This is a genomic window from Acinetobacter junii (assembly GCF_018336855.1).
Classification (GTDB): Bacteria; Pseudomonadota; Gammaproteobacteria; order Pseudomonadales; family Moraxellaceae; genus Acinetobacter; species Acinetobacter junii.
In genome coordinates this window covers 2,941,239-2,998,909 of the sequence record NZ_CP059558.1, presented here as the reverse complement: position 1 = coordinate 2,998,909, position 57,671 = coordinate 2,941,239, and the positions used below count along the sequence as shown (strand labels likewise).

The 57,671-nt window shown below is 39.7% G+C and carries 50 protein-coding genes, 2 tRNA genes, 1 pseudogene and 1 riboswitch (2 of these 54 cut by a window edge); of the genes and pseudogenes, 31 read left to right on the top strand and 22 right to left on the bottom strand.

What is annotated here, in order from left to right:
- A protein-coding gene (gene pap, locus H2677_RS13870) for a polyphosphate:AMP phosphotransferase (protein ID WP_212638773.1) crosses the window boundary here: on the top strand, nt 1-894 show its 3' portion. It extends 525 nt beyond the left edge of the window; 894 of the gene's 1,419 nt are visible here — the last part of the coding sequence; its start codon lies off the left edge, out of view; it ends in the stop codon at nt 892-894.
- A 21-nt stretch (nt 895-915) separates the two neighbouring features.
- Here pap and H2677_RS13865 read toward each other — a convergent pair whose 3' ends face one another.
- Nucleotides 916-1,422: a hypothetical protein gene (locus tag H2677_RS13865; protein ID WP_004916789.1), complete on the bottom strand. Its 507-nt coding sequence runs from the start codon at nt 1,420-1,422 to the stop codon at nt 916-918.
- A 183-nt stretch (nt 1,423-1,605) separates the two neighbouring features.
- Here H2677_RS13865 and H2677_RS13860 point away from each other — a divergent pair, with 183 nt between their 5' ends.
- From H2677_RS13860 to recD, 3 genes are all read left to right on the top strand, one after another.
- Nucleotides 1,606-5,247: an exodeoxyribonuclease V subunit gamma gene (locus H2677_RS13860; protein ID WP_212638772.1), complete on the top strand. Its 3,642-nt coding sequence runs from the start codon at nt 1,606-1,608 to the stop codon at nt 5,245-5,247.
- Nucleotides 5,248-5,250: 3 nt separating this feature from the next.
- Nucleotides 5,251-8,970: a UvrD-helicase domain-containing protein gene (locus H2677_RS13855; protein ID WP_212638771.1), complete on the top strand. Its 3,720-nt coding sequence runs from the start codon at nt 5,251-5,253 to the stop codon at nt 8,968-8,970.
- A gap of 99 nt (nt 8,971-9,069) precedes the next feature.
- Complete coding sequence (gene recD / locus H2677_RS13850) at nt 9,070-10,815, top strand: exodeoxyribonuclease V subunit alpha (RefSeq protein ID WP_212638770.1); 1,746 nt, start codon at nt 9,070-9,072, stop codon at nt 10,813-10,815.
- A gap of 674 nt (nt 10,816-11,489) precedes the next feature.
- Here recD and H2677_RS13845 read toward each other — a convergent pair.
- A complete protein-coding gene (locus tag H2677_RS13845) occupies nt 11,490-12,788 on the bottom strand; it encodes a serine hydrolase domain-containing protein (RefSeq protein WP_125298837.1) in 1,299 nt (432 codons plus the stop codon).
- Nucleotides 12,789-13,024: 236 nt separating this feature from the next.
- Here H2677_RS13845 and rpsO point away from each other — a divergent pair, with 236 nt between their 5' ends.
- The 3 genes from rpsO to H2677_RS13830 all read left to right on the top strand — a co-directional run bounded on the left by rpsO (nt 13,025) and on the right by H2677_RS13830 (nt 16,940).
- Nucleotides 13,025-13,294, top strand: a complete 270-nt coding sequence (gene rpsO / locus H2677_RS13840; RefSeq protein WP_004656162.1) for a 30S ribosomal protein S15 — start codon at nt 13,025-13,027, stop codon at nt 13,292-13,294.
- Nucleotides 13,295-13,549: 255 nt separating this feature from the next.
- A complete protein-coding gene (pnp, locus tag H2677_RS13835; RefSeq protein ID WP_171053834.1) occupies nt 13,550-15,637 on the top strand; it encodes a polyribonucleotide nucleotidyltransferase in 2,088 nt (695 codons plus the stop codon).
- A gap of 82 nt (nt 15,638-15,719) precedes the next feature.
- Nucleotides 15,720-16,940 (top strand): magnesium transporter CorA family protein, encoded by a 1,221-nt coding sequence (locus H2677_RS13830; protein ID WP_039047672.1) that lies wholly within the window; start codon nt 15,720-15,722, stop codon nt 16,938-16,940.
- A gap of 23 nt (nt 16,941-16,963) precedes the next feature.
- On the opposite strand, the gene H2677_RS13825 is transcribed toward H2677_RS13830, so the two are convergent.
- The 5 genes from H2677_RS13825 to H2677_RS13805 form a co-directional block, all read right to left on the bottom strand.
- The gene (locus H2677_RS13825; protein ID WP_039047671.1) at nt 16,964-17,290 is read right to left on the bottom strand and encodes a chaperone modulator CbpM; all 327 of its coding nucleotides are present in this window, start codon (nt 17,288-17,290) and stop codon (nt 16,964-16,966) included.
- 11 nt (nt 17,291-17,301) lie between these two features.
- Nucleotides 17,302-18,246: a DnaJ C-terminal domain-containing protein gene (locus H2677_RS13820; protein WP_125298835.1), complete on the bottom strand. Its 945-nt coding sequence runs from the start codon at nt 18,244-18,246 to the stop codon at nt 17,302-17,304.
- A gap of 332 nt (nt 18,247-18,578) precedes the next feature.
- Nucleotides 18,579-19,454 carry an Hsp33 family molecular chaperone HslO gene (hslO, locus tag H2677_RS13815; protein ID WP_004957557.1) on the bottom strand — a complete coding sequence of 292 codons (876 nt, stop codon included), beginning with the start codon at nt 19,452-19,454 and terminating at the stop codon, nt 18,579-18,581.
- 119 nt (nt 19,455-19,573) lie between these two features.
- The gene (locus H2677_RS13810; RefSeq protein ID WP_212638769.1) at nt 19,574-21,394 is read right to left on the bottom strand and encodes a cation:proton antiporter domain-containing protein; all 1,821 of its coding nucleotides are present in this window, start codon (nt 21,392-21,394) and stop codon (nt 19,574-19,576) included.
- 34 nt (nt 21,395-21,428) lie between these two features.
- Complete coding sequence (locus H2677_RS13805; protein ID WP_194598287.1) at nt 21,429-23,654, bottom strand: primosomal protein N'; 2,226 nt, start codon at nt 23,652-23,654, stop codon at nt 21,429-21,431.
- A 200-nt stretch (nt 23,655-23,854) separates the two neighbouring features.
- Here H2677_RS13805 and gspF point away from each other — a divergent pair, with 200 nt between their 5' ends.
- From gspF to H2677_RS13790, 3 genes are all read left to right on the top strand, one after another.
- Nucleotides 23,855-25,060, top strand: coding sequence for a type II secretion system inner membrane protein GspF (gspF, locus tag H2677_RS13800; RefSeq protein WP_004957567.1), 1,206 nt, complete (start codon nt 23,855-23,857; stop codon nt 25,058-25,060).
- Between the two features lie 23 nt (nt 25,061-25,083).
- Entirely contained in the window at nt 25,084-25,521 is a 438-nt protein-coding gene (gspG, locus tag H2677_RS13795) for a type II secretion system major pseudopilin GspG (protein WP_004916750.1), read from the top strand.
- A 263-nt stretch (nt 25,522-25,784) separates the two neighbouring features.
- Complete coding sequence (locus H2677_RS13790) at nt 25,785-26,129, top strand: hypothetical protein (RefSeq protein ID WP_126131677.1); 345 nt, start codon at nt 25,785-25,787, stop codon at nt 26,127-26,129.
- A 54-nt stretch (nt 26,130-26,183) separates the two neighbouring features.
- Here the strand turns inward: H2677_RS13790 and lnt are convergent, their stop codons facing one another.
- Complete coding sequence (lnt, locus tag H2677_RS13785; RefSeq protein ID WP_212638768.1) at nt 26,184-27,743, bottom strand: apolipoprotein N-acyltransferase; 1,560 nt, start codon at nt 27,741-27,743, stop codon at nt 26,184-26,186.
- The gene (locus H2677_RS13780) at nt 27,740-28,579 is read right to left on the bottom strand and encodes an HlyC/CorC family transporter (protein ID WP_004916742.1); all 840 of its coding nucleotides are present in this window, start codon (nt 28,577-28,579) and stop codon (nt 27,740-27,742) included. Before H2677_RS13780 ends, lnt begins: the two co-directional genes overlap by 4 nt.
- Nucleotides 28,580-28,754: 175 nt before the next feature.
- Here H2677_RS13780 and tusA point away from each other — a divergent pair, with 175 nt between their 5' ends.
- Nucleotides 28,755-29,012 (top strand): sulfurtransferase TusA, encoded by a 258-nt coding sequence (gene tusA, locus H2677_RS13775; RefSeq protein ID WP_004916739.1) that lies wholly within the window; start codon nt 28,755-28,757, stop codon nt 29,010-29,012.
- Between the two features lie 4 nt (nt 29,013-29,016).
- Nucleotides 29,017-29,613 (top strand): LysE/ArgO family amino acid transporter, encoded by a 597-nt coding sequence (locus H2677_RS13770; protein ID WP_212638767.1) that lies wholly within the window; start codon nt 29,017-29,019, stop codon nt 29,611-29,613.
- Between the two features lie 12 nt (nt 29,614-29,625).
- Here the strand turns inward: H2677_RS13770 and H2677_RS13765 are convergent, their stop codons facing one another.
- Nucleotides 29,626-30,240 carry an HvfX family Cu-binding RiPP maturation protein gene (locus tag H2677_RS13765; RefSeq protein WP_129264169.1) on the bottom strand — a complete coding sequence of 205 codons (615 nt, stop codon included), beginning with the start codon at nt 30,238-30,240 and terminating at the stop codon, nt 29,626-29,628.
- A gap of 161 nt (nt 30,241-30,401) precedes the next feature.
- On the opposite strand from H2677_RS13765, the gene H2677_RS13760 reads away from it, so the two are divergent.
- The 5 genes from H2677_RS13760 (at nt 30,402) to H2677_RS13740 (ending at nt 33,186) form a co-directional block, all read left to right on the top strand.
- On the top strand, nt 30,402-30,707 hold the full coding sequence (locus H2677_RS13760; RefSeq protein ID WP_004916729.1) for an HvfA family oxazolone/thioamide-modified RiPP metallophore: 306 nt from the start codon (nt 30,402-30,404) through the stop codon (nt 30,705-30,707).
- 65 nt (nt 30,708-30,772) lie between these two features.
- On the top strand, nt 30,773-31,639 hold the full coding sequence (locus tag H2677_RS13755; RefSeq protein WP_212638766.1) for an HvfB family MNIO-type RiPP peptide maturase: 867 nt from the start codon (nt 30,773-30,775) through the stop codon (nt 31,637-31,639).
- The gene (locus H2677_RS13750) at nt 31,636-32,367 is read left to right on the top strand and encodes an HvfC family RiPP maturation protein (protein ID WP_212638765.1); all 732 of its coding nucleotides are present in this window, start codon (nt 31,636-31,638) and stop codon (nt 32,365-32,367) included. Before H2677_RS13755 ends, H2677_RS13750 begins: the two co-directional genes overlap by 4 nt.
- A 16-nt stretch (nt 32,368-32,383) precedes the next feature.
- Complete coding sequence (locus H2677_RS13745) at nt 32,384-33,001, top strand: RNA polymerase factor sigma-70 (protein WP_212638764.1); 618 nt, start codon at nt 32,384-32,386, stop codon at nt 32,999-33,001.
- Nucleotides 32,995-33,186, top strand: coding sequence for a zf-HC2 domain-containing protein (locus tag H2677_RS13740; RefSeq protein WP_004916718.1), 192 nt, complete (start codon nt 32,995-32,997; stop codon nt 33,184-33,186). The genes H2677_RS13745 and H2677_RS13740 overlap by 7 nt, the downstream gene beginning before the upstream one ends.
- Nucleotides 33,187-33,264: 78 nt before the next feature.
- On the opposite strand, the gene H2677_RS13735 is transcribed toward H2677_RS13740, so the two are convergent.
- Nucleotides 33,265-34,977: an electron transfer flavoprotein-ubiquinone oxidoreductase gene (locus H2677_RS13735; protein ID WP_004916716.1), complete on the bottom strand. Its 1,713-nt coding sequence runs from the start codon at nt 34,975-34,977 to the stop codon at nt 33,265-33,267.
- A 187-nt stretch (nt 34,978-35,164) separates the two neighbouring features.
- Here H2677_RS13735 and H2677_RS13730 point away from each other — a divergent pair, with 187 nt between their 5' ends.
- From H2677_RS13730 to H2677_RS13710, 5 genes are all read left to right on the top strand, one after another.
- Complete coding sequence (locus H2677_RS13730; RefSeq protein WP_004916713.1) at nt 35,165-35,776, top strand: DUF1285 domain-containing protein; 612 nt, start codon at nt 35,165-35,167, stop codon at nt 35,774-35,776.
- A gap of 44 nt (nt 35,777-35,820) precedes the next feature.
- Nucleotides 35,821-36,693: a glutamate racemase gene (gene murI / locus H2677_RS13725; RefSeq protein WP_212638763.1), complete on the top strand. Its 873-nt coding sequence runs from the start codon at nt 35,821-35,823 to the stop codon at nt 36,691-36,693.
- Nucleotides 36,694-36,802: 109 nt separating this feature from the next.
- A complete protein-coding gene (locus tag H2677_RS13720) occupies nt 36,803-37,831 on the top strand; it encodes a DUF4062 domain-containing protein (protein ID WP_004957594.1) in 1,029 nt (342 codons plus the stop codon).
- Between the two features lie 69 nt (nt 37,832-37,900).
- Nucleotides 37,901-38,917: a ferrochelatase gene (hemH, locus tag H2677_RS13715; RefSeq protein WP_004916701.1), complete on the top strand. Its 1,017-nt coding sequence runs from the start codon at nt 37,901-37,903 to the stop codon at nt 38,915-38,917.
- A gap of 31 nt (nt 38,918-38,948) precedes the next feature.
- Nucleotides 38,949-39,593, top strand: a complete 645-nt coding sequence (locus H2677_RS13710; RefSeq protein WP_004916699.1) for an MBL fold metallo-hydrolase — start codon at nt 38,949-38,951, stop codon at nt 39,591-39,593.
- On the opposite strand, the gene H2677_RS13705 is transcribed toward H2677_RS13710, so the two are convergent.
- Complete coding sequence (locus H2677_RS13705; RefSeq protein WP_004916696.1) at nt 39,590-39,781, bottom strand: DNA gyrase inhibitor YacG; 192 nt, start codon at nt 39,779-39,781, stop codon at nt 39,590-39,592. The genes H2677_RS13710 and H2677_RS13705 overlap by 4 nt on opposite strands.
- Nucleotides 39,782-39,871: 90 nt before the next feature.
- On the opposite strand from H2677_RS13705, the gene H2677_RS13700 reads away from it, so the two are divergent.
- The 5 genes and pseudogenes from H2677_RS13700 to H2677_RS13680 all read left to right on the top strand — a co-directional run bounded on the left by H2677_RS13700 (nt 39,872) and on the right by H2677_RS13680 (nt 44,263).
- Complete coding sequence (locus tag H2677_RS13700; protein ID WP_407929288.1) at nt 39,872-40,516, top strand: class I SAM-dependent methyltransferase; 645 nt, start codon at nt 39,872-39,874, stop codon at nt 40,514-40,516.
- Nucleotides 40,509-41,711, top strand: coding sequence for a TIGR03862 family flavoprotein (locus H2677_RS13695; protein WP_212638761.1), 1,203 nt, complete (start codon nt 40,509-40,511; stop codon nt 41,709-41,711). Before H2677_RS13700 ends, H2677_RS13695 begins: the two co-directional genes overlap by 8 nt.
- A gap of 118 nt (nt 41,712-41,829) precedes the next feature.
- A pseudogene (gene dctA, locus H2677_RS13690) lies at nt 41,830-43,104 on the top strand (C4-dicarboxylate transporter DctA).
- Nucleotides 43,105-43,217: 113 nt separating this feature from the next.
- A complete protein-coding gene (locus H2677_RS13685; RefSeq protein WP_004957606.1) occupies nt 43,218-43,631 on the top strand; it encodes a GFA family protein in 414 nt (137 codons plus the stop codon).
- 23 nt (nt 43,632-43,654) lie between these two features.
- Nucleotides 43,655-44,263, top strand: coding sequence for a flavin reductase family protein (locus tag H2677_RS13680; RefSeq protein ID WP_212638760.1), 609 nt, complete (start codon nt 43,655-43,657; stop codon nt 44,261-44,263).
- Nucleotides 44,264-44,306: 43 nt separating this feature from the next.
- On the opposite strand, the gene H2677_RS13675 is transcribed toward H2677_RS13680, so the two are convergent.
- Nucleotides 44,307-44,639, bottom strand: a complete 333-nt coding sequence (locus H2677_RS13675; protein WP_004958735.1) for a HopJ type III effector protein — start codon at nt 44,637-44,639, stop codon at nt 44,307-44,309.
- Nucleotides 44,640-44,778: 139 nt separating this feature from the next.
- On the opposite strand from H2677_RS13675, the gene H2677_RS13670 reads away from it, so the two are divergent.
- From H2677_RS13670 to H2677_RS13660, 3 genes are all read left to right on the top strand, one after another.
- A complete protein-coding gene (locus H2677_RS13670) occupies nt 44,779-45,627 on the top strand; it encodes a DUF2071 domain-containing protein (protein ID WP_212638759.1) in 849 nt (282 codons plus the stop codon).
- A 76-nt stretch (nt 45,628-45,703) separates the two neighbouring features.
- Nucleotides 45,704-45,770: riboswitch (Fluoride riboswitch) on the top strand.
- A gap of 117 nt (nt 45,771-45,887) precedes the next feature.
- Nucleotides 45,888-46,268: a fluoride efflux transporter CrcB gene (crcB, locus tag H2677_RS13665; RefSeq protein ID WP_004916675.1), complete on the top strand. Its 381-nt coding sequence runs from the start codon at nt 45,888-45,890 to the stop codon at nt 46,266-46,268.
- A gap of 15 nt (nt 46,269-46,283) precedes the next feature.
- Complete coding sequence (locus H2677_RS13660) at nt 46,284-46,616, top strand: DUF190 domain-containing protein (RefSeq protein ID WP_004958740.1); 333 nt, start codon at nt 46,284-46,286, stop codon at nt 46,614-46,616.
- A 94-nt stretch (nt 46,617-46,710) separates the two neighbouring features.
- On the opposite strand, the gene H2677_RS13655 is transcribed toward H2677_RS13660, so the two are convergent.
- The 4 genes from H2677_RS13655 to H2677_RS13640 form a co-directional block, all read right to left on the bottom strand.
- Nucleotides 46,711-46,965 carry a type B 50S ribosomal protein L31 gene (locus H2677_RS13655; protein ID WP_004916670.1) on the bottom strand — a complete coding sequence of 85 codons (255 nt, stop codon included), beginning with the start codon at nt 46,963-46,965 and terminating at the stop codon, nt 46,711-46,713.
- A gap of 141 nt (nt 46,966-47,106) precedes the next feature.
- Complete coding sequence (locus H2677_RS13650; RefSeq protein WP_004957620.1) at nt 47,107-48,399, bottom strand: ABC1 kinase family protein; 1,293 nt, start codon at nt 48,397-48,399, stop codon at nt 47,107-47,109.
- Between the two features lie 182 nt (nt 48,400-48,581).
- Nucleotides 48,582-49,931 (bottom strand): MATE family efflux transporter, encoded by a 1,350-nt coding sequence (locus H2677_RS13645; RefSeq protein WP_004916666.1) that lies wholly within the window; start codon nt 49,929-49,931, stop codon nt 48,582-48,584.
- Nucleotides 49,932-49,967: 36 nt separating this feature from the next.
- On the bottom strand, nt 49,968-50,429 hold the full coding sequence (locus H2677_RS13640; RefSeq protein WP_099949258.1) for a DMT family transporter: 462 nt from the start codon (nt 50,427-50,429) through the stop codon (nt 49,968-49,970).
- A gap of 136 nt (nt 50,430-50,565) precedes the next feature.
- On the opposite strand from H2677_RS13640, the gene hemW reads away from it, so the two are divergent.
- Nucleotides 50,566-51,720: a radical SAM family heme chaperone HemW gene (hemW, locus tag H2677_RS13635; RefSeq protein WP_168154526.1), complete on the top strand. Its 1,155-nt coding sequence runs from the start codon at nt 50,566-50,568 to the stop codon at nt 51,718-51,720.
- 46 nt (nt 51,721-51,766) lie between these two features.
- Here the strand turns inward: hemW and H2677_RS13630 are convergent, their stop codons facing one another.
- The 5 genes from H2677_RS13630 to H2677_RS13610 form a co-directional block, all read right to left on the bottom strand.
- Nucleotides 51,767-52,942, bottom strand: a complete 1,176-nt coding sequence (locus H2677_RS13630; RefSeq protein WP_212638758.1) for a DUF4382 domain-containing protein — start codon at nt 52,940-52,942, stop codon at nt 51,767-51,769.
- Nucleotides 52,943-53,209: 267 nt separating this feature from the next.
- Nucleotides 53,210-53,285: transfer RNA gene (locus H2677_RS13625), tRNA-Lys, on the bottom strand.
- Nucleotides 53,286-53,403: 118 nt separating this feature from the next.
- Nucleotides 53,404-53,479 (bottom strand) — tRNA-Lys (locus H2677_RS13620).
- Between the two features lie 173 nt (nt 53,480-53,652).
- Complete coding sequence (locus H2677_RS13615; RefSeq protein ID WP_212638757.1) at nt 53,653-55,494, bottom strand: long-chain-acyl-CoA synthetase; 1,842 nt, start codon at nt 55,492-55,494, stop codon at nt 53,653-53,655.
- Between the two features lie 191 nt (nt 55,495-55,685).
- Nucleotides 55,686-57,671 carry the 3' portion of an Rne/Rng family ribonuclease gene (locus tag H2677_RS13610; RefSeq protein WP_212638756.1) on the bottom strand. Its footprint extends 1,374 nt past the window's final position, so 1,986 of the gene's 3,360 nt are visible here — the last part of the coding sequence; the start codon falls outside the window, past its right edge; its stop codon occupies nt 55,686-55,688.

Below are 57,671 nucleotides of genomic sequence, written 5' to 3'. Positions count from 1 at the left end.
GGCTTAGATTGGCGTAATAAAAAACAATACGATACATTGCAGAGTCTCAGCCAACGATTTACCGATGACTGGTATGTGATTGATGGTGAAGATGCAGAGCGACGCGATCAATGTTTTGCTCAATATATTTTGCAGACTTTACAAGAGCTCCCTGTTCATCAAACTAAAGTCACTGAGAAGTGGCAACAAGCCAAAGTTCCAAACGAGTTATTAGAACCATCCAAACAAGTTTTGGATAAAGATCAGTATAAGGATGAGCTTAGTAAACTCACCAAAAAGGTGGCTGATGCACTTCGATATGATGACCGTAAAGTGATTGTTGCATTGGAAGGAATGGATGCAGCAGGCAAAGGCGGAGCAATCAAACGGATTGTGAAGAAGCTAGACCCTCGTGAATATGAAATCCATACGATAGGAGCTCCAGAACGGTATGAGCTACGTCGTCCTTATCTTTGGAGATTTTGGAATAAGCTCAATGATGGGGAGAAAATTACGATTTTTGATCGCACATGGTATGGGCGTGTTTTAGTCGAAAGAATTGAGGAATATGCAACTACTGTAGAATGGCAACGTGCTTATGATGAGATTAATCGCTTTGAGCAAAGCTTAGTCGATAGTCAAACCATAGTGGTGAAGATTTGGCTTGCGATCAGTAAAGATGAACAGGCGGTTCGATTTAAAGAAAGGGAAGAAACACCTCATAAACGTTTTAAGATCACTCCTGAAGATTGGCGAAATCGTGAAAAGTGGGACGATTACTTAAACGCAGCGGCAGATATGTTTGAGCGAACGAATACTGACTATGCGCCTTGGTATGTGATTGCGACGGATGATAAAAATACAGCAAGGATCGAGGTGTTGAAGGCGATTCTAAAACAACTGAAGGCGGACTAACCGCCTTAGTTATAAGGTAAATTAGGCAACAATCGTGCTGCGACTTTTTTGCTGAATACGTTTTGCCAAGTTATAGCAATCTTGGATATGTGCTTCAGTGATTTTTCGCATCATAAAATAACCAAGGCTTGCTGCGATCAGTTGACCGCCCAAAGGGATAAATTTGGTTACTTGTTTAGTGGCAATTTTGGTAAAAAAGCCGTTAAAAGACTTTTTCATTGCTGTGCGTGCGACAACGAAACCAGAGAACTCAAAACCACGTTTGCGTAATTCGTCCCAATGGATTTTTTTGGTTTCAGGATCGTAAACACTAATATGTTCAGGGGCTAAACCAAAGCGTGCATTAATATGCGGAATGATTTGCGTCAACATGCCTAAGTCGACAACAACGTCAAAAAATGGAATCGGTACAATTGCTGCACCAGCAGACCAATATGCACGTTTTTTTGTTAATTCTAAACATTCCTCACGGATTTGCTCCAAGTTCAAACTTGGATCTATTGAATCAGGAATTTTTTCGATTTTCATAAAGTTATACCTAATGTCTATCCCTTGATAGTACATTCAATCGTATTGAATGATGAATTTCAAAACAAATTTTTTATTTGATTGTTGGATTAACGTGACATAGTTCGTTGAAGTTGTATAGTGATGATTGTGTACGAATTTGTGCATTCGAATGGTGATTTATTAAAGAGGTTTCTTTAACACATGGGTATTCATGTCATTCAAAGTCAGCGCCTAGATGTATTATTACAAGGGGTGATGGCCTCGATGAATCAGCCGAGTTCGTCACCATTTCAAGTTTTTCAAACGCAGCATTTTATAGTTCCTAGCCCTGCTCAAGAACAATGGCTAACTCAAAAAATTGCTGAGCAGCAAGGCATGTCAGCGAATTACCAATTTCACCAGCGTATTCGTGGTTTTCAATGGTATGCCTATCAACAGGTGCTCGAAAATAAAGAACAAGTCCGTAAAGCCAATATTCCTCGTTTGATTTTAAAATGGCGTATATACCAAGCTTTACAACCTTTTATTCAGTCTGCACAGATCAGCTTGCTTGAAGATCATCCTTTATATTCGATTGTGCGGCGTATTTATGACAGTGCCGACCAATTACAAGATGGCACAGAGAAGCAGTTAAAAAAGCAAAGTATGCTGTATTGGGTCGCTGAGCAAGTCTCCCATCTTTTTAATAACTACATGATTTATCGCGGAAGTTGCCAACGTGGCTGCGTACAGGATTGTACTTGCGCTAGTAACTGGTTGTCTAAATGGGGGCGTAATCAAGCCCTCGATATTGAAAAGTTAATCTCGACAACAGATCAACATACGTCTGCGTTTAGTTTGAACCAAATCGAACAGTTAGAGGCTTGGCAGCGTTGGTTGTGGCAGCATTATTTCCATGAGGATTTTGTGGAAATGCAGCGTATTGATACCGACTTTTGGAAACTTTTAGACAATGAGGTTACAAGAACGCAGGCTTTGGCTCAACTTCCCAAGCAGATCATTATATTTACACTATTAGATTTACCACCCAGCCAATTACAGTTTTTACGCCGTTTAGGGCAGTATCTTGATGTGTTGATTTTGCATTTCAACCCGTCACAAGAGTATTGGGCAGACAGTGTCGATCCGCAGTGGAAACAGCGTTACGATCTTGGTGTCAAAGAGCGCTTTATTCTTAAGAATCCAAAGGCGACAGATGCAGAAATAACGGCCTTTTTTGAACAATTCACTTTGTTTTTTAATGCGCAGGCACGTGAGTCACGTCACCCTTTATTGACTCGATTGGGTAAACAAGCTCGAGATCATTTCTCACTTTTATCACAACTGGCAACAGGTGAGGAAGGGAAGTGGGTCGATGCCTTTGTGGATCATTTTCCAGAAACTTTGTTGGGTAAAGTGCAGTCAGATATTTTCTATCTTGCTGAACCTAAAGCTGAACAGTATCAGTTAGCTGAAAATGATCAGTCGATTCAGATTCATGTGTGTCATTCCAGTTTAAGACAACTTGAAGTGCTGAAAGAGCAATTGGTGCATTGGTTATCTGAAGCAGATGACATACCACGCCGTCCGAGCGATGTATTGGTATTAACGCCTAATCTAACTGAATTAGAACCTTTAATTCGCAGTGTGTTCCCTGCGGTTGCTCATACTCAAGAGGTGTTTTTACCTGTCAAAATTGCTGGAGTGGCACAGCTTGATGCACTCAATGCATGGCGAGCTGTTTTAGGTCGGATGCAATTACCACAAGGGCGTTTTACTCAGGATGATTTTGCAGATTGGTTGAATCTAGCTGCAACTCAACAACGTTATGGTCTTGATTATAGTCAAGCTCAACGCATTTTAGCTTTGTTAAATGATGCAGGCTTCAAGCGTGGCTTGGATGCAGCACATTTACAGCAAAGCTTAAGTGCTAACGATGACGACTATCGCTATAGTTTTAAGTTTGCTTTAGATCGATTAGCACTAGGGATTGCCATCCCAGCTCATGTGATGGTGCAGCAGACTTTAAGTTATGCAGATGTTCAGCCAAGTGACTTTGAGTTGATAGGTTTGTTGATTGAAATTTATCAAGATTTATCGGCACGGCGTGATTGGTGGATTGCACATGAGTTAGGGCAGAGTTTTACTGTAGAAGCTTGGTTGAAAAAGCTAAAGGAAGACATTCAAGAGTTTGAACAAGCTGATATTGTTGCCCTAAAAGCAGTACGCGATATTGTCCATAAGCAAGAGCGAATGCTGACTTTGGCGAGCTATTATGACGATGCTGAAACTCAATTACGTCAGATTTCACTGCCTTTGCCTTATATCGTTGATGAAATTCAACGGGCTTTAGAAAGCCAATCTGCACAAGTCGAACCGACAGGGCAAATTACATTTAGCCAAATTGGTCAGATTCGACCGATTCCTTATCGATTGATTGTGCTTTTGAATTTAGATACGGGTAAGTTCCCTAATCGAGATAGTCATATCCCCTTTGATTTAATGGATGCTCTTCGTCAGCAATTAGGTGATCGTTCTCGACTGGAAGATGATCAAGGTGCATTTTTGGATGCAGTTTTGCTAGCACAAGAGCAGCTTTGGCTATTCTATAATGGTTTCGATGTGAATGATGGTGAGGTACGTGAGCCATCAAGTGTATTGCAGGGGTTTCGAGATCATTTGGGACTGATTATAAAGCCTGATCTCGCTGACTCATTTGCCAATACAGAAACTTCTTGCACGGATGATTATAAAGCTTTGCAAATCCCGTCAAAACTTTATCCACTTTATCATTTGCATCGCTTACAACCTTTTGATCCATTAGGATTTATCGCTGAGCAAAGACATATACGCTATCAAGATCATTGGTTTAAGGTGGCATCCCAGTTGCAGCAGGTTAAGGGTGAACGTCAGGCTTGGGTCAATACAAGTTATCCACTTGAACAGCAAGACATGATCATTCTGGATGCTCATTCATGGATTCAGGACGTGATTTTCCCTGCACGTTTGTATCTTAAAACGCTGGGTATTGAAAATCTAAGTGCTACAGAAGTAGTGGATCAGACTGAACCTCTGATGCTCGATGGTCTAGGTAAATACGCGATTCGTCATTTTTTACAACAAAACATTGATGCTACGGCACCTGCTTTATTACAAGATCAGTTACCTGTCGGAAAAGTGCAACACAGCGCATGGCAACAAAGTCGTATTGAGCAACAACGTTTGTTAGAACGTTTGCAAGACTATGCAACTTCCCCAACAGAAACCACGCAACGTGTTTGGCGAGTATCGAAACAACTTCAGATCAGTTGCGTTACGCCCAAACACATCGCGCAAGACTGGATTAGCTTAGATGCTTCGAGTGCACGTGCTAAACGCTTTGCCAAAGTTTGGCTTGAGTATTTGCTGTGGCTTGTCATTTTGGATCAAGAGACGGCCTCTGAAAAACGTCGTGTGGTGGTATTTAGTGATCAAACCGTGATTTGTGAAGGGCTGAGTTCACATCAGGCGAAGCACTATCTACAGCATTGGTTAAAGCTTTGGCAACAGGCCCAACAGCAACCTGTGGTGCTGCCTGCGGCATTGTTATTAAAACCTTTGGAAAAAGGGAAAGCATATGACTGGGTTGAACAGGATGCGCTACATACGCTGATTGAAGAGAGCCAAAATGATTTGCTGAAAATCTGGAAAAATACCTACAACACAGGCTTTGTTGATTTCAGTCAAGATGAGGCGAATCAACAGCATCGAGATTGGCAGTTCATTTTGCAGGAACAGGATGCAACGGCATTGTTGCAATTCGCCTGTGATCATTATTCTTATGCTTTATATCAACCGATTTTTGAATTTTTACGAGTGGAGTAAGACATGCATTCACAATTTCCAGTGTCTTACCAACCGATTCGTGATATTCAATTCGAAGGTTTACATTTAATTGAAGCTTCGGCAGGAACAGGTAAGACCTATACCTTGTCGAGTCTCATGGTGCGGATATTTTTAGAAAAATATTTGCCACATCAGGTGATTGCAACAACATTTACTCGTGCGGCAGCAGCTGAGTTAAAAACGCGGATACGCGCGCGTTTAGTTGAGGTTCAACAGTTTTTAGAACCATTTCGAAATGTATTGGAAGCGGATATTTATCAGTTTGCCTTGCAAGAAAATGATCCATTAAAACAACATGTTCTACAAAATTTTGCACCGCGTATTGCTTATGCTTGTGAACGGTTAAAGCTAGTAATAGATCAGTTAGATGAGTTGTTTGTTGGCACATTAGATAGTTTTAGCCAGAAATTATTACGAGAATTCGCTTTTGAAAGTGGCAAGATCGAACGCGCGCAAATTACGGAAGATGCAAAAGCTTATACCCGTCAATTGATCCACGATGTACTGCGTGAATGGATTCAAGCCCAGCCCCAACCGTTGATTGATACACTTTACATGCTAGGCGGATTAAAGAATGTCGATTACTTTATTGGTATGGTCGAAAGTTCACTAAATTTTAGTTCAGCACAATTTAAGTTGCCGAATTTTCCTGAGATTGAATGGGCTCAACTGCAACAATGGCGGCAACAAGCGAAACAAATTGAACTTAATTGCTTGGCTGAATATTTTAATTTGGATGGTGCACATTATTCACATATCAATGGAACTTCTTTTCGTAATCATGCATTTAATAAACTGTTCAGTGAGTCTCTGCCTCAACTATTAAAAACACTTATTGAGACGGAGAATTTACAAGTTTTTGATGCTTATTTTTCCAGTCAACGTGATGCCGCATTTAAATTTTTAGATAAGCTCAATGAGCAGAAAATATTTAAGAAATGTCCGGCTGATATTTCAGAAGGTTTTTATCAACATCCAACCCTTTTACAACTACAACGATTACTTCAATCTCTGCAGCAGACTCAACAACAATTCGAACAATTACAAGTTTATTTAAAAGCTTATTTATGTGTTGAGGTTAAAAAACGTTTGCCACAAATATTACAACAAAAGGGTGAGACCACTTTTGCTCAGCAAATTAAAACCTTGTCAGATGCTTTAAAGGGTGAGCAGGGGCAACGTTTTGCAGTCTTTGTACAAGCCCGATATCCGCTTATTTTGGTAGATGAGTTTCAGGACACAAACCAAGATCAGGATGATATGTTGGCGAGTATTTGGCGGCATCCACAGCGTTATAAAAAGGGCTGCATGATTATGGTTGGGGACCGTAAACAGGCGATTTATGGGTTCCGTGGCGGGGACATGCTGACCTTTCTGAATGCCTATCAAGATATTATGGCAAAACAGGGACGCGAATATAAATTGATTCATAACCATCGATCAGTGAAAGAACTGGTCGAAGTGGTGGATGCTTTATTTCAACGACAAATAGATTTTGGCGAGCAAGTGATCTATGACTCGATTCAAGCAGGAGAGCGACCACATCCTGCCTTGATAGATGATCATCAAATTAATCCTGCCCCTTTACGCTGGTTACAGCTCGCAGACTCAAAAGAACAAGCGACTCAGGTCGCATGGAAAATTCAAAGTTTGCTCAATCAAGCACACTTAAATCAACTGTATCTTCAAGGTGAAACTCGGAAAGCAATTGACGAAGATGATATTGCTGTACTTTCACGTAGTCACAGAGAACTAGACGAAGTACAACAGGCATTGCAGCATTTGGGAATTCGTGTCAATCGTCCATCAAAACGCAGCGTATTTGACTCGCCTATCGCACAAGATGTGGCAGCCTTATTGACCGCTCTACTTCATCCCTTTGATGAGGCTAAGTTGAAACGAGCCTTACTTAGCCGTTTATTTGGATTTGATCTCAACCGCTTGTTGGTACTCGAGCAGAGCCCAATTGGGTTAAGTGAGTACATGCAATCCTTTGATGATCTTCGTGAAATGTGGATTAACCAAGGTTTCTTGGTGGCGTGGCAACAATGTCTAAATCAATTCGAGATTTGGCAGCAATTGGTGATCACTCAAAGTAAAGATAATGAACGTGCCGTGGTAAATTTACGTCATTTGACCGATATTTTGAGTCAGCATAGCGAACATGTACAAGGATCTCAGAATCTCTATCATTGGTATCTTAAACAGCTGAATTCGCCAAGTGATCGAGAGTGGGAACTGGAACATAAACTATCCAGTGAAGCTGGTGTTCAACTCATGACGATTCATCAATCTAAAGGATTGGAGTTCAAAATCGTCTTTTTATTGGGTGTAAATAAATCACCCTCAAATCAATCAGAAGCTTTAAACTTTTCCACTACAGAAATTCAACTCCCTGAAACAGGACAAATCCGAACACAACGTGTCGTTGCGATCGCTGATAAAAATTTTCTTCAAGATACAGAAATCAATCAGCATCAACAACGCGCTCAAGCCGAACAAAACCGTTTATGGTATGTCGCACTAACGCGTGCTAGTCATCGTGTTTATGCTGTGTTTGAACCTGAAAAAGGGGATAAAGCCAAAGCATCTGCTTTAGCTTTTTGGAAAAATCAAGCTGAGGTTTTTCAGCACATCTATAGTGCGGATGAGGCGAGTCTTCAGGAACGTCCAGCAACTCTTCGTGCCGCAAAGATCTCTCAAGATTTGACACTTGCTGCACAGCCTTTACCAACACAACGTTTTTATGCACGCGGCAAAACCAGCTTTAGTTATTTGGCACAACATTTAAAACATAAAGCCAATCGTATGGATCGCTTGGCAAATATGGATCAGAATCTACAACAGGCTGAAGATGAATTAGAGCTCACACAAATCATCATTGATGAAAGACCTGTTTCGCAGCCAATCGCATGGATTAAACAAAATTTTCCAAAGGGTGCTTTGGCAGGTAATTTCTTACATGAGATTTTTGAGCTGATTGATTTTCAACAACCTGATACTTGGGTCGAAGAAATTCGTCGCCGTTTTAAGAATACTTATCAAAGTTTATGGTCTGATCTTTTTAGCTTATATCAACAGCAGTTTCCAGAACAGCCACAAGCTGAGCAGCTGTTATATCAATGGATTGCGGAATGGCTACAAGATGTTTTGGCTACACCTCTGAATGGTGAGTTTCAGTTAAAGCAGTTAATAGCAGGACAGTATCTATCGGAATGTCCATTTTATCTGTCTTTATCTGATCGTGTATTAGCAATTCAACGCATACAGCAGTTGTTTGAAGAATATGACATTTATATGCCTGAACTATTGGAAGCGAAATCAGCACGTTATCTAAATGGTTCTATTGACTTGGTTTATTTTGATGGTCAGCGCTACCATATTGCCGATTATAAAAGTAATTATTTAGGTGCAGATCAATCAGATTATGGTGCTGAACAGATTGCTGACAGTATGTCATTGTCCAGTTATTGGCTTCAGGCAGGGTTATATTTAGTCGCTTTGCATCGCTATCTTCGCGTTAAACTGCAAAATTATAATATTGCAGAACATCTAGGTGGCGCATCTTATCTGTATTTGCGTGGTATGAATGGGCAAGCTCGGCAAGGCTACTTTTATTGGAAGCCAAATGATGAGTTTATTTTACGATTAGATGCAATACTGGGATATTTTTCTGAGGATAAAAATCAGAAAATAATGTAGATAAAGTGTGTAATTTTAAATTAAACAAAAGCTTATCTTGTGAATAAGTCTGTTTATAACCTTGTGGACAAGCGTGTGGGTAAGTTTGAGGATAACTCTGTGGACAAAAGAATTAGTCAGCAACCAGAACAAAACCAGTGGTTGAATGTGTGGAGTCACTATCTTTCTCAAGCACCGTTCTCTCAATCTGCTCAACCATCGAATGCTGCGATAATATTAGAGCAATTGATGGAAGCCAGTTTACAAGGCGACAGTTGTATTGATTTTGAAGCAATACAGTTTGAAGCATTAGGTGATTTAGCGGTTTCCAGTGAAATCGCAATGACTCAGGTTGCTCCATGCGTCTATGATCAGCAGGGCTTGGCATTATACCGATATTGGCAATTAGAACAACGCCTCGCTCATCAGATTTGTCGATTAAAGCGACAAATGGTACCAGAGATTGATATTTCTGTTTATCAACATTTATTGAGTGATGAATTTCAGCAGAAAGCTTTAAGTATGGTGCTGCAACAATGGCTCAGCATTATTACAGGAGGACCAGGTACAGGTAAAACCTATACTTTGGCACGCATTATTGCTGCATTAAATCAAACAATCCCTGATATTCGGATTGCCATGGCTGCACCTACTGGTAAGGCAGCGCAACGTATGCAAGAAGCATTGCAAAACTCATTTAAGGATCCCAAGCTGCTTGAGTCTGGACTAGTAACAGATAACCTACGACAACAAAGTACCCAAACACTGCATCGATTGTTAGGAATGGGGAATCGACAAGTTCCACGCTTCAATCTCAAACAACCATTACCTTATGATGTCATCGTAGTGGACGAGGCGTCGATGTTAGATTTGAGTCTTGCGACCGCATTATTTGAAGCGGTTCCTGAGTCATGTCGAATTATTTTATTGGGAGATGCCAATCAATTAGCATCCGTCGATGTGGGGGCTGTTTTAGCAGATTTACAGCAGGTGAAAGGCTTGGCAGATAATCGAGTAGAGCTAAAAAATAGTCGCCGTTTTTCTGATGAAGCCAAAATTGGTCAGTTAGCTCGTTTTATTCAAGCACAATCGGCTTCTGCTGACTCTCATTTAGTCTTATCTAAACTTGAAAGTGAAATTGTAAAGCCTGCTTTACTTCAGCAGATTGAACTCAGTAAAGAAATGCCTGATTTTATTCAGTTGGAATATTTACCTGAGCAACAGGATATAGATGCTGAGCAGTATCAACAAAAACTAATGTATGGCTTTCAAGATTATGTCGACGTATTAAAAAACTATATAGAAGCCGACCAACCAGAATCATATATTCAACAGGTTATTCAGGTCTTTGATGATTATCGAATTTTAGCAGCAGTGAAACATGGTGCTTTGGGGATCGAACAACTCAATCGCTATGCTGAACGTTGGGTGAATCAGCAGCTTAAACAAATTGCAGTTGCAGAATGGTATGTTGGACGCCCTGTGATGATGACCTATAACGACTATCAGTTAGGGATTTCAAATGGTGATATTGGGATTTGTTTTAAACATCGAAGCCAAGCACAACAATTTGAAGTGTACTTTCCGAGTTTAAATAAGTGGATTGCAGCACATCGACTACCGCGTAATATGCAAACAGCATTTGCATTGACCATTCACAAATCTCAAGGTTCTGAATTCTCTCATACTGCAATTGTCTTAGATGCATATGCAGAAAAATTGTTGAGTCAGGAATTGATCTATACAGCAATTACAAGAGCGAAAAAAGTCGTGAGTATTTTAGCGACACAGAAATCATTACGAGCAGCCCTTACGATTCGAACAGTTCGTCGTAGTGGTTTAGTTCAAAAGATTAATTTAGAGTGATTGTGAAATTATTCTTTAAAATGAGGGTTTTTGTAAGCAAAAGCTTACACAGATTCGAGATATTGTCGCTAGAGCTAAATACGTGTTTTTGAGATTATATAACCACAAACAGCCTAGCAAGGAATGCTAGGTAAATCGCACAAAGATAATAATAAAGTCGGTATGACAGCGAACTTACTGTGAAGTAAGTGATAAAAGAGGAAACTTACAGCCGCTAAGCCTTGTAGTTTTGGGAGAGACTACAGGGCTTTTTTATTTTCTTGATTTTCTTTATCTGATTTCATCAAATTGCAATTTAGTTTGTTTAACTTGTGACACGTTAATATTCACTCTGAGTCATTTTAAAATTTAGATTATTATTTAATCTAAAAAAATGATTGTAGGACAACAAATTTGTATTATTAAGTTAAATGTTATACAGACCTGTACGTTTTTGCTTACACAGAGATAAGAAAAATGCTATTTTTCTCCACAATTGATTCTGAGAGAATAGTAAGCATAAAAAGGAACAAGCTCTAATAACTGCACAGTACACCAAGAAAATGATGTGCTCATACGTTCAGAGGGTTGAATGTAGCAAAACAAGAAAAGAAAATTAGAAGAATAGTGATAACTATAATTACGCGCAGAAGCCCAAGTCTAACTTGGGCTTTTTTATGCCTGAACGCATCAGATTAAACGTTATCATTTTCAGTACGATCAGTTGCAAACAATGAGCGTCGCTGATTCTTTGGAATTTTTGGACAGTTGGTTGAGATTTGATAGAGGGTTTTGGCTAATGCTGGTAAATGAGTTCCGACGACTGATTTGCCCGTTGTGAGTAGAGAAACACTGATGTCGCGCTCTGGGTCAGCCCAACATAAAATATTCGAGAACCCGATATGCCCAAATGCTTGTCCAGTCATTGGACCAAATAAGCCAATTGGATTGCTTCCAAGCATAGGTCCTAACGCATAGCGCATAGGGGCTAATAAGGTACGATCTAAGCTAACCCCAGAAGTTGGCAGGGTTGAACGGAATACCGTTTGTGGCGACATAATTTGTTTGCCTTGATATTCACCACCACTCAACAACATTTCAAAGAAACGTCCTGCTTGTTCAGCACTGGTGTAAATATTTCCCGCTGGACAGATGGTATCCATAAAACGGGTGTCATTGGTCACATCAACTGCAAGTTGTAGTCCACCACCTAATACGTGGTGTAGATAGTGATCCGTCCCTAAACTTGGATGGATTCCTGTGGCATAGTTTAATGCCGCATCGGCACGATATTCTGGTTTGAGACCGTAGTTAAAATAGTTAAGCCCCATTGGTTTTTCAATTTGTTCAGCCAAAAAGTCACGAACATTTTGTCCTGTTACACGTTTAACGATTTCACCCAAGATATAACCTGCGGTAACTGCATGATAGGCGAGGTGAGTACCTGATGGTGAAACGGGTTTAGCAGCACAAAGTAACTTTAAAACTTCATCTTGGTTGAACAGAAGTTCTGGAGTAACTTCTTGATCAATACGAGGGATTCCACCACGGTGAGAAAGTAAATGAAAAATGGTGGCACGACGCTTTCCGTTGACACCATATTCAGGGATATAGTAGCTGATTGGATCTAGTAAATTTAGATCACCACGCTCATCTAACATATGGATGAGCATCGCTGTGACCATTTTCGATGCTGAAAATAAACAAATTGGAGTATCTGGTGTTCCGATTTGCGCATCAGCAGCTAAACCTTCTGGAGCATTTCCCCGTGCATAGCCAACACTTCGGTTGAGTAGAATCTGTCCATTACGGCGTAAGCATAAGGTTACAAGCGGGTAATTACCTGTTTTATAAAGTTGTTCGACACTATTCCAAATTTTTTGGATTTGACGTTCCGTCATCCCACCCAATTCAGCTGCGACCTCATCTTTGGAGCGAATCACTTGATTCAGGTCTTTTGGAACATAACAGGTATTGGTAGATAAAATTTTCACGATTCCCTCGCATTTTTTCGTTTTCTTTCACTTCTGTTATAAATTGAAAACAGATTCATCCTAGTGTGCCGTTTTTGTTCAACGCTGTCAGCTGCCGAATTGCCAGTAAACATAAAACATTTTTGCAATATAACGATAGATCACTTAAAATAGCGCCTTGCTGTAGTGATGCACGGCAGTCGGTTGCTTGCAACTGATCATTATCATTTAACTTTTAAGCATCTCGGAGAAATCGAATGGCTTTAACTAATACTGATCGCGCAGAGATCATCGCTAAATTTGCTCGTGCTGAAAATGACACTGGTTCACCAGAAGTACAAGTTGCTTTGTTGACTGCTCAAATCAATGATTTGCAAGGTCACTTTAAAGAGCACAAACATGACCACCACAGCCGTCGTGGTTTGATTCGTATGGTTAACCAACGTCGTAAATTACTTGATTACTTAAACGGTAAAGATCACGGTCGTTATGTTGCTTTGATCGGCGCATTAGGTTTACGTCGTTAATTCGATTTTACTTTGTTTTCGCTATTTCGCATGTTGTTATGCTTTATCGCTGAAAAGAGAGTTTCATCTAATTTATTTTAGGTGATTTTAAGAAGGGGCGCTTGTTCGCTCCTTCTTTGCGTTTAACTTTTTTAAATATTTGATCTAGTGCGATGGCTTCTAAGCTTTGTCATTTATCTACACAGCAGTTGTGGTCTGAATGCCAAACCTTAGGGGTCTCACTAGAATAAAATTAGGAAAATACAATACATGTCTATGTTTAATATAGTTCGTAAAGAATTCCAATTTGGTCAACACCAAGTTGTTTTAGAAACGGGTCGCGTTGCACGTCAAGCAAATACAGTTTTAGTCACTATGGGTGGTGTAACTGTTTTAGTTGCGGTTGTTGCGCAACCTAAAGCAAAAGCAGGTCAAGATTTTTTCCCGTTGACTGTTAACTATCAAGAAAAACAATATGCAGCGGGTCGTATTCCAGGTGGTTACGGTAAACGTGAAGGTCGTGCATCTGAAGCTGAAACTTTGATTTCACGTCTAATCGACCGTCCAATTCGTCCGTTATTCCCAGAAGGTTATTTCAACGAAATCCAAGTAACAGCGACTGTTGTTTCTTCTGATAAGACGATGGATGCTGATATTGCCGCTATGCTAGGTACATCAGCTGCATTATCAATCGCTGGTACACCTTTCCGTGGTCCAATCGGTGGTGCTCGTGTTGGTTTGATCAATGGCGAATACGTTTTAAACCCGAACTTTGAACAACTTGCACAATCTGATCTTGATTTAGTTGTTGCGGGTACAGAATCAGCAGTATTAATGGTTGAGTCTGAAGCGAAAGAACTTTCAGAAGACCAAATGTTGGGTGCTGTACTTTTCGGTCATGACGAAATGCAAATTGCAATTCAAGCCATTAAAGAATTTGCTGCTGCCGCTGGCGCAGTTGAATCAACTTGGGTTGCCCCAGTTAAAAATGAAGAGCTTCGTGCAAAATTGAAAGAAGCTTTCGAAGCAAAAATTTCTGAAGCTTATACGATTGCAGTTAAACAAGATCGTTATACAGCACTAGATGCATTGTATGCTGAAGCTGTTGCACAGTTCGTTCCTGAAAATGACGAAACTGGTATCGCTGATGAAGTAAATGAATTATTTGAAGATCTTAAATATCGTACAGTACGTGACAACATCTTGTCAGGTAAGCCACGTATTGATGGTCGTGATACTAAAACTGTTCGTGCGATCGATGTTCAAGTCGGTGTATTAGATCGTGCTCACGGTTCTGCATTATTTACACGTGGTGAAACTCAGGCGTTGGTAACAACAACTTTGGGTAATACTCGTGATGCATTGATGGTTGATACCCTTGCTGGTACTAAGACTGACAACTTCATGTTGCACTATAACTTCCCTGCATACTCTGTAGGTGAGACTGGTCGTGAATCAGGCCCTAAACGTCGTGAAATCGGTCATGGTCGTTTAGCACGTCGTGGTGTTCAAGCTGTTCTTCCTGCTGCTGATCGTTTCCCGTACGTGATTCGTATCGTATCTGATATTACTGAATCAAACGGTTCATCTTCTATGGCTTCAGTATGTGGTGCTTCATTATCACTTATGGATGCAGGTGTTCCACTTAAAGCACCAGTTGCTGGTATTGCAATGGGCTTAGTGAAAGAAGGTGAGCGTTTCGCAGTTCTTTCTGACATCTTAGGTGATGAAGATCATCTTGGTGATATGGACTTTAAAGTAGCAGGTTCAGCAAACGGTATTACTGCGCTTCAAATGGACATTAAGATTGAAGGGATCACTGAAGAAATTATGGAAGTTGCGTTAAACCAAGCATTTGCTGGTCGTATGCACATCCTTAATGAAATGAACAAAGTGATTTCACGTGCTCGTCCTGAAATTTCAATGCATGCTCCTACTTTTGAAGTGATCAGCATTAACCCAGACAAGATTCGTGATGTCATTGGTAAAGGTGGCGCAACGATTCGTGCCATTACAGAAGAGACTAAAGCTGCGATTGATATCGAAGACAATGGTACAGTTCGTGTATTTGGTGAAACTAAAGCTGCTGCTCGTGCTGCGATTGCAAAAATCCAAGCACTTACTGCTGAAGTTGAACCAGGTAAGATCTATGACGGTAAAGTAATCCGTATCGTTGAGTTTGGTGCGTTTGTAAACATCATGCCAGGTACTGATGGTTTACTTCACATTTCGCAAATCTCAAATGAGCGTATTGCAAACGTGACTGATGTATTGAAAGAAGGTCAAGATGTGAAAGTACAGGTTGCGGATGTTGATAACCGTGGTCGTATCAAGTTAACAATGAAAGATATTGAACAAGCGTAAGCTTCTCAATATACAAAAAGTCCGCTAAATGCGGACTTTTTTATGGCATCATCTTTTAAAATTTTATCTGAACATTAGAGTTATGCAGCTTTATTATTTTTATCGACATAACAGTGAAAATACGATTTTTATTAGTGCAGAAGAACAAGCAGAACATCATCTAGAGTTTTTATGGGTCGATAGTTTAAGACAAGATTTAGTGAATCATAACGAGATGTGGCAAAAGAACATTTATGAGCATACTGGTGTGGTGCTCAATGAATTTCATATGCGAGATTTATTAAATATCGAACATCCGTGTGCTTTTGATACTGTTGAAGAATATGATCTTCTAGTTTTTCGTAAGTTAATCACGCCAGATGACCAAATTTATGAAAATGAAGCATCTGAATCTCATGAAAGCGTTTTTGGTTTGGCAACAACACCTATCAGTTTTATTTTAACGCCTCATATTTTGATTAGTCTTAGAGAGCAGGGCAATAAAGCGGTAGAGAGTTATATCCAACGTATTCAGATGATTATGGAAAAACCCATAGCTGAACAGAACAAACCACGTAAATTACCAAGTACACCTGCTGATTTATCACTTCGTTTATTAAACAGTATGATTGATGGTTATCTAAATCTAAGAACCCCATTAACACGACGTGTTGAATATTGGCAGCAACAGTTATTGCAAGGAAATCGTCGATTTAAACAATGGCATCAGTTGTTTCATGAAGATATGGCATTTCAGCAGATTGAAAATCTATGTGAAGAGCAAATTGAAACTTTACAAGAGTTTCGGGATGAGCTTGTAGATAATTATCATCATGTGGTTGGAGAACATAAGCACAAAACTCAAGATATTCTGTTAGTTCGTTTAAATGATTTGATGAGTCATGTCGAACGCGTGCAAAAGCATACTTTGAGGCTTCGCAATGCCGTTCAATCTGCAATTGATCTACATTTTTCTGCGATTGCGAACCAAACTAACGAGAATATGCGAATACTGGCAATTATCACGGCAGTTTTTGCACCATTAACTTTACTTACGGGAATCTATGGAATGAACTTTGAGTTTATTCCTGGTCTCAAATCACCCGTAGGTTTTTGGATTATGTTAGGTGTGATGTTGCTGAGTACAGTCTTGCTACTTTATTACTTTTATCAGCAACATTTGGTTGGTCGTGGTGAACGTAGTGTGATTGATTTGCTCGCACAACAAAACAAGCAGCGAAATATTAATCTGCTTTGGTTCTTAGATTATGAGCCAATCAAACAAACACTGAAGGAAGTTGAGAAAATGACCAAATTAAAATGATGAATTTGGTCTGTGTATTTTACTCAGTGGAAATGTTTGAGTTGTCTTCTTAATTGTTGAACTTCATCAATTAAATCCAACATTACCGCCACAGCTGAGAGACTAGCATCGAAATCTCGTTGCAGGCGATAGGCACGACGAGCACGAGCCACATCTTCGCCGATGAATTTATAGCTTAGTGGATCGACTTTGATTTGTAAAATATCATAATCAATCAGTTTTAAAACCCAATCGGTACTTTGACCACACGCTTCAGCGAAGTGCTCAAGATCAAGAGCCAATTGTTCATCAATGATTTCAACTTGGCAGTGACCGTCATATTGAATTTCTTTGTATTGAATTGTTGTCATGATCTTACTCCTTATGAAGCACGTGGATTGAACGATGAGAAGGCTTCTGAGAATTGTTGATATGCCTTTTGTTCTTGTTCAGTTTGTGCCATTGGTAAAACAATATTCACAATTAGATAAAGGTGCCCTGGATGTTTGTTTGGAATCCCTTTTTCTTTTAAACGGAGCTGTTGCCCATTTTTCGCCTGTTTAGGCAAATTTACTTTTAGCTGCCCTGCAGGTGTATTGACCTCAATACTTTGACCTAAAGCAGCTTCCCATGGTGTAACGTCAATAGTTTGGTAAACATCTACACCATCGACATGAATGCGGTTGGTATCTTTGTATTGGATTTCGATATATAGATCGCCATTTGCTCCTCCATTGATTCCTGATTGTCCTTGCCCACTGAGACGGATTTGTTGTCCTTCTTTCATTCCCTTCGGAATTTTCACCTCAAGTGTTTTACGTTGAATTTCGGGTTCGCCATAGACATTGTAGGTCGGTATTTGTAATGTAATTTGCTGCGTTGAGCCCTGATATCCAATTTCCAAATCGATTTCAATACGTGCATGTTGGTCTTCACCACGGTAACTATGTTGTTGACGTTGTGATCGATGTTGACCACCCCCGAAACCAGCACCAAAACGACCGAAGATGTCTTCAAAACCACTAAAATCAGCACCAGCCCCTGAACTTTGTCGATAATATTGTGCACCATCAAAACCACTTTGATTGTTTTGCCCAAAACCTGAAAAACCTTGAGGTTGATCGAGCATTTGGTCATATTCAGCTTTTTTGTCTGCATGACTCAAGGTGTCGTATGCGACATTGATGGCTTGCATTTTGGTTTCAGCATCGGCTTCTTTACTGATGTCAGGATGATATTTTTTTGCCAGTTTTCTATAGGCTTTTTTAATTTCATCTGCTGAGGCATCTCTAGAAACACCTAGCTCTTCATAATAATTTTTTGTCATGATATTAAATTAGGATAGTTATCTGTTTCTTTCATTATGAAACGAATCCAATTTAATGCAATGCATTCGATTGTATAAGACTTGTTTTAATTCAATTCGGATAATTTTTTATTTTTATTATTAGTGGCTTGGAATATTTTCTTATTAAAATATTTCTCGAAAAATACACTAATCAAACCATATCTGCGTTGGAAATATTAGCTATAAAGTAATCTTTAAAATCGCGGGTAAACTCTATTCAAACTAAGAGGCTTGAAAGTAATCCGCAAAAAAATGCCCAATCATTTGATTGGACATTTTGTTGAAATTAATTCAGAAAGATTGCATCTGAATTAACTCAAATGTTCACCGAACAAACCCAAAGCTTCTTCTGCTGTAAACTCATAACGTGTATTACAGAATTGGCAATCCATTTGGATTGGGTTTTGTGCTTCAAGTGTTTCATGAACTGCATGAACACCAATTTGAATCAATGCATTGGCACAACGTTCTTTTGAACAGGTACAGCCGAATTTGAGCTGTTCAACTTCTGGTAAGCGAACCTCTTCCTCATTGTATAGTCGATACAAAATCTCATTGGCTGGAAGATCTGTTAGTTCTTCTGATTTGAGTGTTTCAGTTAACATTCTCAAACGTGGCCATATATCTTCATCAACAAGCTTTTGTTCTTCCTCATCGTTTCGAGGTAAGAGCTGGATTAAAAGACCACCAGAACGCTCTCCATTGGTTGCTAGTACAATATGTGTTGGGATTTGCGCTGACAAATCATAATATTGCATTAGACAACCTGCTAAAGTCGGTTGATCAAGAGGTACAATCCCTTGGTAACGTTCACCATGTTCAGGTTCGATATTGATAAAAAGAACAGGGTTGGTGAGGGCTGCCAAAACAGTTCGACTGTCACTACCTTCATTAAATCTTGGATCTTCTTCGTAATCAGCTAATGCACGTACTTCACCTAAATGATTACACTCCGCCATTGCCCATTTGAATGTCCCGCTCGCCTGAATTTGTAGGCTGATGCGCCCACGAATTTTAAGCGTGCTTGCAAGTAATGCCGTTGCGCTGAGCATCTCACCTAAAAGGCTTTTAACCGCAGGCATGTATTCTCTTTGAGCCAAAATCGTTTGTAATGTTTCTTCTAGATGAACCACTTCACCACGAACAGGACAGTCTTCGATATAAAAGCGTTGGCGTAAATCAGACATATTTTTCTCCAATACCCCGTTAGGGGAAAACAAAGCAATGCTTTGCCTTGAAAAGCGCTTATGGCTTTATAAGAAGGTGAATGGTTATGCAGTCAATAATGGTGTCAGTTTACGAAAACTCAAGATATTTCCTGCTGAGAATTTGCTTCACTTTGTGTATTTTGCTCATTCATCAAACGATGTTTTGCAGAAATAGATGTGTTTTCAAATAAATATTCAAGTTCTGCAAGTGCATTCGGGTAACGCTCTATTTGATCGTCTTCATCATATGTACTGTAATGCGATCTCAAAAGCACCTGATCGTGCTGTTTAAACTCTTCAATTCGAGTTTTTGTCTCATCAATTGATAGACCTGTTTCGATCAGCAAATCTTCCGCCATACCTAAAGATGAGAGATAGGTTTCACGATAAATTTGTTGCACGCCTAATTGATGCAGTAGGTGGGCATGATGTCGATCACGAGCACGTGCAAATAAAATTAATTCTGGATAATTCAAACGAAGGTGACGTGCAAGATTCATACTATCCTCAACATCATCAATCACTAAAATTGCCAGCTTACAGTGTTCTATACCAGCGATACGAAGATTCTCGATTTGAGCCACGTCAGCATCAATAAAGCGATGTCCATATTGTTCTATAAAATGAGCAGCAGGTTGATTGCTATCAATGACGCTAAAGTGTTGACCTTGCGCATGTAATACTCTAGCGATGATTTGCCCAAATCGCCCGAAACCTAGAATTAGAATCGAATGTTGCGCAACTTCGTCTGAGTCGGGCTGAACTGGCTTTTTAAAGATCAAAGGTAAAACTTTAGAATTCACCAGCCAAAATAAAGGTGGAGTCAAAAGCATTGACCCAAATACCACGACTAGAGTTGGCTGTAATATTTGTGTACTGATGACTTTTTCACTTTCAGTAATTTTGAGCAAGATAAAGGTCAGCTCTCCACTTTGTGCCAGCAATATAGCGGACAGGTTACTGAGTTTTAGTTGGCGTTGTTGAAAATAGCTTGTCACTCCAATAATGCCTGCTTTAATCACCACAAGCCCAATGATCGCAGCGACAATAAAAACAGGAGTTTGGAATAAGGGATTGAGTGTTAGGTTTAATCCTAAAGCAAAAAACAGCAGTCCGATGAACGCATGTTTAAAAGGTTGAATAAAGTTTCCGATCTCAGTACGAAAATCAGTTTCAGCGAGCACTAGACCTGCTAAAAAAGCAGCGATTAAGATATGAATATTTAAAATCTGTAGTATCAAAAAAATACTGAGTACAACCAGCGTGCTGAGGATGGGAAGAAGTTCAAGACTTTTATGGCGCGCTAAATAATGAAAAGCTGGACGCACTAGATAGCGGCTTGCTAAAAATAACCCCGAGATTGTTGCAATGATTGCAGCAAAATAGGCGATACCATGACGTGTAGTTGCGGTATCTTCGAGTAATGGAAAAAGGATAATAAGGATCACAGCAAAACAACTTTGTAGTTGAACTGCGGTTAAACTATTTTGTCCTAATTGACTATGAACCTGATTTTTTTGCTCTATAAATTGTTGTACTAAAAAGACAGATGAAAAGCTCAGGGATAGCCCCAAAAGACAGCCTAGTAACAACTGATCCAACAAGAGAAAGCATACGACACAGAGGACAATGCTAATCAAAGCCAAAGGCATAGCATAGAGCTTTAAGACACGATGACGTTGTTGCCACAGTTGTTTAGGTTTTAAATAAAAACCTAGGAAAAACAAAACAGCCAACATGCCTAAGTCGGTTAAAAGTTGAATTTCATCAACATCATCAATCAGTTTGAAAACACTAGGACCTAACAAAAGTCCTGCAATCGTAAAGCCTAAAATCGTTGAGAATGTATAACGCTTTGCGATAGGTGCAAAAATTAATGCTGCTACGAGGAAAAAAAGGACAGTAATCAATAAAGACATTTAATGCCTCGAATCTAAAATTCTTATCGTGAATTCAACTAAACTCTTGTGGATCAACATCAATTGATAATCTGAGTTGATGTTGGCGAGGTAAATGTACCACTTGTTGCCACCATTGACGTAAATAAAAATGCAGTTTTGCTCGGTCGGCAGATAAAATCACCATATGCGCTCGATAACGCCCTGCTTTGCGTTCCATTGGGGCAGGAATAGGTCCCCAAATTTCAATAATATCTGCTGCAATAGCTCTTAAGCTTTGTGCTGCTTCCATCAAAAACTGTTGACTATAATCACGATCTTTCGACTCTACACGGACTAAAACAGCGTAACGATAAGGCGGTAACATCGCAACTTTACGTTCACTCAGCATCTGTTTTGCAACGGCACGATAGTCTTGTTCAATCAAGGTTGTGAGCATTGGATGATCAGGTCTTAAACTTTGTAAATACACGCTGCCTTTATGTTCACCACGTCCTGCACGTCCTGCAACTTGTATGATCAATTGTGCTGTGCGCTCAGGTGCTCTAGGGTCTACGCTTAATAATCCTGAGTCGATATCCAGAATAGCGACTAATGTGACGTGTGGGAAATGATGTCCCTTCGCCAGCATTTGAGTGCCTAACAAAATGCTTGGTTTATTCTGTTGAATTCGATCATAGATTTTTTGCCAACTACCCACACGACTTGTACTGTCACGATCTACCCGAATCACTTCATGATGGGGGAATAACTCGTGTAACTGTTCTTCAACTTTTGCAGTTCCAGCACCAATGCTTTTTAACGTTTGATGTTTACAAGCAGGGCATTCATCTGGCAGGCGATTGATCGTACCGCAATGATGACAGTGTAAATAAGAATAAGGCTGCGAATGTACAGTAAAATGTGCATCACAATGTGGGCAATTTGCTTGCCACCCACAACTTTCACATAGCAAAACAGGAGCGTAACCTCGACGGTTTAGGAAGATAAGAACCTGTTCTTTGCGCTCTAAAGTTAATTTAATTTGATCAATTAGGTTTTGACTAATGCCATTTTTCTTCTTTGCTACTTTTAGATCAATCACATGCATTTTCGGTAAGACCGCAGTTCCAGCACGTTGATTGAGTTCAAGTAAATGCAATTTACCAGACTCCACTAAATGATAACTATCAATACTTGGTGTAGCTGAACCCAAAATCACAGGGCAATTGTGTAAATGACCACGATAAAGGGCAACATCACGAGTGTGATAACGGAAACCCTCTTGTTGTTTATAAGAGAGATCGTGTTCTTCATCTAAGATGATCAAACCTAGATGCGGCAAAGGGGTGTAAATCGCAGAACGCGTTCCAATGATGATAGATGCTTTACCAGTTTGTGCATGTTGCCAAGCTTGCAAACGTTTTGAATCATTAAGTCCCGAGTGCAGTAAAGCAACATCGCAATGAAAACGAGATTTGAAGCGTGCGACCGTTTGAGGTGTCAAACCAATTTCAGGCACCAACACCAAAACTTGTTTACCTTGCTTTAGGACCTCATGCATTACTTGCAAATAGACTTCGGTTTTACCACTGCCTGTAAGTCCATCTAGTAAAAAGGCTTGGTAACGTTGTTGAGCTTTGAGTATTTGTTGAATTGCTCGCTTTTGATCTTCGTTCGGCGTTAAAGGCATTTGTGCAAGTTGTATAGGCATCGGTGTAAAGTCATGAGCTTCAAGCTGACATTCAATCAGTCCCTTTTTTTCCAATGCTTTTAATGTTGCAGTTTCTACACCACTAAGATTTAAAATATTTTCGGTAGCACCATGTGGATGAAGTTTTAGAATCTGATAGGCATCGTATTGCTTTTGAGAACGTTTTAATAAAGATTCTGGATCGTCATGCGTGAGAATATTCCAGTGGTGAAATAAGATATCTAAAGCACGACCCTGTCTTAAGAGTGCAGGAAGTGCACTTTGCATCACTTCACCAATCGGGAATTGATAATACTGCGCAGACCATGTCAACAAAGTTAAAACTTGTTGGTCTAAGATAGCATCTTCATCAAGAAGTGCTGTAATCGGTTTAAGTTTGAATTGCCCTGTAAACGGCTCATTTGGATCAACTTTCTCAGTAATGATACCGATCAGATTTTGGCGACCAAATGAAACAGAAACACGTGCGCCTATTTGAGCTTGCAAGTATTGCTCTGCACTGACCGTATAGTCAAACGTGTCATACACATAGACGGGTAATGCAACTCGAATACGGTAAAGAATAGCGTTAGAATTTTCGGTAGGCATATTGGCTTTATTCACGTGTAAAATGGCATGACGTCATATCATGGAATTATGCTAAAGTGCTGTGCACAAGGCGTATCAAATATTCAAATCAAAACAGTAATTTTACGATCTTGATGAATATAGAATGGAACTATCGTTCCTTATTCCTTACATGGATGCAACAGTAACGACAACTATTTTTGGACAATTAGAACAGAACCATGCCTGCTTATCAATTTACTGCAATCGATGCTGCTGGAAAGCAACACAAAGGTGTGCTGGAAGGCGATTCCGCTCGACAAATTCGTCAACAGTTGCGTGACAAAGCGTGGACACCGATTGCTGTTGATGCGGTTGAGCAAAAAGACAAGCAACAACAGCGATCATGGTTTAGAAAAAGCTTTAGTGCTTACGATTTGGCACTGATGACACGACAGTTATCTGTTTTAGTCGCAGCAGGCATTCCTTTGGAAGAAGCACTGCGAGCTGTGAGTAAGCAGAGTGAAAAGTCACACGTTCAAAATCTTTTAATTTCGGTTCGATCAAAGGTTTTGGAAGGACATTCACTGGCACAGGCAATGCAACAATCAGGACGGTTTCCAGAATTGTATATTGCGACAGTTGCTGCTGGCGAAAGGTCTGGACATCTGGATCTGATCTTAGATCAGCTTTCTGATTACACTGAAAATCGTTTTGCGATGCAGAAGAAAATTCAAGGTGCAATGATCTATCCGATTATCCTGATGTTGATGTCATTTGGGATCGTGATGGGATTAATGACATATGTTGTTCCTGAAATCGTAAAAACCTTTGAACAAAGTAAAGAGGCATTGCCTTGGATCACCGTGTTATTGATGAAAATTAGTGCGTTTATTCGTCAAACATGGATAGGCATGTTGATCATTGGTTTTATTGCTCTCATTCTGTTTACGAGGTTTTTAAGAACAACTGCAGGGCATTATGCATTTGACCGATTAACACTCAAATTGCCACTATTTGGTAAACTTTCACGTGGTATAAATGCTGCACGGTTTGCCAGCACTTTATCAATTTTGACACGTTCAGGTGTTCCTTTGGTTGAGGCTTTGCGCATTGGTGCAGAGGTGAGTAACAATTGGGTGATACGTGATTCGATTGAAGTCGCAATGGAGCGTGTAACAGAAGGTGGTAATTTGGCAACACAGTTAGAACGTTGCGGTTATTTTCCACCAATGATGGTACAAATGATTCGTAGTGGTGAAGCTTCAGGTGAATTAGACCGTATGTTGGACCGAGCATCTACGATGCAAGATCGAGAAGTCACGACCTTTATTTCCACCTTATTGGCACTGCTAGAACCTCTGATGTTGGTTTTCATGGCAGCGATTGTATTGGTGATCGTGATTGCGGTAATGTTGCCAATTATTAATATGAACAATATGATTTGATGAATTGCATGAAAGAGATGAAAATGAATAAGCAAAAAATGTATATGAAGCAATCTGGCTTCACGTTAATTGAAGTGATGGTTGTGATTGTCATTTTAGGTGTTCTAGCTGCATTGATCGTTCCAAACGTGATGGGACGCGGCGAAAAAGCTAAAGTTGATACCACGCAAATTACTTTAAAAGGTGTTGCTGGCGCTTTAGATCAATATAAATTAGATAATGGGCGTTACCCATCGATGCAAGATGGTGGTTTAGATGCATTAGTGAATCAACCTGCAACCGCAAAAAATTGGTTGCCTGGTGGCTATGTCAAAGGTGGTTATCCTAAAGACAGCTGGGAAAATGACTTACAATATGTGATTCCAGGTCGAGAAGGCCGCTCTTTTGATTTGTATTCGTTTGGTGCAGATGGAAAAGAGGGTGGTGAGGGTAATGATGCAGATATTTATTATCAACCATAAATTCTAATTAAAACGATCACTTCACTTTTAGAATAAATAAATCAAGAGTGAAGTGATAATGTTTCTTAATTCATAAAATAATCATAAATTTATGAAAAACATGATAATAATATAATCAAACTAATTTGAGATTTATAATAAGAATTATTCCCATATTTAATAGTTACAAGAAACAGAAGTGATTCATTAAATTAAACTTTTTATTTAGATTAAAGCTTTGCATAATAAATTCAGATCATTTAAATGGGTGATGGAGAAATCAGATGAAAGCATTTTTTTTGTTAGATGAACTGAATCAGTTTCATTGGGCAATGCTTAAATCTGTATTGCTCATTTTAAGTTTATTACCTGTCTGTGAAGGGGCATTAAACTTATGGCAAGCGGCTGAAGGAAGTAGTCAAATCGTCATTGGCTTTTTTGCAATAAGTTTATTGAGTACGTGGTTTATCGTTTGTTTTTTGAGTGCTTTGAAAACCAGTATTTGGAATATTAGTAATCTAATTCCAAAATATGAACAATTCATTTTTAAAGCTTATCGAGCTTTGCCGATGTTTTTCTTATCTGGTTTAGTCGCGTATCTCACGGTACAGTTTTCAATCTTATTTTAATTTTAATATTATGAATAAAAAAGAGCGCTTTGGATTCAAAACGCTCTTTAGAAATTATCGACGTGATTTAAATGAAATATCGACTTTTCTAGGACGATATATCCAACCGATAATTAAAAGTAGAACAGAGAAAATAAGAATCGGGAAATCACTTAAACGATTATAAAGTGTTTGACCTTGCATCGCTGGTAAATCACCACGTAATACTGCTTCGTGATCCATAGGAGCCTGTTTCACAATATGACCATTCTGATCAATAAATGCCGTGACGCCTGTATTGGTTGCTCGAATAAACCAACGACCATTTTCTTTGGCACGCATTTGCACCATTTGTAAATGTTGCCAAGGTCCAGCCGTTCCTGTAAACCAAGCATCATTTGAAACTGTGATTAAAAAGTCGCTATTGAGTGCATTACGGCGAGTGAGATTTGGATAAGCCACTTCATAACAAATTGCAGCTGCAAGCGCATGTCCTTTCACAGACAATGGTTTTTGATCTGGTTCTCCGCGAGAAAAACCACTCATACTTACATCGTTTTGCATTGCAGGAAGTACCCATTTCAACATTCCAGACAACGGAATGTATTCACCAAAGGGTACTAGGCGTTGCTTTTTATATAAGCCAGACGATTCACTACCAGAAGCCATGATACTGTTGTAGTACAAAGGCTCGCCTACTTGTTGTGATTTAGGGATGTCCCAATAAGGAATACCCGTAACCCAAGCAGTATCTGATTTTTTAGCCTGTGCATCCATTGCTTTTAAAAAGTCAGGAATGTCTGTTTGAAACAGAGGAATCGAAGATTCAGGCCAAACAATTAAATCACGTCCCCATTCAGCACGACTCAGGTTGGCATAGATTTCCAAGGTTTTAATTTGATATTCAGTCAACCATTTCAGGTCTTGAGGAATATTGCCTTGGATTAATGAAACACTGAGAGGTTTTTGTGTTTTGGGTTGTACAAATTGAATGAAACCCGCACCCCATGCACCTAAGATCAGTAAACCAGATGGAATGGCCCAAAACCAACGACGATTAAGGATTTCGACAAGAGCACATGCGAGCACGATCACGACAAACGATACAGAATAGACTCCAAATAAAGGCGCATAACCATCTAATAATCGTTCTGTGAATGCATAGCCTGCAAAAAGCCATGGAAATCCTGTGAAGACCCATGTTTTTGCCCATTCAAATAAAACCCAAAGTGGTGCAAATGTCAGTGGAGTTTCAGGGAAAAATCGACGGTAAAGCCAAGTCTGAAAAGCGGTAAATAAGCCCATTGCGGCTGCCATAAAGGCAATCATCAAAACGCTTAAAAAGGAGTTAGTATCACCATAGACGTGAATGGAGGTATATAACCAAAATGCACCTACGAACCACAATCCGAATCCGTATGCCCAGCCCAATACAAATGCCTGTCTAGGATTACGCTGGCGTAATACGGCATAGAGTAAAGCAGGGGATAAAATTGCTAACCACCAAAAGTAATACGGTGCGAGCGCAAAACTAAAGATTGCACCTGAAATAAGTGCAATCAGGAGTGGAAAGATAAACGGAAGCTGTTTGTGGGTTTGGGATGGGTTGAACAGCTTTTCAAAGTAGCTTCTCATTGACGGACAGCTCGAATCAGATGAATAGTGCGTGCATCTGCTTCAATAATGGTAAATTCCCAATCACCAAGTTCAATCGTCTGACCTTGTAGATCGCTCACTAAACCGATTTCTTGCAGCAGTAAACCGCCCATAGTTTCAACTTCATCGTCAGAAAAATCTGCATCTAAAATTGTGTTGAAATGTTCAATTGGTGTAAGTGCTTGAACAATCCATGTATTTGCTGTGGTTGGATCATTGTCAGGAACAATGTACAAAGCTTCTTCATCAGCAATGTCATGTTCGTCTTCAATTTCGCCAACGATCTCTTCAAGAATATCTTCCAGAGTAACTAAACCAGAAGTTGAACCATATTCATCAATCACGATGGCGATATGCGTTTGTGTGTTTTTTAGCATGCGAAGCACTTGATCTGATCGCGCACTTTCAGGAACAAACACAGGTTGGCGCATCAATGAGCGAATGTCGACTTTGACATTGCGTTCAGTGAGAAATGGCAATAAGTCTTTTGCGAGAAGAATGCCCACAACATTGTCAGTTTGATCAGCAGAAAAAACGGGAAAGCGAGAGTGTGCTGATTCAATTAAAACATGCAAGATGTCAAGCAGTTGATCATCTTCTTGTAAGCTAATAATTGCAGTACGAGGTGTCATAACCTCTCGAATCTTCGTTGCTGGCAGATCTAGAACACCTTCAAGCATTGCGACTGTGTCGGGTTCTAAGAAGCGACGTGAATCTTGAACTAACTTAAGTAATTCATCGCGAGTTTCAGGTGCAGTACCTAACCATTTTCTTAAGCCACGCATACCCCACGACGGACTGGATTCATCGACCATGATCTTTCCTAAAGACTCTCTATATCAATTAGATGATTTTCATCATACCGAAGAAAAAGCGGATATGCATCAATAAAACGATGCAAGAAATGTACAGTTTTTCAAAAAAGTGCAGGTGATTTCTACAGTATGACTTTATGATAAAATGTGAAAATTAGCATATTTGAGTTATATGATGTCTGAACAAACCAAACTCCCAACAGTACAACTTAATACCCGTGGTTTACGTTGTCCTGAACCAGTGATGATGCTGCATCAAGCGATTCGTAAAGCAAAATCTGGGGATGTGGTAGAAGTTTTTGCAACAGACCCTTCAACTTCTTGGGATATTCCTAAATTCTGCATGCATCTAGGGCATGAATTATTGTTGAAAGAAGAGTCTTTAGACGAAAATAGCAATACTGAATATCATTATTTAGTACAAAAAGGTTAATCGTTTGCTTTCGACCTATTTCTCAGGTTTTGCGCTGGGACTTTCACTGATTCTCGCAATTGGTGCACAAAATGCTTTTGTTTTAAAGCAGGGATTGCTCAAACAGCATGTATTTTGGGTATGTCTGATCTGTGCTTTATCCGACGCATTTTTAATTTGTTTAGGTGTGTTTGGATTTGCTTCAATATTGAGTCAACAAGCATGGTTGATTCAAGCTATGAAGTATTTCGGCGCACTCTTCTTGTTTATTTACGGCGCCCGCAGCTTTTACAATGCTTATAATTCGAAGTTAGGTTTAATTGCTTCTGAACAAGAAACAACGACTTTCTGGCAAACGATAGTTTTATGTCTCAGTTTCTCTTGGTTAAATCCGCATGTTTACTTAGACACAGTTGTATTATTAGGTTCAATATCTGCTCAATATGCAGATAAGATCTCTTTTGCTAGTGGGGCAGTATCAGCGTCATTTTTATTCTTTTTTAGTTTAGGATTTGGGGCGAGATTATTGCGTCCTGTATTTGCAAATCCAAAAGCTTGGAAAGTCTTAGATCTATTGATTGGCTGTATCATGTGGTTGATCGCACTTTCACTATTAAGATAGGTGTTTATGCACCTATCTTTTTGATTTAATTAATTTTCGACTGATCCAGTAATCACAACTTACATATCTTCCACCGCCAAGAACCAGTAGTGCACCCAACATAACCAAATAGGTCACTGCAAACTCAACGCCATTATTCAATATGACAAATGAGCCACTTGATGTAAGCCAATCATAATTTCCATAAGTGCTCAGAATCTCTCTCGCTTTCTCTAGTTTTTCAGCCGATTCAATCACTTGCATATTTGCAAAAGGAGCATGTGGATCAGCAATGGCTTGCCATCCATTTTGAATGTGGACGGTAAAGATAGCGACCAGCATAGTGATGATCAATGGAATACAAATCAGTCGCGTTGCAAGACCTAAGGCAAGTAAGACAGCACCACCTAACTCAGCCGAAATTGCAAGGCTAGCCATAACCAATGGGAAGGGTAAGCCCAAGCCCCATTCACTATTGCCAAACCATTCAACTGTATCATTGAAATGTTGTAGTTTATTGTGTCCAGCCATCCAAAAAATAGGAATTAAATATAGGCGAAGCGCTAAAGAGGCGATTCCATCAAAATAATTTAAGTTGGAACCCAAATTCTGATAGCGTTTATGTAAAGAATAAATTAGATTTTTCATGAGAAATTCACAACGAATAAGTTTTATTAGTTAATAGTCGTTTGAATTTTTGATTTCTTACACAAAAAAAATCTAAATTTGACTGTAATAATTTGATTGTTCGCACGTCTAATTTTATGTACCTAGTACAAAAGCAATATTTACTTAAAAGGAACTTCACAATGAATAAATTAAACTCAATGACTTCGGTTGCCGCTTTAGTTGCATTATCTATGGTTGGTGCAGCAACCCAAGTTTCGGCAGCATCGACGACAACTGAAACACATGTGACTAAAACTGCAGATGCAAAATGTGGTGAAGCGAAATGTGGTTCAGATAAAGCGAAAAAACAACACAAAACTACTGATGCAAAATGCGGTGCAGATAAAAAAGCTGCGGATGCTAAATGCGGCGCAGACAAAAAAATGGCAGATGCAAAATGTGGTGCAGACAAAAAAGTGGCTGATGGGAAGTGTGGCGCTCACTAAACCTTATGCAGACGGTTGATGACAGCATCTAAAAAGATGGCTGTCATTAACCAAAGGGATTCTTTATGGATGCAATCACAAGTGTTGGTCTTGGTCTAAGACGAGATTTTATCGAGGCATTTTTAGGTGCGACTCACTATCCTGACTTTATTGAAGTTGCTCCAGAAAATTGGATGGGTTTTGGTGGTCGGCATGCGAAACTTCTAGCTCAGTGTGTAGAAAAATCTCCATTAATTTGTCACGGACTCTCTTTGTCGATTGGTGGTCCTCATCCCTTAAATATTGATTTTATTCATCAAATCAAAAAATTCTTAGATTCTTATGAAGTCGAGATTTATTCGGAACATCTGAGTTATACCAATGATGGTGGCTATCTATACGATCTCTTGCCTATCCCAATGACTGAAGCTGCTGTGAAGTATGTAGTGGAACGAATTTCTCAAGTTCAAGATATTTTAGGGCGAAGATTAGTATTAGAAAATGTTTCTACTTATCTTATGCCGAATGCTGAAATGTCTGAGGCAGAGTTTGTCCGTGAAGTAATCACACAAGCAGATTGCGAATTATTGTTGGACGTGAATAACGTTTATGTAAATAGTATCAACCACCAAGCAGATGCTTATGCTTTCATTGAAGCTATGCCGATACAACGTATTCGTTATTTACATATAGCAGGGCATGAACAGGTGAGTACAGATTTACTCATTGATACTCATGGTGCTGAAGTATGTGATCCCGTTTGGGCATTGTTGGAATACACTTATCAGGTATGTGGTGTGAAACCAACGTTATTAGAGCGCGATTTTAATATCCCAACATGGCAGCAACTTCAAAGTGAATTGAATAAGATTCAGCAGTTACAGGGTCAATATTCAAATCAACACACACTAATCCCAATGAGCCAGAATTTGGTCGATGGGGTGAATGTATGAATATTAATGAGCATACTTTTCAGCAGACCCAACATGATTTTTGTGACTGGCTGCGTGATCCAAATTCAGTAAAAGATGTGCCTTTTGCTTTGGGTCGTATGCAAGTTTATCGAGAACTGTTGTTCAACAATGTTTGCTCATTTATCAATTTAGTTTATCCAGTGGCTCGATCTTTATTGCCTGAGCAGCAATGGCAACAGTTACTGACGGATTTTTTTCGAGAATCTCAGAATCAGTCTCCGCTTTATAACGATATCTCGTTGCAATTCAGAGAGTTTCTCACAGAAAAGCAGCATCCTATTTTAGTTGAATATCCGTGGCTTGCTGAGCTATTGCAATACGAATGGCTTGAACTGTACTTGGATACACTTGAAATTGAAGATGTTACTTTGAATGCCGAATTAAATTGGCAGCTGACTACACAAGTTTGGGTGTTGGTGTATCAATATCCTGTTTACCAGTGGTCAATCAATCAAATTAACATAGATCCCGCTCCAAGTGCCATCATGGTTTGGCGAAACAAACATGATCGGGTTTGTGTTGAAATATTGACTCCATTAACAGCTTATCTAATTGAGCAATTAGCACAACAACCATTGCCGCGAATAGCACTCGCTGAGTTTATCCAGCAAATAATTCCTGATCTATCGTTCAGTGAAGTGAATACTCAACTGGATGAACTTGCAGAAGATTTGATCCGCTTAGAATTGTTATACAAACCTGACTAGCATAGTGAGAAACGCGATGCCTGAAATTACAACATCGAATGCTAATGCATCGCAGCAACTGTATAACGATGATTTTCTGATGGAACTACGACAACAAATGATGAAATTTGCAGTATTGCAACTTTCTTCATTTCATCAAGCTGAGGATGTTGTGCAAGAAGCTTTAGTCAGTGCTTTACAACATTCAGGTTCTTTTTCTGGCCGATCAGCATTTAAAACATGGGTATTCGCTATTTTAAAAAATAAAATTGTTGATCTAATTCGTCAGAAGCAACGTTTAGTCAGTATGTCTGAATTGTTTGATACGGAAGAAAATGAGCGAAGCGTGGATGAGTTGTTTGATGCTTCAGGGCATTGGCAAAAATCAGAAAGACCAAAAGCATGGTTGAATCCTGAGGAAATGATGGAGCAGCAAGATTTTTGGATGATTTTCGATACCTGTTTGAATCATTTACCAGCAAAGTATGCACAAGTGTTTATGTTGCGGGAAATGATAGAACTTAGTTCAGATGAAATCTGTGAGAAATTAGAGCTAAGTGTCTCAAACTTGAACGTTTTAATGTATCGCAGTCGAGCCAGACTACGTGAATGCTTAGAAAACAAATGGTTACTTCAGGAGGATTGTTCATGTTGACGTGCCGAGAAGCGACCCAATTGCTTTCAGAAAAACAAGATCGGACACTGAACTTCAAAGAAATGAGTGCCTTACAGTTTCATGTGGTGATGTGTAGTTCGTGTCGACGTTTTGGCAAGCAGATGAAGAGCTTAAGTTTGTTATCAAAACAATATAAAAAATTTGATGAAAAACAGAAAGATTAAAATAAGAAAGCCTCATATTTCATGAGGCTTTCTTGGCTTAATTCGTACTAAAAACTGAGTTTCAGCACAAATTAAAAATTACATATTCGGGTAGTTTGGACCACCGCCACCTTCTGGCGTTACCCATGTAATGTTCTGTGATGGGTCTTTAATATCACAAGTCTTACAGTGTACACAGTTCGCAGCATTGATTTGGAAGCGTTTAGAACCGTCATCATTTTCCATCACTTCATAAACACCAGCAGGGCAATAACGTTGAGCAGGCTCATCCCATTTTGGTAAGTTTACGTTGACTGGAATAGATGGATCAGTCAGCTTCAAGTGAGCTGGTTGATTCTCTTCGTGTACAGTATTTGAAATGAAGACAGAAGATAAACGATCAAATACTAACTTACCATCAGCTTTCGGATAGTTAGGTTTGAATGTTGACGCATCTACAGTTTTAAGTGCAGCAAAGTCTTGTTTTAAGTCATGTAATGTAAATGGTACTTTAAAGACATTTTGGTCAATAAAGTTGAATGCACCACCAATCCATGTACCAAACTTATGCATCGCTGGACCAAAGTTACGCGCTTGATATAACTCTTCTTTTAACCAAGAGTTGTTATATTTATCTGTATAAGCAGTTAACTCTTTAGCAAAATGATCATCGCCTTCAAGTACACGAGCAATGGCAAGATCACCACCTTTTGCTACACCAGCAGCGATGGCTTCAAATACAGCCTCGCCACATAACATGCCTGACTTCATTGCAGTGTGTGAGCCTTTGATTTTTGAGAAGTTCAAGAAACCAGCATCATCACCGATCAAGCAACCGCCTGGGAATGTTAGTTTAGGTAAAGAGTTGAAACCACCTTTCACTACCGCACGCGCGCCGTAAGAAATACGCTTGCCACCTTCTAGGAATTGCTTAATCGTTGGGTGTGTTTTCCAACGTTGCATTTCCATGAATGGATACATGTGAGGGTTTTCGTAAGATAAGTCTACGATCATACCCAAAGTAACTTGGTTGTTTTCAGCGTGATATAACCACCAACCACCTGCAGAACCTGTCTCGGACAAAGGCCAACCCGCACCATGCATTACAAGACCAGGCTTGTGTTTTGCAGGATCGATTTCCCAAAGTTCTTTGATACCAATACCATAATGTTGTGGATCAGCATCTTTATCTAAGTTGTATTTAGCAATTAAACGCTTACCGAGGTGACCACGGCAACCTTCAGCGAATAATGTATATTTCGCATGAAGTTCATAACCAGGAGTAAAGTTGTGTGTTGGCTCACCATTTTTGCCAATACCCATATCACCTGTTTGGATGCCTTTTACAGTACCATCTTCATGATAAAGTACTTCAGATGCAGCAAAACCAGGGAAAATAGAAACTTCTAATTCTTCAGCTTTTTGACCTAACCAACGAACAACGTTACCAAGAGAAATGACATAGTTCCCTTCGTTGTGCATTGATTTAGGAACCATCCAATACGGCATCTTTTGTGCTTTAGTATCAGATAATAAGAAATAAGTTTCGTCATCCGTTACAGGAACATTCAGCGGAGCGCCTTCTTCTTTCCAGTTCGGGAACAATTCATTCATGGCACGTGGTTCAAGTACAGCACCAGAAAGGATATGCGCACCAACTTCAGAGCCTTTTTCAACCACACAGACTGAAAGGTCAGGTAGGTTGTTTTCAATCGCTAATTGACGAATTTTAATCGCAGCAGATAAACCCGCAGGTCCAGCGCCTACGATCACTACGTCAAACTCCATCGCTTCACGTTCGATGTGTTCCATGTAGGACTCCTCATATTTTAAGGGTGGCAACCGTAATCATTGCTATTCGGTGCTGCCATGAGTGTTCTGAATTGCCAAGCACAAAACTATCTATTGCGCTTGCAAACGTTTGGGATAGTATAGTTTTAAACCTTGATCTCGCCAATTGGCTGAGTGGTCATATTTTCCCGTCAGCAAGGCATAAACTATGATAAATGAAAATGATTCTCCACAGAATACAGGAAAAATCGTGTTGTCTGATGATAAAAACTTAATGAACATTGCACAATACTTAAAAGATGTACAGCAAAGTCACAAAAGGTCAATTCCACCTTTAGACCAATGGCATCCAAAGCATTGTGGCAAAATGGATTTGAAAGTAAAAGCCAATGGAGAGTGGTGGCACGAAGGTCAATTGGTTAAGCGTCAGGCACTCTTGGATCTGTTTAGTAAAGTGCTTTGGAAAGAAGATGGAAAATTCTACTTAAAAACACCAGTTGAACAGATTGAAATTGAAGTTGAAGATGAGCCTTTACTCATCAATCAAGCTGATCAAATAGAACTAGATGGAAAAAAATATCTACAACTTACGACCAGTAATCAAGATGTCGTCATTGTGGATGAACAGCATCCGATTTTTATGCGTGAATATGCAGGTGAGTTAAGACCTTATGTTCATGTGCGTTTTGGAATCAATGCCTTGATTCAGCGTCAAAGTTTTTATCATCTCGTGAATTACGGCACTTTGTCTGAAAATTCACAAGGTGAAGCTGTTTTAACATTAAAAAGTGGTGATTTAGTCTTGCATTTGAGCACCTGAGGTTTAATCTTTAACAGAGATATTTCACCACTACGTTTTCGTGTATGACAGCTGTTCAACCTATCGCAGAGTTATTAAATCCTATGCCTCATGCATCCTCAGATGCTCCGATAGGTGTATTTGATTCTGGGATTGGAGGTTTGTCGATTGCTCAAGAAATTGCCTATCATTTACCCAATGAGCGCATTCTTTATTATGCTGACACCGCTCATGTACCTTATGGGGCGCGTTCTGATCAAGAAATTCGTGAGCTTACGGCAAAAGCAATTGAATGGCTTTATAGGCAAGGTTGCAAAATCGCTGTCGTTGCCTGTAATACAGCATCAGCATTTAGTTTGGATTATCTGCGTGAACATTATGGTGAGCATTTTCCAATTGTCGGCTTAGTGCCAGCGTTGAAACCTGCTGTACTTCAGACGCAATCAAAAGTCGTCGCTGTGCTAGCAACACCTGCAACGTTTCGTGGTAAGTTAATTAAAGAAGTCATGCTAAAGTTTGCAGAGCCTGCAGGTGTGAAAGTTTTAACTGTTACGAGCCTCAAACTTGTGCCTTTTGTAGAGGCAGGAGAGCAGATGAGTGAAGCATGTTTAGTTGAGCTTCATAATATTTTGCAACCAGTGGTAGATCAGGGGGCAGATTTTCTTGTACTAGGCTGCACTCACTATCCATTTTTGAAAGATGCTATTCGTCAGATTTTTAATGAAAAGTTAAAATTAATCGATTCAGGACAAGCAGTTGCGCGACAAACAGCGTATATTTTAATAAAAAATAGGTTATTATGTGACAAAATAAGTCATAATATTACACGTATTGAATGTTTCGTTAGTGGACAGAATGCAGTCGAGTTACAACCTGTAGTTCAGCATCTTATGTCGTCACAATTGACGTGGACAATCAATAATTTGGATGAAGTTTAGATATTAAGCTCGACTCATACCATATTTAAAATTTTATTTGGGGTTATCTGTTAATAGGTTTTGGGCGGTTTAGCTTAAGCTTATGGATAAGTGAAGTGGGGCACAGGCTATGCAAGATACTCGTTATCAAGTCTTTATTTCTACGTCTGGCAATGAAATGCAACCAGAGCGAGCAGTACTGACTCAAACTTTGGTGGGAATGGGCTTTTTCTCTTGGGGCTTGGAACAACGCACGCCATTGAGCACATCGATCGCCCGACGTCAAATTGATGACTGCGATTACGTAGTGATTTTGCTTGGCAGCCAGTATGGAGAACAATCTGTGTCTGGCGTAGGTTATATGCATTTAGAGTATATCTATGCGATGACCAAGCAAAAACCTGTGATTGTATTTATGCATGAAGATCCCGACTCGCGTGACTTACAATTGCAAGATAATAAACCTGAATTAAAAGAAAAGTTTAAAGAGTTTAGAAAACAGCTACAGCATGATGTTGATCAAATATTTACATACCGTACCTTAAGAGATTTGGAACTAGCTGTTCGTTCGAGCATGCCACAAATGTTAGAGCGTTATCCTGTGGTAGGTTGGGTACGTCCTCAGAACACTCAAGTTTTACAAGATGAGATCGATAGTTTACGCGCCAAACTAAAACAACTCGAAACTGAGATGGGTAGTCGCGAAGCAGATCCAATTTCAATGTTACCTAAGGTTTCAATGCATGAGCTTTATTCTTTTGAATATCGTATGCATGCCTATCAAGATGGTAATTTTAAAGACATCAAAACGTTCCGTAAATTAACATGGGCACAATTGCTCAATGTACTTGGTTCATCTTTTGTTAGTCCAACTCCTGAAGAATATTTTTCAAAACGTATGAATGAATATTTAAATGAAACAGGTTTGGAAGATGCACGTAAAGAGATGCCAAGAGCACACGCCGTTTCAAGAGCACAGATCAATATACGTGCTTTGCATGAGATAAAAATGCAAATGCGTCAGAATGAATGGATTGTACCTACGGGACGTGATGATCGCCAACGTATGTTATGGCAGTTGACGCATAAAGCTCAAAAGTTATTGGAAAGTAATGTCCTAGATAGCAATCGGGTTTTTCAATTTAAAACAATGCATTAAACCAATTTAAAAAAGAATCATAAAGCTGCTAAAGTAATTGAAGAAATTCAGCTATAGCGGAAACGATCTATGTCAGCGACACCAAAACCAAAAGTCACTGTGATTTTAGCAAATTTAGGTACGCCCGACGAAGCGACTGCACCAGCAGTACGTCGTTTTTTGAAGCAATTTTTATCTGATACGCGTGTAATTGAAATCCCAAAATTTATTTGGTGGGTGATTCTACATGCTTTTGTTCTTCCATTTCGCCCAAAACGGGTTGCTCAAGCGTATGCCTCAGTTTGGTCAACTGACTCACCAATGCGTGAAATTGTTCTCAAACAAACACAATTGATTAAACAGCGTTTGCTGGATGAAAATCATCAATTTGACTTAACGGTTGTGCCTGCCATGACTTATGGTCAACCAAGCATTTATGCAGTATTTGAGCAACTTGAGAAAGTGCCTCAAGAGCATGTGATTTTATTACCATTATTCCCGCAATATTCTGCGACATCCACTGCACCTTTATATGATGCTTTTGCACGATGGATTCCAAATCAGCGCCATTTGCCTGGAATAACCATGATCAAAGATTATTATCAGCATCCATTATTCATTCAAGCTTTGGTGGATAGTGTGCTTGCTTATCAAGAGCAGCACGGAAAACCTGAAAAATTATTGATGTCATTTCATGGTATTCCTCAGCCTTATGCAGACAAAGGTGATCCTTATGCAGATCGTTGTCGTATGACCGCAAAACTGGTTGCTGAAGCATTGCATTTAAATGAAGATGAATGGGCAATCAGTTTCCAATCTCGTTTTGGAAAACAAGAGTGGGTTAAACCTTATACCGATGTTTTATTGGAACAATGGGGACAAGCGGGGGTTCGATCTGTACAAGTGCTGAGTCCTGCTTTTTCAGCAGATTGTCTGGAAACATTAGAAGAATTGGCAGTTGAAAATAAAGAAACTTTCCAACACGCTGGTGGTGGAGAATATGCTTATATTCCTGCGTTAAATACTGACCAAGCACATATTGATTTGCTTGCAAGTCTGGTTCAGGCTAATCTTGATGCTCTTACTCATACCTTAGCTCATCGTTAAGACGATCTTCTTTCACGCCAGAGGTTTTTTTATGCTGCAAGTCAAAATTGTTCCTGTTACTGCATTTGCTCAAAATTGCTCAATTTTATGGGACAGTGAAAGCAAAGAGGCGGTTTTGATTGATGCAGGTGGCGATGCAGCAGTACTTAAAAAAGAAGTTGAGGCTTTGGGTTTAACCGTTAAGGCACTATGGTTAACGCACGGACATCTTGATCATGCTGGTGCTGTAGGAGAATTGGCTGAAGCTTGGAAAATTCCTGTGATTGGTCCACATAAAGAAGACCAATTTTGGTTAGATATGATTCAAGAAGTCTCAGCACGTTATGGTTTCCCAATTCCTCAACCTGTTAAAGTCGATCAGTGGTTAGAAGGTGGTGAAACCTTAAAACTGGGTGAAGACGAATTCGAGGTGCGTTTTGCACCAGGACATACGCCTGGTCATGTGATGTTTTACAATCAAAAGCATGGTTTGCTTTGGACGGGTGATGTGTTGTTTAAAGGCTCGATAGGACGCACAGATTTTCCAAAAGGAAATCATCAGCAGTTACTCGATTCGATTAAAAGAGAATGCTTTAGCTTACCCGATGAAACTCAGTTTATTTCGGGGCATGGTCCAATCAGCACAATCGGTTACGAGAAACAATTCAACCCATTCGTTGCAAGTAAAGCTGGTTAATCCTCGTATTCATCTTCATGACGTTTATCGCCTGCCTGAGGTGCGTCTTGGGTAGGCAGTTTGTATTCATCGTTTGCCCAAGCCCCTAAATCAATCAGCTTACAACGCTCTGAGCAAAATGGGCGAAATTCATTACCTTCCCAAGTGCTGTCTTGTCCACAACGTGGGCAGGGGAATGTACGTGGCATAGAAAATTCCTACATCAAAAACAAATAGATTAGGCAAAAGCAAAGTGAATTGTTAGACTTATGCCGATTTCTAGATAGTTTGATGTGAATATGTCGATTCGTCAATTTCAAGCGCACCGAATGCAAGCACCACGTGATTTTCAGGTGATTCCGAATACGCCGATTTGTGTTGAAATCGGTGCGGGTAAAGGTAAGCATGCTTTACTGTTCACAGGGCAAAATCCGCAAACGACGTTGTATGCCATCGAACGAACTAAAGAAAAATTTTTAGCGATGCAAAAACAGCGTCAGCTTGAACCACGTGAATATTTATACCCCATACATGCTGATGCTTTGCCTTGGGTCGTACATGCTTTGCATCCTGCACAGGTAGAACAGTTTTTTATTCTTTATCCAAACCCAGAACCGCATAATCCAGCACAGCGTTGGTTAAATATGCCGTTCTTTGAGTTTTTGCTTTCACGTCTTCAGCCGAATGGCACCATTACTTTAGCGAGTAATATTGAAGAGTATATTGATGAAGCTGAACAGCAATTGATTCAATTGTGGAAGTTGCCTTATGAAAAGCAAAAAATAGCAACAGACTCTGCACGTACACATTTTGAAGTCAAGTACTTGGAACGTGGTGAACTTTGCCAACAGTTGATCATCACCAAGCCTGAAAATTATTCGACTCGTTTTGATGATTTTGCACCTTTGCAAGGTCAAAATGCTCAAGAGCAATCTGATGTCTAAACGTATTGCGATTATCGGTGCTGGCCCAGCAGGTTTGATGGCTGCTGAAATATTGAGCCAATATGATTATCAAATTGACGTTTTTGAGCAGAAGCCTTCAGCAGCGCGTAAGTTCCTTATGGCTGGGAAAACAGGTTTGAATATTTCTCATGTTGAGCCAATCGATACTTTTATTCAACGCTATGATCACGCAGTGTGGTTAAGTCCATGGGTAAGACATTGGGACGCGCAGTGGATTCAAGACTGGATGAAAGGTTTGGGCATAGAGTCCTATGTGGGGAGTTCAGGGCGAATTTTCCCGACCGAGATGAAAGCAGCTCCTTTACTCCGTGCTTGGCTAAAACGATTGGTAGATGATGGGGTGAAGTTTTATTATCGTCATCGTTGTGTCGATGTGACCAAGAATCAGTTAACGATTGAAAACCAAACAGGATGTTACACTGATCATTATGATGCGATTGTGTTGGCCTGTGGTGCTGTTTCATGGTCACAATTAGGCAGTGATGGTGCTTGGCAACAATGGTTGTCTGAAGATCAAATTGAACCCTTTCAAGCCAGTAATGCAGGTGTATTGAAAGCATGGTCACCATTTATGCAAGACTGTTTTGGACAACCACTTAAACGCGTGGATGCATGGGTGAATGCAGAACATAAAACGCATGGTGATATTGTGATTACTCACTATGGTTTTGAAAGTGGTGTGATTTATAAATTAGGGCGTGATTTAAGAGCTTTGAATCATCAAAAGCAACCTTTCATATTGCATCTGGACTTATTGCCAGATGTAAGTGCCGAACAATTAGAAAAAAAATTACACGGCAATAAAAAACAATCCCTAACGAATATTTGGCGAAAAGCAGGCTTAGATCACGTCAAAATTAATCTGTTACGTGAAGTCACGAATAAAAGCATATGGTCAGATGCAAAAGAGATGGCCCAGCAGATCAAGAACCTGAATATTTCACTTGATGGCTTTCGTCCAATCGAAGAAGCCATTAGCTGTGCGGGTGGTGTTAAACAGATCGCTTTGTCTTCTCAATTACAGTTGCAATCAAATCCTTTTGTGTTTTGTTGTGGTGAAATGCTGGATTGGGATGCACCAACAGGGGGATATTTACTCACTGCTTGTTTTGCAACTGGGCGAGCGGCAGGAACAGGTGTGCATCAATACTTAATATCTGACACTATAAGATGATGTTTTAAAAAGTGTTTATAAATTTAATGTATTTTTCATGTTTTAAATAACACGATTTTTATCTATTGGCGAGTTTCTTGCAAAGTTGAGATTTATCTTTTTGATAGATGAATATTCAATGTTGCAGAGATTCAAATCTAGTCTATTTCTTCAAGTCATTTTTGCATTAATTCTCGGTATTATCATTGGAATCAGTTTTCACGATTTTTCTTTAGCTTTAAAACCGCTAGGTGATGGCTTTATTGCACTGATCAAGATGCTTATTGCTCCTATTGTTTTCTGTGTAGTTGTACTTGGATTGTATGGAGCAAATGATCTTAAAAAAATGGGGAAGGTTGGCGCAAAAACGATTTTATATTTTGAGATTGTGACAAGTATTGCTTTGGTTTTGGGAATTGTGGTTGCATATGTCTTCAAACCTGGCGTTGGTATGAATATTGATATCACCCAGTTAGATGGAAAGGATTTAAATGTTTATACCGAACGTGCGCACACGATGAGTTCGGGATCAGATTTCTTATTACATATTATTCCTAAAACATTTGTAGATGCTTTTGCTCGTGGTGATATTTTACAAGTCTTATTGATCGCTATTTTGTTTGGTGTCGCTTTACTCATGATTCCAAAGCATTTGGCAGAGTTGGTATGTAAAGCAATCGAAGCTTTTTCTGAAGTGTTTTTTAAGATGATGGCTATAATCATTCGTTTAGCACCGGTTGGGGTATTTGGTTCAGTCGCTTATACCACTGCTAAATTCGGATTAGATTGATTGGTTCAGCTTGGCTATTTAGTCTTATTGTTTTATGTGACTTGTATTTTGTTTGTACTAATTATTTTAGGTGGAATCCTGAAATTTACAGGTTTAAATATATTTAAATTTCTAAATTATTTTAAAGCAGAACTATCCATTGTATTGGGAACTGCATCCTCCGATTCAGTGTTGCCTCAGATAATGAAAAAGTTAAAAAATCTAGGAATTAAGGATTCCACTGTGGGTTTAGTGATCCCGACAGGCTATTCTTTTAATCTAGATGGATTCTCTATCTATCTAACTCTTGGCGTTATATTTATTGCCCAAGCTTGCAATATTGATTTATCGATGCATGATTTACTTGCAATTTTATTAGTTTCTTTGGTGACTTCAAAAGGTGCACACGGTATCCCAGGTTCTGCACTAGTGATATTAGCTGCAACTTTGTCTGTCATACCCAGTCTTCCAACGATTGGCTTGGTGTTGTTATTGTCCGTTGATTGGTTTATTGGGATTGTACGTGCTTGTACGAATTTGATCGGAAACTGTGTGGCAACGGTTGCGATTGCTCATTGGGAACAGGATATTGATCATGCACGTGCCCAAGCTGTATTAGATCAAAAGATTGAGTTGAATTCCTAGATTAAATCACTATCTGAGACAATAAATAGTTTCTTAAAAATAGCATTTCTAATTTGCATGGAGCTTATATCTAGCCTATATTTTTAATGGAAAATTCATCAAAGGAATGTGCAATGTCTCAAACTTTACCTGTATATCACGGCAGTTGTCTGTGCAACGGTATTCGTTATGAAATCCATGGCGAAATTGGAGATATTGTGCAATGTCATTGTCAGCGTTGTCGTAAAGCCAATGGCACAGCTTATGCCACAAATGCTCCAATTAAAGTAAGTGATTTTAAAATTACGCAAGGTGAGCATCTACTCAAAAAATTTCAATCCACTGAGACGACTCAACGTTGTTTCTGTGCAGATTGTGGCTCACCTATTATAAGTATTAAATCTGATATACCTGAGTTTTATCGCCTAAGAATAGGTACTCTGGATACCCCCATACAGCAAAGACCAACCATGCATATTTTTGCGGCATCAAAAGCAGAGTGGGACTGTATTGCAGATGATTTACCACAATATGTTGAGCGACCATAATCGCTTTAGGTTGAGGATTGATCATGATTTTTGAGACGGCATCGTTAAGCCCAACGGAAGTGTATCGACTTTTAGTCGGTGGGATTACCCCTCGACCGATTGCATGGATCAGCACTTTATCTAAAGATGGTGTCGCCAATATCGCCCCTTATTCATTTTTTAGTGTGGCGAGTTGTAACCCGCCGATCTTATGGTATTCACAAGTGAACCCACAAAGTGGGCAGGATAAAGACACACTTCGAAATCTTATTGATACCCAAGAGTGTGTGGTACATATCGCTGATACAAAACTACTTGAGAAATTGAATTTGTCTTGTGCATCATTAGCTGCTGAGCAAAGTGAATTTGAATATGCTGAGATTGCATCTTGTCCAAGCTATTCAGTACAACCCTTATCTGTTCAAGACTCTTTGGTTCGTTACGAATGTCGCTTAAGAGAAATTTTAGAGTTCAGTACACTTCCTTCTGGGGGAAAAGTTGCTTTACTCGATGTTCAGGCGATTTATGTAGATGATCGGGTCTGGAATGGAACGATGATAGACCAAGAAAAATTAAACAGTCTTGGAAAAATGGGTGGTGATTTTTACAGTTTAACTAGTGATCTGCGTAAATTATCGAGACCGAAAATTTAATCGAGATTCAAAAAAGGAGGTTTTAATCCCTCCTTTTTTTAGATTATTTTACAGACAATGCCTGACCTTCAAATTTCACACCATCCCAGCCATTTTGCATAAACTGACGAATATTTTGGTGATCTGTTCCTTCAGGTGTTGCGAGCACAGATGCATAGTGTTCCGCAAATAAACTTAAAGTATCTGCTTGGTTTAAACCTTCTAATTGAGCAAAACTAAAGACTTTTGCACTTCCTTGGTTTTCAGTTGCAGCATTAAATTGAGCGCCATTTTGAAAAGCTGTAGGCGTGTGTTGATAACGTGCTTCAATAAAGGCAATAACATCAGCAAATTTTGCAGAACCATCTTTCAGTTGTGCCAATAAGGTTTGAGCCATTTTAAAATTCCATGTGCATAAAATGAATGTGAGCATCATACCATCGAATCAAGAAAGTTGATGTTTGATGCTGTGGAAACTAGACCGAATAGGGCAAGCTGTTTATGCTGTAAAAGATAAATCAAATGTATAAATAATAATGAATCGACATCATTTTAAAGTACCTAAACACAAGCCTTTCCTCCGTTATTTTAGCTTGCTGCTTAGCTGTCAATTTATCTTGACTGTGCGTCGCTTTTTCATGCGTCTATTACCTTTTATACGATTTGAAAGTCAGGTCAGTCATATTGTGTATTTATCATGGTTAGTTGATATCGAGCAGGTTCGAGAACGCTATCCTGAGCGGGTTCATTTGTGGGAAAGGCAGGGCAAAACAGTTTTTACCATTCTCAGTTACCAACACCATCATTTTGGCTTTCGTTTTCTTGGTCCATTTCGACGTTGGATGCCTTCTCCCCGACAAAGTAACTGGCGTTTTTATCTCAATGATACGGCACCTAAAACAGTCATTTTTGAACAGGTTTTGATTGACCATGCTTTGTATGTTGTTGGTGGTCGTCTCGCAAGCGATGTAATGCCTGCCCAATATGCTGCAAAGTTCGAGCATGAATTTGATTCTAAACAGCAGGCTATTCGGACGGAGGTTTATGTAGATCAAGATTATTCTTTTAAGAGCCATGTCGGTATACGACAGGAAAAAAATTTACCTGCAACATGGCAGAATTTATTTGATTCATGGGCGGATGCTGTGCATTTTCTAGTTGATCAAGATCATGCATGGGCAGAGTGGGTTGATCAACCCCAACGAATGTCGCAAGGTGATATTCAAATGCCAGTCTGCTTCGAGCAAATTCAAGCTGCAGAAGTGCTTGCTCTAAGCCCCCCTGAACTGCTAAAGCAGTTCCAAATAGACGCTGATGCAGATGTTTTTGCTTTTGTAATTCCTGCTCTAGATTTTCACGTCTTGAATGAAAAAATATTAAATTGAACATCAGGTTGTGGATAACTGAAGCGTTATACACAGAAAAAAACATAAGTTGAGTTGTTCAAAATCTATGTTATTTTAGGATGAAGGAGATGGTATACCTCCTTTTACAAACCGCCAAACTGGCTAATGATGCCTACGTTGTCCTGTACAGGGAGCGTAGGTTTATGCGCACTCTGTTTATCTTCTGGAGTCCGCAGATGGCAAAAGTACTCGCTATGTTTAATGCATTACTGTCTCCAAATCTGAGTTTGGAGTAAATCATGTACTATCCACTTATCTCAATTGCATTAGGATCAATCTTAGGTGCTTGGCTACGTTGGTTGATTGGTTTAAAGCTCAATCCTATTTTTCCAGCGATTCCATTGGGTACAGTCACCGTAAATTTTATTGGTGGTTTTATTATTGGATTTGCAATTTCATATTTTTCACAAAGCGCACTTAGTCCAAATTATAAGTTATTTGTGATCACAGGTTTTTGTGGCGCATTAACGACTTTTTCAACCTTTTCAGCAGAGATCATTGCATTATTGCAACAAGGCAAACTGAGCTATGCTGTTGCTGCGATTGTTATTCACGTGATTGGTTCACTCGTCTTTACTTTGATTGGCATGAGCTTGCATCAGTGGTTGAGTGCTGCCTAGTTCGGGAGAGAACTTATGAATGGATTCTTAATTACCTTTTATGCTGAACGCAGTCGAATGTACCAAGGTCAACCGATTGTTGAATGGTTATTGTCTGTTGCCCAACAAATGAAGTTGGGAGGTGCAACAGTCATAAATGCAACACATGGTATGGATCATCGCGGGCAAATTCATTCTGCAGGATTTTTTGAGTTGGCTGATCAGCCTGTTCAAATTCAATTCGCCGTGAATGATGAACAGGCTACAGCGTTGTTTAAATTTCTTGAAGATAAAGCGATTTCTCTATTTTATGTCAAGCAGGCTGTTGAATATGGTGTGATTGGACAATCATCACTGCGAGATGGATGACAAATTTTTGACATAAAAAAAGAAGTCTAAGTGGAGGAGATATAACCTTAGACTTCGAATGCTTCTAATGTACAGCGTCAAACTTAAAATAAGATTAAGCTTTACGACTAAAACGACCAAATCGTTTATTGAAGCTCGCAACACGACCTTCGTTGCTTGCTTGACGTACTTCGCCTGTATAAAACGGATGTGATGCGCTTGAAATATCTAGAGTCACATAAGGGTAAACTTGACCTTGATATTCTTTAGTCTGTTTGGTTTGGATCGTGCTACCAATCAAGAAGTAAGCATCGGCATTGGTATCGTGAAATAGTACTTGTTGGTAAGCAGGGTGAATATCTTTGCGCATTTTTAAGACTCCTAAAATTATATGGAAATGTTATAACATAACAATATATGAAGTCAATTTTGAGTATTTCAAGTTTTGATTTGAAATGACAAATAGATTTTCGTCTTTCGATTAAGTAAAGGACACTAAGTTTTAAGAAATTTAACTAGGCACGAGTTCTTCAAATAAATCATTCAGATTGTCATGCACTTTGAGATGAATGAGATTCCAATAATGTCCAGATACCGTACGATTCACCATCAATGTATCGGGAGAAGGTTTAAATACATCCCAATATTTTAAAGATTTTTTCACTAGGCGCATGCCATCATGATGTGAAGAGTTTTCTGCAAAATCATAATGTGTACTGAGCGGACGTAATAAAATTTCAATCCATTGACTATAAAGTTCGTCAGGGAACTTTTCTTTTTCAGCCAATGCTTTTAATTCGACTAATAAGTCTTCAACTTGAGCAATATTCTCTTGTCGAGCAGCATTGACGAGAGATTTAAAGTGTTGAACGATTTCAGGCGATAAGGTTTTTACACTGCCATAATCGTAAATAATTACGCTACCATCTTCTCTAAATGCAAAGTTACCTGGGTGTGGATCGCAATGAAATCGTCTTAAAAAGAAAATTTCTTGTCCGAGCGCACGTACGATTCGACGACCAATTTGATTGCGTGTTTCGACAGACCACGTACTCGCCGTTTCAATTGATTCACCTTTTTCATAACTGAGTGTGAGTACACGGCGAGATGAATAGTCTTTATAGACGGTAGGTATAATCACTTGTTGATCGAGTTTTTCATGAAAGGTTTTAAATACTTCTAGGTTCTGGGCTTCAATTTCATAGTTCAATTCAGCTGATAGACTGTCTTGGATTTCTTTAAAAAGTTGATCTTGAAGTTTTTTATCAATTTTTAATACGCCCATTAAACGTAAAGCAAGGCGGACCTGTTTTAAATCGCTTTCACAAGCTTGATCGACACCAGGATATTGTACTTTGACTACAACTGCTTGCCCATTCGGCAAAATAGCACGATGTACTTGACCGATGGATGCTGCTGCAAATGGTTCGGTTTCGAAAGAGCTAAAAATTTGGTTTAAGGGTTTGCCTAACTCTTTTTCGACTTGCTGCTGGATCGCAGCAAAAGGCATGGCAGGGGCTTGGCGTTGTAACTTAGCAATCGCTTTGGCGACTTCTGGTGGAAAAATATCTTTGTATTGAGAGGCAATCTGTCCGACCTTCATTACAGCACCTTTCATTTCTCCAAGTGTATCGGCGATTTGAATTCCGATATCTTGGAAAAGTTGGCTACGTGCTGCATTTTTTTGTTCTTCATCGGCAGTGAGATTTCGAATAGAGTTAGCCACGCTTTTGCTTGCAATACTTGCGGTCATGCCTGCCAGTTTTAAAAAGCGTTTACCGGAAGAACTCGCATGCTTTGCCATATTCGTTAGACCTCAATTGTTTTATCTCAAAGGAGTATCTTGATCATAGGGTACAAAACTTAAATTGCCTATAAGAAAATGTTAAGTGATGTAAGTCATTATTTATGAGTAGGTCGATAATAAATGAAAAGCTCAGTTGTTAGAGCTTTCCATACCATGAATACGTTAGAAACGAATATTCTTTATAGTGTTTTCTCTAAGCGTTGATTGTTTAAATACAAACGACCAATCAATAATACACAAGCAATAGTTAAGCCAATAATCAAACCTAGCCAAACACCTGCAACACCCCAAATCGTATAACGAGCTAAATACAAACCGATTGGGAAAGCAATCACCCAGTATGCCATCAGTGTAATCCACATAGGGGCTTGAGTGTCTTGCATACCACGGAGGCAGCCTGCAGCGCTTACTTGCCATGCATCCATTAATTGGTATGCCATTGCAAACCATAGCAGATACATCGCCATGGGGATCACATCTATATCATTGGTGTAGATTGCAACGATATATGGTCGAGCTGAGGCAATCAGAAGCATGGTGCACAATGCAAAGAATGTCGCACTCATCAATCCTACTTTCTGTGCTTGGCGCATAGCTTGCCAATTCTTTTCCCCATAATACATTCCGACCCGAATTGTTAAGGCAATCGCTAAGGATAAAGGAATCATAAACAACTGAGATGTGACTGAAATTGCAATTTGATGTGCTGCAATCGCATTTTCTCCCAGTGGTCCTAATACCAACGCACCTGTGCTAAAAATACTGACCTCAAAGAAAACCGCTAAGCCAATTGGAAAGCCAAGTTTTAAAATTCGTTTAACCCAAGTTGGGTCTATTTTTTCCCATTGCGTAAAAATAGGAGCTTGTTTATATGCACGCGCTTTAGAAATGTATATTGCAAGTGTAATGAACATTAACCATTGTAGAATCGCTGTCGCAAAGCCACATCCAGCACTGCCTAAAGCTGGTATTGGCCCAAAGCCATACATGAAAATGAAGTTCAGTGGAATCAGTACTAAGAGTGCCAATAAACTGATTACTGTGACTGGGCGAGGATGTCCAAGCGCTTCTGAATAGCTACGTAAAGCTGCATACATCATTACAGCAGGCATACCAAAACCAATCGCATGTAGGAATAGGCTGGCTTTCGGGAGGAGATGCTCTGGTACGCCAAAGTAAGGCAACAAAAGTGGCATACATTGCAAAATAAACATTGCAACGACACCTAGAATCAATGCTACCCATAAAGATTGACGTGCGATAGTCGGAATTTTTTCAGGTGTTTTAGCACCACGTGCTTCAGCGACGAGTGGTGTGGTCGCAATCATAATCCCAGCAAACAACAGCATGATAGGAATCCACAGACCTACACCCACAGCAATTGCAGCAAGATCGCCAGCAGAAAGATGACCTGCCATAATTGTATCAATCAAGCCTAATCCAGCTTGGGCAAACTGAGTGATTAGTATTGGTAGCATCAAGTGAAACAGTTGTTTTAATTCATAGCGCTTGCTGGTTGCTTGTAACACAAAAAATACTCTTATTTATTAAAAACGGAAGAAACGTTAGCGCTGTAAAGTGAGTAAAACGCCAATAAAAATAATGATACCACCGAGTAAACGCTGCCAGTTGATAGGTGCTTTATCTGTACCTAACCAGCCAAAATGATCGAGCAGCATTGAAATAGCGATCTGACCAAAAATAACTAATCCTGAAAATGTGAGAAAACCTAATTTTGGAGCAGTATAAATACTCATGCTAATCGCATAAACACCGAGAAATCCACCAATCCATAAATACCATGGAATGCTTGAAAGTTCATGTAAATTTGGTTTCGATGCATCCTGAAAATAGACGAGTGCCGCTAAAACAGCAGTACCGATGAGAAACGAAAGAAATGCTGCTTGAAGAGGAGAGCTTAGATGTTCTCTCAATTGTGAATTTATTGCAGTTTGAAATGCCATTGCAATTCCTACTCCAAAGGCTAAAGGCAGAAAGAGTAGCAATTGGCTAGAAATTTTCATCATCATCTCAATGTAATTGTTCTTCGTTATCTCAGTCTAACTGAATACTTACAGGATGATAAGCCGTGTCTATAGAAGCAGCAACAGACTCTGTAAGAGTCATGTTAAAATAGCGATGTTCTGTCATTGAGCTTCTACTTTGAGTCTGTTAAATCCAATTAATATCCCACTTTCCTTGTATATCCATATGCCTTGGTGTGTGCGTAAGTGTCCTTACTGTGACTTCAATTCACATGCTGTGCCTGATGGTCAACTCTCGATGGATTTGGAACAGCAGTATTTAACAGCATTGGTCGCTGACTTTGAAACACAAGTTGAAATGGCGCAGGGAAGATTAATTCATAGTGTGTTTATTGGTGGTGGAACGCCATCATTGATTTCCGCTCAAGGCTATCAGTGGCTTTTTGACCAGCTTAAAGCACGTTTAAGTTTCTCAGATGATTGTGAGATTACCTTAGAAGCAAATCCTGGAACGGTAGAGCATGATCCTTTTGCTGATTATCTTTCTGTTGGGATCAATCGCCTTTCGATTGGTGTGCAAAGCTTTGATACAGAGCACTTACAACGCTTAGGACGTATCCATTCCGCGCACAATGCTATGGATGCAATTCAGCAGGCTCGTCAAGCAGGCTTTGAGCGCGTCAATGTAGACCTTATGCATGGTTTACCCTCGCAAACTGTCGAACAAGCTCTAACAGATCTTAAGTTGGCTGTGGAGCATGGAGCAACGCATATCAGTTGGTATCAACTTACGATTGAGCCGAATACGGTTTTCTTTCGAACTCAACCTGCTTTACCGCAAGATGAGATTTTGGAGCAGATTCAAGAACTGGGTGAAGCATATTTAATTGCGAATGGTTTTATTAATTATGAGGTGTCAGCATGGAGAAAAGAAAAGCCATCTGCCCATAATTTGAATTACTGGCAATTTGGTGATTATTTGGCGATTGGTGCTGGTGCACATGGCAAGGTCACAAGACCTGATGGAGTATACCGTTTCCAAAAAACGCGTTTACCAAAAGATTATCTTGCTAAAGTTCCTGCCGAACATCTACAAATGAAACGTATCGAGGCTGATGAGCTACCTTTTGAGTTTATGATGAATGCTTTACGTTTAAATGAAGGTGTTGCTGCTGAGCTTTATCAGCAAAGAACAGGTTTAGATTTAAATCACCTGCAAACACCATTGAGTAAATTACGTCAGAAAAAATTATTGCTTGATGATACAAGTAAAATTGCTTGTACTGAGCAGGGACATATTTTTTTAAATTCAGTCTTAGAATCATTCTTATAAGAGCAAAAACTCCCTTTAACGAGCATCGCTAAAGGGAGCACAAATATTAAAAATTAAAGTTAATGTTGTTTACATCCATCGTTGAAATCGTAACAGGTGCATTTTGAGTCGTTGCTTTTACTGTATCGGTCGCACTGATAGTGTATTGTCCATTTACGGTATTATCAGGAGTGAATACGATTGGCAATGTACCTGTATATGGACCTAAATAAGGTGCACCTGTACTTAAGGATAAGTTATAGGCACCAGTGTCTAAAGTCGCATTGATGGTGTTTACTGTATAAGTTGTACCACCACTAGTTTGTTTTGCATTGACTTTAATTAAGTCGCTGCTTGGAGTCGCTGTTCCACTAACACGATAGTGTGTTGTTACATTTGTATTAATCGGTAATGCTTGAGTAGAAATGGTGGTGGTTTGTTCAGCGGTGACTGGAACTGATTTAATCACTGCAGTTGCATATCCAGGAGCTGTTATAACAATGTCATAGTTGCCATTAGTTTTACTTTGGACAAGTGGCATTAATTTAAAGTCACCTGTTGCTGGTACAGGAGTACCTTTAATGATTTCACCATTTTGCTGTGCATAAACGGTTGCACCTGCTTGAGCAAGGCTTGGGCTGACGAAGCCACTGATGGTTCCACTCACAACTTGTGGTGTTGCTGTGACAACTGGTTTCAGGTTGTATGAACCATTTCCACGTTTCACAATAGATTGGCATGCATCAAAATCTAAAACAAGGTCAACTAGTGTGTCTGGCTTTACATCAAATGATCCCACGACTTTATAGCCACTCTGAGCCGCGCTCGGTGTCGTCAATGCTAGCTCGGTACCTCCTGTAGGAACAACAGAGTTAGCCCATTTTGATCCTTGATTTTGATCTAGAACTAAACGGATTTGAGTATAGCGCCCAGCTGGAAGAGGGGTCTGTCCTAAAGTTGTGAGAGCACCATTGGTCAGTGTAAGTAAATCTATTTTTTTAGGGTTAGCGAGTTTTACTGAATACCAGCCTGCATCGCTATCTTTTGCTGTACTACTGCTATGTACTTTTACCTCTTTGACAGTGACATAGACGTGATCCATTCCACAAGCAGGGTTATCGGTTAGGCTGACATTGAGCGTGCCTGTATTGTTTGAATTATTATCAGCGCTGCTTCCACCACCACATGCAACTAAGCCTAAAGAAGTTATAGCAACCAAGCTAATCAATTGAATATTCTTCATGAATAGGTCCTTTCATCCGAGAATAGTATGTAAAATTGTTTTCGGAATATAAAAGATTTTGTCAAAATACTATGTTGTATAATTATAAATATTTGTTTTTATTGATTAAATTGGTGTGAGCTGGTTTCTGTTTTATACATAAAGATAGTTGTAGATCATGATTAGATATCATTTTAGATGAAGTAATCACAAATCCTAACTTCACAGATATTAACTTCATGAATAGGCATAAAAAAACCTCATCATATGATGAGGTTTTTTAGAATTTGGTGGGTCGTCCGCGACTCGAACGCGGGACCAACGGATTAAAAGTCCGCTGCTCTACCAACTGAGCTAACGACCCTGAGTGAGGGTAAGTAAATAACGTTTACTTAGAGCTTAGAGAAAATCTATCATTTTTCTAAGTTAAACCTCTTACAGGCGTTTGTAAAATACATTTTACAAACTATCAAAACATTAAGTGGTGGGTCGTCCGCGACTCGAACGCGGGACCAACGGATTAAAAGTCCGCTGCTCTACCAACTGAGCTAACGACCCTAAGCAAGCGATTAAACATGCTTCGCAAGTAAAACCAATCAGTTCTAAGTGCGTCTTCGTTTTGATGTTGCGTATTCTAGCAACTTATTCAGCTAACACAAGAGGAAATTTAAAAACATCTGCATGATTGTTTATAAAAAGCACGATTTCCTCTTGTTTAGCTAAAAAATAAACTAGAAACGGTATTGATATGCCTGAATATTCTCAAAGATTTCAGCATTTACATCACAGTAGCTCGTTGCGCCTGGTAATAAAACCAACAAGCGTTCATCTGTTTTGCTTGGGTCAAATGCATCTTCTTTCAGCTTATTCTTTTGATACTTAAAGGTACCTGTTGTTTCAACTTTGGCTTGTACACGTAAGAACACTGGAATCGCATAAGCTGGTAAGCATTTCTTGAATACACTGACCATTTCCGTAAGGTCATTATCATTCAGTTCAGCGCCATCGGTTAAAGTGATAGCAGCCATACCTGCACGACCATTGGTGTTTGGAATTTCTACACCATAAACGACAGCTTCAGCGATCTTTTCGTATTCAGAAACCATATTTTCAACTTCAGTCGTTGAAACGTTCTCACCTTTCCAACGGAAAGTATCACCCAAACGATCTACAAACTGTGCATGACGGAAGCCAATGTCACGTACTAAATCACCTGTGTTGAAATACGAATCACCTTTAGTAAAGACATCTTTCAAGATAACTGATTTGTTTTTCTCAGGATCAGTATAACCATCGAAAGGTGAACGGCTAGTAATCTTACCTACGAGTAAGCCGACTTGACCTGTTTTGACTTTCTTGCAATAACCTTTGCTGTCACGTACTAGTTCGTTTTTCTCTTTGTCGTATTCAACAATTGCATATGGTGTAGGAGAAAAACCAACTGTATTGTCAAAGTTGAAAATATTGCTGAAGCCAACGTTACCTTCACTTGATGCATAAAGTTCAAGGACTTCTTGAACACCAAAGCGCTCTTTGAATTTGCCCCAAATATTTGGTCGCATACCGTTACCAATCATTTTGGTAACACGGTGAGCACGGTCAAGTTCTGTAACTGGTGCATCCATGAGGTAACGACATAATTCACCGACATAACCGATCGCTGACGCATTAAATTTCTGAACATCTTTCCAGAATGCACTCGTCGAGTATTTACGACGTACAGCTAGAGTTGCGCTACCAGCAATCACACCACACCAGCATACGACGACGCCAGTTGCATGATAGAGTGGTAAAGTGACATACATTACGTCATCTTTACCTAAATTTAGAATATGACCGTATGTACCATAAGCAAGTGTCCAACGGCTATGCGTGAAGATTACTGCTTTAGGCAAGCCTGTCGTACCAGATGTATAGATATAGAATAATCCATCTTTACCTGTCACAGTGTGTGTGGTTGATGGATTGAATTTAGGGAATTGATCAATTTGTTGAGCAAGATTGACATAGCCTTTAGGTGCTACGCCTGCATTTTGACGAGTTTCTTGATCTGCAAACCAATGGAAACGATCTTGAGCAACAGTTAAATCTTGGCGAATTTCATCTATCGCAGCTCGTACTTCTTCACCAGCAATCACCGCGATAGGATTAACTAAGTTAATACTGTGTGCAAGAACTTTGCCGACCTGTGATGTATTTACAAGTGCAATCGTTACGCCAATTTTAGCTAAAGCAACAATAGTGGCAATTAATTCAGGACGGTTTTCAACCATCACTGCAATTACATCACCTTTTTTTGCCCCAAGCGACAAGTAGTAATGTGCAATTTGGTTTGCCCATTCGTTTAAAGCACTGTAGCTATAACGTTGATCTTCAAATAACAGGGCGATTCCTTGCGGATTACGCTTAACTGCTTTTTCAAAGGCAATTCCTAAGCCTGCTGGGGAAGTAGGCGTCCGCAAATAAGCCTGTTTAAGACCATTGAGGATATGAGGTACTTTTGTGATGAAGTTGGGAAGGCGAGTTGCGACATCACTAAGGGTAATAATATCGGTCTGTGTAGTTTGGCTCATATCAATCCTGTTTATTTTTCGATCAATCCAAAAAATGGCTATCTGTTGGAACACAACCATTAACATCATTGTTGTTAATGCTGTTTTTTAATGGGAAGTTCCTAGAGCAATCAACCTAATCTGACAAAATAACAAAAAAGCCTAGTCATCGAAATGACTAGGCTTGTGCTTATTGTGTGCAATTTAGCAAATTATTCATTGCCAGCAGTTGCTTTTTTCGGTGGACGACCACGAGGGCGACGAGGGCGACTAGATTTATCTTTCTCTAGTTTCGCAGCTTCATCTTCCGCTTCAGTCTCATCACCTTCAACAACAGTCTCTACTTTTTCTTCGGCTACAGCGACTTCAACGGTTTCTGTTTCAGTTGCTTCTTGTTGAAGAACAGTGGTTTGTGCTTCTTCAATTACTTCTGCAGCAGTTTCTTGAGCATCTTGCACTTCTGTTGCCGTTGTGAGCTCGAGAGGTTGCTGCTCAGGAATTCCATCAACTGGCTCTGAAGTAGAAGTTGCTGGTTCAGCTTCTTTCGCTTCAACTGGCGTCTCTGCGGTAGTTGCTGGTTGAGCTACTGAAGCGTTCGCTGCAATATGTGCTTCTTTCGCTTGTTCCGCAGCAAGTTTGGCAAGGCGACGGCGTTCACGAGGGTCATTTGCAACGCGAGTCACAGGAGCTTCAGGTGGTGTTAAAGGTAACACTGGTGCAGGTTCTGCTTCCTGAGTTGGCTTCTGTGAAGGAAGAACAGCATCACGTGTAACAGGACGCTTTTCTTCAACCACAACAGTCTCTACTGCAATACTACTTGCGTATTGTTCAGCGAACTTTTGTAATGCACGGTTGAACGTTGTGACTAAACCAAATTGTTCAATCAAAATTGTGCAATCTTCACCATAGATATGGCGAATCAGACCACCAAGAGTATATTGCCCTAAGGTTGGTATCTGCGAGTGCGCAATTTTAGGTGCTGGCTTTTGATTAGTATGCCCGCCACCTTGATGCGAACGGCGACGTGAACGAGGATCGTTACTTGCACGTTTTACAGGCGCTACTTGAGTTGATGGCTCAACAACAGCAGTTTCTTCAACTTCTGGCTGTGTCGCTTGAGTTGGCTCAACTGTTTCTGCTGTCGCAATTACAGCTTTTACAGACTCAGTGTGAGGCACATCTAACGGTGCTTTTTCTACATTAATTGCAACGATTTCACTTTGACCTTGATCAATATTTACGATCAATGCCGTGTTCATCGCTTCCGCACGTGGTGCATCAACAACGTCCACTTTTACTTGTTGTGGATTAACTGCCGCTTCAGCTGTGACTACTGGAGTTTCATTTAAAACACTTTGGTCACGATGACGGTTTGGTCGGTTCGGACGCTGTTGATTGTTGCGATCACGACGTGGCAAAGGCGCAGACTCATTCACTGCAGTCTCTTGATGTTGCTGCTGAGCTTCTTGAGGTTGATGACGCTTTTGCTGACGTTTTTGTTCGCGTTGCTCTTGGCGTTGTTCATGACGTGAAACTTGAGTCACTTCTTCATGCACTTGGTTTTGTGGTTCATGTGCATGTGAGTGTTGCTCACGTTGTTCTTTATGTTTGCGCTTCTTCTGGTTTTGATTAGGACGATGAGATTTTTCGTCTTTTTCAAATGTTTCACGTGCTTCTTGTTTTGCTGGTGCTTGTGAAATATAAGCGTTATTACTTGCAGGGGCAGGTGTTTCTACAGCAGCAGGAGCAGGGATATTCACTTGTCCAAACTGACCACGACTTACTGCGCCGTTATTGATCATTTGCTCAATGGCAGCAGCAGCATTTTGCGCAGAACGAGATTGATCAGTAGTTTGAGCTTGTTTTTGAACAAATAAGTTCTCTAACCAAGCACAAGGGCTTGCTGATTTCTGTACAGTGGCTTGAGCTGGTTTTGCTTGTGCAGTTTGAGCTTGATGGGCTTTCTTTTGTGGTGCTGTTGCATTTTGTGCAGGAGCAGCTGGATGGCTGTGATCTGCTTCTTCTAAATGCCAATCCGAAGACTCATAACCAAGTTCTTTTTCACTTGAACGAGTTGCTTCAGTACGTTCGTAGCTAGATGGGGCAAAGCCATCTGGATTGAACTGGATTTGATAATGTGGTGTTTCCAAGTGCGGGTGAGGCAACACAGTGACACGTACATTTGAAGTTTGTTCAAG

What these genes read in the sequence shown, in the direction of transcription:
- pnp (WP_171053834.1), top strand. Translation starts at nt 13,550, where the DNA reads ATGTTTAATATAGTTCGTAAAGAATTCCAATTTGGTCAACACCAAGTT.
- rpsO (WP_004656162.1), top strand. Translation starts at nt 13,025, where the DNA reads ATGGCTTTAACTAATACTGATCGCGCAGAGATCATCGCTAAATTTGCT.
- H2677_RS13750 (WP_212638765.1), top strand. Translation starts at nt 31,636, where the DNA reads ATGAATATTAATGAGCATACTTTTCAGCAGACCCAACATGATTTTTGT.
- hslO (WP_004957557.1), bottom strand. Translation starts at nt 19,454, where the DNA reads ATGTCTGATTTACGCCAACGCTTTTATATCGAAGACTGTCCTGTTCGT.
- H2677_RS13630 (WP_212638758.1), bottom strand. Translation starts at nt 52,942, where the DNA reads ATGAAGAATATTCAATTGATTAGCTTGGTTGCTATAACTTCTTTAGGC.
- H2677_RS13765 (WP_129264169.1), bottom strand. Translation starts at nt 30,240, where the DNA reads ATGAAAAATCTAATTTATTCTTTACATAAACGCTATCAGAATTTGGGT.
- H2677_RS13705 (WP_004916696.1), bottom strand. Translation starts at nt 39,781, where the DNA reads ATGCCACGTACATTCCCCTGCCCACGTTGTGGACAAGACAGCACTTGG.
- H2677_RS13760 (WP_004916729.1), top strand. Translation starts at nt 30,402, where the DNA reads ATGAATAAATTAAACTCAATGACTTCGGTTGCCGCTTTAGTTGCATTA.
- H2677_RS13790 (WP_126131677.1), top strand. Translation starts at nt 25,785, where the DNA reads ATGAAAGCATTTTTTTTGTTAGATGAACTGAATCAGTTTCATTGGGCA.
- H2677_RS13830 (WP_039047672.1), top strand. Translation starts at nt 15,720, where the DNA reads ATGCAGCTTTATTATTTTTATCGACATAACAGTGAAAATACGATTTTT.
- H2677_RS13855 (WP_212638771.1), top strand. Translation starts at nt 5,251, where the DNA reads ATGCATTCACAATTTCCAGTGTCTTACCAACCGATTCGTGATATTCAA.
- H2677_RS13675 (WP_004958735.1), bottom strand. Translation starts at nt 44,639, where the DNA reads ATGGCTCAAACCTTATTGGCACAACTGAAAGATGGTTCTGCAAAATTT.
- crcB (WP_004916675.1), top strand. Translation starts at nt 45,888, where the DNA reads ATGTACTATCCACTTATCTCAATTGCATTAGGATCAATCTTAGGTGCT.
- hemH (WP_004916701.1), top strand. Translation starts at nt 37,901, where the DNA reads ATGTCAGCGACACCAAAACCAAAAGTCACTGTGATTTTAGCAAATTTA.
- H2677_RS13740 (WP_004916718.1), top strand. Translation starts at nt 32,995, where the DNA reads ATGTTGACGTGCCGAGAAGCGACCCAATTGCTTTCAGAAAAACAAGAT.
- H2677_RS13695 (WP_212638761.1), top strand. Translation starts at nt 40,509, where the DNA reads ATGTCTAAACGTATTGCGATTATCGGTGCTGGCCCAGCAGGTTTGATG.
- H2677_RS13780 (WP_004916742.1), bottom strand. Translation starts at nt 28,579, where the DNA reads ATGGTCGATGAATCCAGTCCGTCGTGGGGTATGCGTGGCTTAAGAAAA.
- H2677_RS13810 (WP_212638769.1), bottom strand. Translation starts at nt 21,394, where the DNA reads ATGTCTTTATTGATTACTGTCCTTTTTTTCCTCGTAGCAGCATTAATT.
- H2677_RS13720 (WP_004957594.1), top strand. Translation starts at nt 36,803, where the DNA reads ATGCAAGATACTCGTTATCAAGTCTTTATTTCTACGTCTGGCAATGAA.
- H2677_RS13735 (WP_004916716.1), bottom strand. Translation starts at nt 34,977, where the DNA reads ATGGAACACATCGAACGTGAAGCGATGGAGTTTGACGTAGTGATCGTA.
- H2677_RS13745 (WP_212638764.1), top strand. Translation starts at nt 32,384, where the DNA reads ATGCCTGAAATTACAACATCGAATGCTAATGCATCGCAGCAACTGTAT.
- H2677_RS13710 (WP_004916699.1), top strand. Translation starts at nt 38,949, where the DNA reads ATGCTGCAAGTCAAAATTGTTCCTGTTACTGCATTTGCTCAAAATTGC.
- H2677_RS13820 (WP_125298835.1), bottom strand. Translation starts at nt 18,246, where the DNA reads ATGACAAAAAATTATTATGAAGAGCTAGGTGTTTCTAGAGATGCCTCA.
- H2677_RS13670 (WP_212638759.1), top strand. Translation starts at nt 44,779, where the DNA reads ATGAATCGACATCATTTTAAAGTACCTAAACACAAGCCTTTCCTCCGT.
- H2677_RS13865 (WP_004916789.1), bottom strand. Translation starts at nt 1,422, where the DNA reads ATGAAAATCGAAAAAATTCCTGATTCAATAGATCCAAGTTTGAACTTG.
- gspF (WP_004957567.1), top strand. Translation starts at nt 23,855, where the DNA reads ATGCCTGCTTATCAATTTACTGCAATCGATGCTGCTGGAAAGCAACAC.
- gspG (WP_004916750.1), top strand. Translation starts at nt 25,084, where the DNA reads ATGAATAAGCAAAAAATGTATATGAAGCAATCTGGCTTCACGTTAATT.
- H2677_RS13615 (WP_212638757.1), bottom strand. Translation starts at nt 55,494, where the DNA reads ATGAGCCAAACTACACAGACCGATATTATTACCCTTAGTGATGTCGCA.
- H2677_RS13640 (WP_099949258.1), bottom strand. Translation starts at nt 50,429, where the DNA reads ATGATGAAAATTTCTAGCCAATTGCTACTCTTTCTGCCTTTAGCCTTT.
- H2677_RS13805 (WP_194598287.1), bottom strand. Translation starts at nt 23,654, where the DNA reads ATGCCTACCGAAAATTCTAACGCTATTCTTTACCGTATTCGAGTTGCA.
- H2677_RS13685 (WP_004957606.1), top strand. Translation starts at nt 43,218, where the DNA reads ATGTCTCAAACTTTACCTGTATATCACGGCAGTTGTCTGTGCAACGGT.
- H2677_RS13825 (WP_039047671.1), bottom strand. Translation starts at nt 17,290, where the DNA reads ATGACAACAATTCAATACAAAGAAATTCAATATGACGGTCACTGCCAA.
- H2677_RS13680 (WP_212638760.1), top strand. Translation starts at nt 43,655, where the DNA reads ATGATTTTTGAGACGGCATCGTTAAGCCCAACGGAAGTGTATCGACTT.
- H2677_RS13730 (WP_004916713.1), top strand. Translation starts at nt 35,165, where the DNA reads ATGATAAATGAAAATGATTCTCCACAGAATACAGGAAAAATCGTGTTG.
- H2677_RS13655 (WP_004916670.1), bottom strand. Translation starts at nt 46,965, where the DNA reads ATGCGCAAAGATATTCACCCTGCTTACCAACAAGTACTATTTCACGAT.
- tusA (WP_004916739.1), top strand. Translation starts at nt 28,755, where the DNA reads ATGTCTGAACAAACCAAACTCCCAACAGTACAACTTAATACCCGTGGT.
- H2677_RS13650 (WP_004957620.1), bottom strand. Translation starts at nt 48,399, where the DNA reads ATGGCAAAGCATGCGAGTTCTTCCGGTAAACGCTTTTTAAAACTGGCA.
- lnt (WP_212638768.1), bottom strand. Translation starts at nt 27,743, where the DNA reads ATGAGAAGCTACTTTGAAAAGCTGTTCAACCCATCCCAAACCCACAAA.
- murI (WP_212638763.1), top strand. Translation starts at nt 35,821, where the DNA reads ATGACAGCTGTTCAACCTATCGCAGAGTTATTAAATCCTATGCCTCAT.
- H2677_RS13700 (WP_407929288.1), top strand. Translation starts at nt 39,872, where the DNA reads ATGTCGATTCGTCAATTTCAAGCGCACCGAATGCAAGCACCACGTGAT.
- H2677_RS13860 (WP_212638772.1), top strand. Translation starts at nt 1,606, where the DNA reads ATGGGTATTCATGTCATTCAAAGTCAGCGCCTAGATGTATTATTACAA.
- H2677_RS13755 (WP_212638766.1), top strand. Translation starts at nt 30,773, where the DNA reads ATGGATGCAATCACAAGTGTTGGTCTTGGTCTAAGACGAGATTTTATC.
- H2677_RS13660 (WP_004958740.1), top strand. Translation starts at nt 46,284, where the DNA reads ATGAATGGATTCTTAATTACCTTTTATGCTGAACGCAGTCGAATGTAC.